51 protein-coding genes and 1 pseudogene (2 of these 52 cut by a window edge) are annotated in these 56,401 nt (G+C 71.0%); 26 read left to right on the forward strand and 26 right to left on the reverse strand.

What is annotated here, in order from left to right; all coding sequences use genetic code 11:
* Together ACSDR0_RS14940 and ACSDR0_RS14945 are read right to left on the reverse strand one after the other, a co-directional pair.
* On the reverse strand, positions 1 to 584 hold the beginning of the coding sequence (locus tag ACSDR0_RS14940; protein WP_435289388.1) for an aminopeptidase P family protein. It extends 841 nt beyond the left edge of the window; only the first 584 of its 1,425 coding nucleotides appear in the window; it begins with the start codon at positions 582 to 584; the stop codon falls past the left edge of the window.
* 100 nt (positions 585 to 684) lie between these two features.
* A complete protein-coding gene (locus ACSDR0_RS14945; protein WP_435289389.1) occupies positions 685 to 1,968 on the reverse strand; it encodes an ABC transporter substrate-binding protein in 1,284 nt (427 codons plus the stop codon).
* Between the two features lie 93 nt (positions 1,969 to 2,061).
* Between ACSDR0_RS14945 and ACSDR0_RS14950 the strand changes: the two genes are divergently transcribed.
* Positions 2,062 to 2,214 (forward strand): toxin-antitoxin system HicB family antitoxin, encoded by a 153-nt coding sequence (locus ACSDR0_RS14950; RefSeq protein WP_435289390.1) that lies wholly within the window; start codon positions 2,062 to 2,064, stop codon positions 2,212 to 2,214.
* Positions 2,211 to 3,143 carry an RNA-guided endonuclease InsQ/TnpB family protein gene (locus ACSDR0_RS14955; RefSeq protein ID WP_435289391.1) on the forward strand — a complete coding sequence of 311 codons (933 nt, stop codon included), beginning with the start codon at positions 2,211 to 2,213 and terminating at the stop codon, positions 3,141 to 3,143. Before ACSDR0_RS14950 ends, ACSDR0_RS14955 begins: the two co-directional genes overlap by 4 nt.
* A gap of 40 nt (positions 3,144 to 3,183) precedes the next feature.
* Here the strand turns inward: ACSDR0_RS14955 and ACSDR0_RS14960 are convergent, their stop codons facing one another.
* From ACSDR0_RS14960 to ACSDR0_RS14975, 4 genes are read right to left on the reverse strand one after another with little or no spacing between them, the layout of a single operon-like run.
* The gene (locus tag ACSDR0_RS14960) at positions 3,184 to 4,314 is read right to left on the reverse strand and encodes a branched-chain amino acid ABC transporter permease (RefSeq protein WP_435289392.1); all 1,131 of its coding nucleotides are present in this window, start codon (positions 4,312 to 4,314) and stop codon (positions 3,184 to 3,186) included.
* On the reverse strand, positions 4,307 to 5,197 hold the full coding sequence (locus ACSDR0_RS14965; protein WP_435289393.1) for a branched-chain amino acid ABC transporter permease: 891 nt from the start codon (positions 5,195 to 5,197) through the stop codon (positions 4,307 to 4,309). Before ACSDR0_RS14965 ends, ACSDR0_RS14960 begins: the two co-directional genes overlap by 8 nt.
* Positions 5,194 to 6,156, reverse strand: coding sequence for an ABC transporter ATP-binding protein (locus ACSDR0_RS14970; RefSeq protein ID WP_435289394.1), 963 nt, complete (start codon positions 6,154 to 6,156; stop codon positions 5,194 to 5,196). Before ACSDR0_RS14970 ends, ACSDR0_RS14965 begins: the two co-directional genes overlap by 4 nt.
* Before the next feature lie 23 nt (positions 6,157 to 6,179).
* Positions 6,180 to 7,010, reverse strand: a complete 831-nt coding sequence (locus ACSDR0_RS14975; protein WP_435289395.1) for an ABC transporter ATP-binding protein — start codon at positions 7,008 to 7,010, stop codon at positions 6,180 to 6,182.
* A 183-nt stretch (positions 7,011 to 7,193) separates the two neighbouring features.
* Here ACSDR0_RS14975 and ACSDR0_RS14980 point away from each other — a divergent pair, with 183 nt between their 5' ends.
* Both ACSDR0_RS14980 and ACSDR0_RS14985 read left to right on the forward strand, forming a co-directional pair.
* A complete protein-coding gene (locus ACSDR0_RS14980; protein ID WP_435289396.1) occupies positions 7,194 to 8,393 on the forward strand; it encodes a PucR family transcriptional regulator in 1,200 nt (399 codons plus the stop codon).
* A gap of 93 nt (positions 8,394 to 8,486) precedes the next feature.
* Positions 8,487 to 8,915 carry a CBS domain-containing protein gene (locus ACSDR0_RS14985; protein ID WP_435289397.1) on the forward strand — a complete coding sequence of 143 codons (429 nt, stop codon included), beginning with the start codon at positions 8,487 to 8,489 and terminating at the stop codon, positions 8,913 to 8,915.
* 306 nt (positions 8,916 to 9,221) lie between these two features.
* Here the strand turns inward: ACSDR0_RS14985 and ACSDR0_RS14990 are convergent, their stop codons facing one another.
* Positions 9,222 to 12,566, reverse strand: coding sequence for a S8 family serine peptidase (locus ACSDR0_RS14990; protein ID WP_435289398.1), 3,345 nt, complete (start codon positions 12,564 to 12,566; stop codon positions 9,222 to 9,224).
* A 473-nt stretch (positions 12,567 to 13,039) separates the two neighbouring features.
* Here ACSDR0_RS14990 and ACSDR0_RS14995 point away from each other — a divergent pair, with 473 nt between their 5' ends.
* Positions 13,040 to 13,294, forward strand: coding sequence for a Smr/MutS family protein (locus ACSDR0_RS14995; protein WP_329093428.1), 255 nt, complete (start codon positions 13,040 to 13,042; stop codon positions 13,292 to 13,294).
* A gap of 26 nt (positions 13,295 to 13,320) precedes the next feature.
* Entirely contained in the window at positions 13,321 to 13,557 is a 237-nt protein-coding gene (locus ACSDR0_RS15000) for a hypothetical protein (protein WP_435289399.1), read from the forward strand.
* Between the two features lie 135 nt (positions 13,558 to 13,692).
* Here the strand turns inward: ACSDR0_RS15000 and ACSDR0_RS15005 are convergent, their stop codons facing one another.
* Positions 13,693 to 14,865, reverse strand: a complete 1,173-nt coding sequence (locus ACSDR0_RS15005) for a DUF418 domain-containing protein (RefSeq protein WP_435289400.1) — start codon at positions 14,863 to 14,865, stop codon at positions 13,693 to 13,695.
* An 83-nt stretch (positions 14,866 to 14,948) separates the two neighbouring features.
* On the opposite strand from ACSDR0_RS15005, the gene ACSDR0_RS15010 reads away from it, so the two are divergent.
* Positions 14,949 to 15,575, forward strand: a complete 627-nt coding sequence (locus ACSDR0_RS15010; protein ID WP_435289401.1) for a TetR/AcrR family transcriptional regulator — start codon at positions 14,949 to 14,951, stop codon at positions 15,573 to 15,575.
* A gap of 81 nt (positions 15,576 to 15,656) precedes the next feature.
* On the opposite strand, the pseudogene ACSDR0_RS15015 reads toward ACSDR0_RS15010, so the two are convergent.
* Positions 15,657 to 16,031 (reverse strand): annotated as a pseudogene (locus ACSDR0_RS15015) (ACT domain-containing protein); the annotation flags it as partial.
* Between the two features lie 196 nt (positions 16,032 to 16,227).
* Between ACSDR0_RS15015 and ACSDR0_RS15020 the strand changes: the two are divergent.
* Positions 16,228 to 17,583 (forward strand): hypothetical protein, encoded by a 1,356-nt coding sequence (locus ACSDR0_RS15020; RefSeq protein WP_435289402.1) that lies wholly within the window; start codon positions 16,228 to 16,230, stop codon positions 17,581 to 17,583.
* Positions 17,584 to 17,856: 273 nt separating this feature from the next.
* Positions 17,857 to 18,219, forward strand: a complete 363-nt coding sequence (locus ACSDR0_RS15025; protein ID WP_362676030.1) for a hypothetical protein — start codon at positions 17,857 to 17,859, stop codon at positions 18,217 to 18,219.
* Between the two features lie 148 nt (positions 18,220 to 18,367).
* Here ACSDR0_RS15025 and ACSDR0_RS15030 read toward each other — a convergent pair whose 3' ends face one another.
* From ACSDR0_RS15030 to dhaK, 3 genes are all read right to left on the reverse strand, one after another.
* Positions 18,368 to 18,739, reverse strand: a complete 372-nt coding sequence (locus ACSDR0_RS15030; protein WP_435289403.1) for a PTS-dependent dihydroxyacetone kinase phosphotransferase subunit DhaM — start codon at positions 18,737 to 18,739, stop codon at positions 18,368 to 18,370.
* 213 nt (positions 18,740 to 18,952) lie between these two features.
* A complete protein-coding gene (gene dhaL / locus ACSDR0_RS15035) occupies positions 18,953 to 19,675 on the reverse strand; it encodes a dihydroxyacetone kinase subunit DhaL (protein WP_435289404.1) in 723 nt (240 codons plus the stop codon).
* Positions 19,675 to 20,667, reverse strand: coding sequence for a dihydroxyacetone kinase subunit DhaK (dhaK, locus tag ACSDR0_RS15040; RefSeq protein ID WP_435289405.1), 993 nt, complete (start codon positions 20,665 to 20,667; stop codon positions 19,675 to 19,677). The genes dhaL and dhaK overlap by 1 nt, the downstream gene beginning before the upstream one ends.
* A gap of 208 nt (positions 20,668 to 20,875) precedes the next feature.
* Between dhaK and ACSDR0_RS15045 the strand changes: the two genes are divergently transcribed.
* The 3 genes from ACSDR0_RS15045 to ACSDR0_RS15055 all read left to right on the forward strand — a co-directional run bounded on the left by ACSDR0_RS15045 (position 20,876) and on the right by ACSDR0_RS15055 (position 23,427).
* On the forward strand, positions 20,876 to 21,649 hold the full coding sequence (locus tag ACSDR0_RS15045; RefSeq protein WP_435289406.1) for a cyclase family protein: 774 nt from the start codon (positions 20,876 to 20,878) through the stop codon (positions 21,647 to 21,649).
* A gap of 162 nt (positions 21,650 to 21,811) precedes the next feature.
* Positions 21,812 to 22,564, forward strand: a complete 753-nt coding sequence (locus ACSDR0_RS15050; protein ID WP_435289407.1) for a lysophospholipid acyltransferase family protein — start codon at positions 21,812 to 21,814, stop codon at positions 22,562 to 22,564.
* Positions 22,565 to 22,875: 311 nt separating this feature from the next.
* Complete coding sequence (locus ACSDR0_RS15055) at positions 22,876 to 23,427, forward strand: hypothetical protein (RefSeq protein WP_435289408.1); 552 nt, start codon at positions 22,876 to 22,878, stop codon at positions 23,425 to 23,427.
* Positions 23,428 to 23,546: 119 nt separating this feature from the next.
* Here ACSDR0_RS15055 and ACSDR0_RS15060 read toward each other — a convergent pair whose 3' ends face one another.
* Positions 23,547 to 23,999 carry a sugar 3,4-ketoisomerase gene (locus ACSDR0_RS15060; protein WP_435289409.1) on the reverse strand — a complete coding sequence of 151 codons (453 nt, stop codon included), beginning with the start codon at positions 23,997 to 23,999 and terminating at the stop codon, positions 23,547 to 23,549.
* Positions 24,000 to 24,529: 530 nt separating this feature from the next.
* Here ACSDR0_RS15060 and ACSDR0_RS15065 point away from each other — a divergent pair.
* Together ACSDR0_RS15065 and ACSDR0_RS15070 are read left to right on the forward strand one after the other, a co-directional pair.
* Positions 24,530 to 25,372: a hypothetical protein gene (locus tag ACSDR0_RS15065; protein ID WP_435289410.1), complete on the forward strand. Its 843-nt coding sequence runs from the start codon at positions 24,530 to 24,532 to the stop codon at positions 25,370 to 25,372.
* A gap of 1,316 nt (positions 25,373 to 26,688) precedes the next feature.
* A complete protein-coding gene (locus ACSDR0_RS15070; protein ID WP_435289411.1) occupies positions 26,689 to 28,770 on the forward strand; it encodes a BTAD domain-containing putative transcriptional regulator in 2,082 nt (693 codons plus the stop codon).
* 227 nt (positions 28,771 to 28,997) lie between these two features.
* Here the strand turns inward: ACSDR0_RS15070 and ACSDR0_RS15075 are convergent, their stop codons facing one another.
* Positions 28,998 to 29,510 (reverse strand): MarR family winged helix-turn-helix transcriptional regulator, encoded by a 513-nt coding sequence (locus tag ACSDR0_RS15075; RefSeq protein WP_435289412.1) that lies wholly within the window; start codon positions 29,508 to 29,510, stop codon positions 28,998 to 29,000.
* A gap of 95 nt (positions 29,511 to 29,605) precedes the next feature.
* On the opposite strand from ACSDR0_RS15075, the gene wrbA reads away from it, so the two are divergent.
* From wrbA to ACSDR0_RS15120, 9 genes are all read left to right on the forward strand, one after another.
* The gene (gene wrbA, locus ACSDR0_RS15080; RefSeq protein WP_435289413.1) at positions 29,606 to 30,223 is read left to right on the forward strand and encodes an NAD(P)H:quinone oxidoreductase; all 618 of its coding nucleotides are present in this window, start codon (positions 29,606 to 29,608) and stop codon (positions 30,221 to 30,223) included.
* Between the two features lie 221 nt (positions 30,224 to 30,444).
* Entirely contained in the window at positions 30,445 to 31,050 is a 606-nt protein-coding gene (locus ACSDR0_RS15085; RefSeq protein ID WP_435289414.1) for a flavin reductase family protein, read from the forward strand.
* 10 nt (positions 31,051 to 31,060) lie between these two features.
* A complete protein-coding gene (locus tag ACSDR0_RS15090; protein WP_435289415.1) occupies positions 31,061 to 31,471 on the forward strand; it encodes a YybH family protein in 411 nt (136 codons plus the stop codon).
* Positions 31,472 to 31,516: 45 nt separating this feature from the next.
* Complete coding sequence (locus tag ACSDR0_RS15095) at positions 31,517 to 32,740, forward strand: acyl-CoA dehydrogenase family protein (protein ID WP_435289416.1); 1,224 nt, start codon at positions 31,517 to 31,519, stop codon at positions 32,738 to 32,740.
* Between the two features lie 32 nt (positions 32,741 to 32,772).
* Positions 32,773 to 33,609 (forward strand): aldo/keto reductase, encoded by an 837-nt coding sequence (locus ACSDR0_RS15100; RefSeq protein ID WP_435289417.1) that lies wholly within the window; start codon positions 32,773 to 32,775, stop codon positions 33,607 to 33,609.
* Positions 33,610 to 33,698: 89 nt separating this feature from the next.
* Complete coding sequence (locus ACSDR0_RS15105; protein ID WP_435289418.1) at positions 33,699 to 34,742, forward strand: methyltransferase; 1,044 nt, start codon at positions 33,699 to 33,701, stop codon at positions 34,740 to 34,742.
* Positions 34,743 to 34,927: 185 nt separating this feature from the next.
* Complete coding sequence (locus tag ACSDR0_RS15110) at positions 34,928 to 36,271, forward strand: NAD-dependent epimerase/dehydratase family protein (RefSeq protein WP_435289419.1); 1,344 nt, start codon at positions 34,928 to 34,930, stop codon at positions 36,269 to 36,271.
* The gene (locus ACSDR0_RS15115) at positions 36,268 to 37,512 is read left to right on the forward strand and encodes an MFS transporter (RefSeq protein ID WP_435289420.1); all 1,245 of its coding nucleotides are present in this window, start codon (positions 36,268 to 36,270) and stop codon (positions 37,510 to 37,512) included. Before ACSDR0_RS15110 ends, ACSDR0_RS15115 begins: the two co-directional genes overlap by 4 nt.
* Positions 37,513 to 37,599: 87 nt before the next feature.
* Positions 37,600 to 38,571 carry a glutathione S-transferase family protein gene (locus ACSDR0_RS15120; RefSeq protein ID WP_435289465.1) on the forward strand — a complete coding sequence of 324 codons (972 nt, stop codon included), beginning with the start codon at positions 37,600 to 37,602 and terminating at the stop codon, positions 38,569 to 38,571.
* Between the two features lie 88 nt (positions 38,572 to 38,659).
* Here ACSDR0_RS15120 and ACSDR0_RS15125 read toward each other — a convergent pair whose 3' ends face one another.
* The 9 genes from ACSDR0_RS15125 to ACSDR0_RS15165 all read right to left on the reverse strand — a co-directional run bounded on the left by ACSDR0_RS15125 (position 38,660) and on the right by ACSDR0_RS15165 (position 50,452).
* Positions 38,660 to 40,081: a class II 3-deoxy-7-phosphoheptulonate synthase gene (locus ACSDR0_RS15125; protein ID WP_435289421.1), complete on the reverse strand. Its 1,422-nt coding sequence runs from the start codon at positions 40,079 to 40,081 to the stop codon at positions 38,660 to 38,662.
* Between the two features lie 97 nt (positions 40,082 to 40,178).
* On the reverse strand, positions 40,179 to 40,751 hold the full coding sequence (locus ACSDR0_RS15130) for an anthranilate synthase component II (RefSeq protein WP_435289422.1): 573 nt from the start codon (positions 40,749 to 40,751) through the stop codon (positions 40,179 to 40,181).
* Positions 40,748 to 42,220 carry an anthranilate synthase component I family protein gene (locus ACSDR0_RS15135; protein WP_435289423.1) on the reverse strand — a complete coding sequence of 491 codons (1,473 nt, stop codon included), beginning with the start codon at positions 42,218 to 42,220 and terminating at the stop codon, positions 40,748 to 40,750. The genes ACSDR0_RS15130 and ACSDR0_RS15135 overlap by 4 nt, the downstream gene beginning before the upstream one ends.
* Before the next feature lie 6 nt (positions 42,221 to 42,226).
* Positions 42,227 to 43,540, reverse strand: coding sequence for a cytochrome P450 (locus tag ACSDR0_RS15140; RefSeq protein WP_435289424.1), 1,314 nt, complete (start codon positions 43,538 to 43,540; stop codon positions 42,227 to 42,229).
* A gap of 6 nt (positions 43,541 to 43,546) precedes the next feature.
* Positions 43,547 to 46,576, reverse strand: a complete 3,030-nt coding sequence (locus tag ACSDR0_RS15145) for an aminotransferase class V-fold PLP-dependent enzyme (RefSeq protein ID WP_435289425.1) — start codon at positions 46,574 to 46,576, stop codon at positions 43,547 to 43,549.
* Positions 46,577 to 47,146: 570 nt separating this feature from the next.
* Positions 47,147 to 47,911, reverse strand: a complete 765-nt coding sequence (locus tag ACSDR0_RS15150; RefSeq protein ID WP_435289426.1) for an SDR family NAD(P)-dependent oxidoreductase — start codon at positions 47,909 to 47,911, stop codon at positions 47,147 to 47,149.
* Positions 47,912 to 47,932: 21 nt separating this feature from the next.
* Positions 47,933 to 48,373 carry a MarR family winged helix-turn-helix transcriptional regulator gene (locus tag ACSDR0_RS15155; RefSeq protein ID WP_435289427.1) on the reverse strand — a complete coding sequence of 147 codons (441 nt, stop codon included), beginning with the start codon at positions 48,371 to 48,373 and terminating at the stop codon, positions 47,933 to 47,935.
* Positions 48,370 to 48,939, reverse strand: a complete 570-nt coding sequence (locus ACSDR0_RS15160) for an NADPH-dependent FMN reductase (RefSeq protein ID WP_435289428.1) — start codon at positions 48,937 to 48,939, stop codon at positions 48,370 to 48,372. Before ACSDR0_RS15160 ends, ACSDR0_RS15155 begins: the two co-directional genes overlap by 4 nt.
* Before the next feature lie 235 nt (positions 48,940 to 49,174).
* Positions 49,175 to 50,452 carry an MFS transporter gene (locus ACSDR0_RS15165; protein WP_435289429.1) on the reverse strand — a complete coding sequence of 426 codons (1,278 nt, stop codon included), beginning with the start codon at positions 50,450 to 50,452 and terminating at the stop codon, positions 49,175 to 49,177.
* 122 nt (positions 50,453 to 50,574) lie between these two features.
* Here ACSDR0_RS15165 and ACSDR0_RS15170 point away from each other — a divergent pair, with 122 nt between their 5' ends.
* Entirely contained in the window at positions 50,575 to 50,748 is a 174-nt protein-coding gene (locus tag ACSDR0_RS15170; protein ID WP_435289430.1) for a hypothetical protein, read from the forward strand.
* A gap of 538 nt (positions 50,749 to 51,286) precedes the next feature.
* Here the strand turns inward: ACSDR0_RS15170 and pruA are convergent.
* Positions 51,287 to 52,912: an L-glutamate gamma-semialdehyde dehydrogenase gene (gene pruA, locus ACSDR0_RS15175; protein WP_435289431.1), complete on the reverse strand. Its 1,626-nt coding sequence runs from the start codon at positions 52,910 to 52,912 to the stop codon at positions 51,287 to 51,289.
* Entirely contained in the window at positions 52,912 to 53,838 is a 927-nt protein-coding gene (locus ACSDR0_RS15180) for a proline dehydrogenase family protein (protein ID WP_435289432.1), read from the reverse strand. Before ACSDR0_RS15180 ends, pruA begins: the two co-directional genes overlap by 1 nt.
* 94 nt (positions 53,839 to 53,932) lie before the next feature.
* On the opposite strand from ACSDR0_RS15180, the gene ACSDR0_RS15185 reads away from it, so the two are divergent.
* Positions 53,933 to 55,003, forward strand: coding sequence for a PucR family transcriptional regulator (locus ACSDR0_RS15185; RefSeq protein WP_435289433.1), 1,071 nt, complete (start codon positions 53,933 to 53,935; stop codon positions 55,001 to 55,003).
* A 149-nt stretch (positions 55,004 to 55,152) separates the two neighbouring features.
* Here ACSDR0_RS15185 and ACSDR0_RS15190 read toward each other — a convergent pair whose 3' ends face one another.
* Positions 55,153 to 55,902, reverse strand: a complete 750-nt coding sequence (locus ACSDR0_RS15190) for a glycoside hydrolase family 16 protein (RefSeq protein WP_435289434.1) — start codon at positions 55,900 to 55,902, stop codon at positions 55,153 to 55,155.
* A 110-nt stretch (positions 55,903 to 56,012) separates the two neighbouring features.
* Between ACSDR0_RS15190 and ACSDR0_RS15195 the strand changes: the two genes are divergently transcribed.
* A protein-coding gene (locus ACSDR0_RS15195; protein ID WP_435289435.1) for a hypothetical protein crosses the window boundary here: on the forward strand, positions 56,013 to 56,401 show its 5' portion. 562 nt of this gene lie beyond the right edge of the window; the window shows 389 of its 951 coding nt (coding positions 1-389); the start codon lies at positions 56,013 to 56,015; its stop codon lies beyond the right edge, outside the window.

A 56,401-nucleotide genomic window follows, 5' to 3' on the forward strand; every position in this document is an offset into this window, starting at 1 on the left:
TCGGACAGGAACGTCTCCAGCTCGTCGTCACCGTCGCCGGGCGAGACCCGCTCGTCGACGGAGGCGTCCACCCCGCGCAGCACCCGCGCGGGCCCGCCGAGCACGTCGTCCAGCCTGTCGATCGGCGCGCAGGCGATCTGGTGGAGGGTTTCCGCCTCGGCCAGGTCGGGGCGGCGGCCCACCCAGAACTCGCCGTAGCGGCGGTCGCGGTAGAACTCCTGCCCGGCCTGTCCCTGCGCCGACCGCGGCGAGCGGGGGCGCAGGAACAGCGTGGCCTCCCCGGAGGGCTCGACGACCAGCACGTCGTCGGGCTCCTGGTCGCCGGTGAGGTAGGCGAAGGCGCTGTGGGTCCGGAACCGGTAGTCGCTGTCGTTGCTGCGCGCCTTGAGCGTGCCGGACGGGATGACCAGCCGCTCGCCGGGAAAGCGGGCGGCGAGGGCGGCGCGCCGCTTGGCGGTGTAGGCGGCCTGCGGCAGCGGGGCCAGGTCGTCGCGGTGCGTGTCGGCCCAGCCGGTGTTCATGAACGCGGCGAGGGCGTCGGAGACCGGCAGGTCGTGGCTGCCGGTGTTGAGCTTCTGGGTCATCGTGTTCCCGGGAGCGGAGGTCTGTGGTGACCCCCACGCTAGCCCGGAGCGATGCGGCCCCGCACCCCGGCAGGTACGGAGCCGCACCGCGGATCACAGGTCAGCCCACCGGGACCTGGTACTCCTTGGCCAGGTCGGACGTCGCGGCCTCCTTGAAGACGACCGCGCCGCCCAGGGCGGCCTTGTCCGGCTTGGCCACGTACGACAGCAGCGAGGCGGGCTTGTCGAACGTGGTGAAGTCCATGACCGTGCCGAACTCCTCACCCCATGTCGACTGGCCGCGGTGCGCGGTGACCACGGCGCCCCGGGTCAGGTCCTTGCCCTCGCAGGCCTTCTTGAGCGCGTCGACGACGATCGCCGCCGCCGAGTAGCCCGAGGGGACGCCGCTGTCGATGGCCGTGTCCGGATACTTCGCCGCGTAGTCGGCGGCCAGCTTCTTCATGGCGGGCATGTCGGAGCTGATCGGCGTGCCCGCGGTCATGTAGTAGAAGTCCTTCAGCAGGGCGGGCCCGGCCGGGGTGGGCAGCAGCTGCGGGGAGTAGGCCGAGTTGCTGCCGACGAACGGCACGTCCATGCCCTTGGCGAGCGAGACGCCGACGAGCGAGGCGGTCTGCTTGGGGCCGACGGAGACCAGGATGGCCTTGACGCCCTCCGCCTTGAACGCGGCGACCTGAGCGCTCATGTCCTGGTCGGTGGCCTTGATCTTCTGCTCCACGAGCGTGAGGCCGAGCTTCTCGGACGCGTACTTGGAGCCGTTCAGCGCGCTCTCGCCGTAGTCGCCCTCGAAGTACAGGTGACCGATCTTGTCCCCGGACTTGATGCCCTTCTCCTTGACCAGGAAGTCCACCCCGTTGATCATGTCGATGTCGTAGGTCGTCCCGGTGACCTGGATGGACTTGCTGCCGAGCAGCCCGGTCGCCCAGGCCTGCGGGATGGTGAGTATCTGGTCGGTCTCGATGCGCTGCTTGAGCGCGTTGACCATCGGTGAGCCGACGAAATGGGCGATCGCCACCACCTTCGGGGCGATCTCGGTGTAGGCCGCGATCGCCTTCTGCGCGTCGTAGCCGTGGTCGCGCACCAGGGCCTCCAGCTGCCGCCCGCACACGCCCCCGGCCGCGTTCGTCTGCTCGAAGTACAGCTGCTGCGCCTGGGTCAGGCTCTTGCCGAACGAGGCGTACGGGCCGGTGAGGTCGGTCATGAGACCGATCGTGATCTTGTCGGCGGTGACGCCGGGCCCCGTCTTCACGCCGTCCCCCCCGACGGCGGAGGGGGCGCCGGCGCCTCCACTGCCCCCGGTGGCCTTCTCGCTGGCGCACGCGGTGACGGCCAGGGCCAGGGCGGCGAGCGCCGCGATGCGTCGGACCGGGGTTCTTGGGATTCTCATCAGATTCGCGCGGAATTCCCCGCCTGCCTCAGCCGGCGGGGAATTCCGCGCTCCCCCCTTTCAGGGTGTTGAAGTAGTAGCGTTTTGGTTGTGATGAGAGGAGCACTCCGCGAGTCGCTGAACCTCCGCGTCTCGCCGGAAGTGAAGCGACAGATCGAGCAGTACGCCGCACGCACCGGCATCTCGATCAACGCCGCCGCCGTACTCCTCGCTGAGGGACTGCGCGCGGAACGGCGCAAGCGGTGAGGCGGTCCTACAAGTTCCTGCTGCGCCCCACCGTGCACCAGTCCGCCGCGCTCATCGCATGTCTCAACGACCACCGAGAGCTGTACAACGCCGCGCTGGAACATCGGCGCGCCGTCTACCGCAAGGCGGGGGTGGGCGTCCGCTATGGCGACCAGTCGGCGGACCTCAAGCACATCCGCGCCGCCGACGCTGATGGGCAGGGCCGGTGGTCGTGCTCCTCCCAGCAGGCCACCCTGCGCCGCCTGGACAAGGCGTTCGCCGCGTTCTTCAAGCGAGTCCGCGAGGGTCGCACGCCGGGTTTCCCCGTTGACATGGGGGTGATCTCGCTGGTGACCACCAGCGACGGCGACCTTCTGGAGGGCCCCCATCACCTGGCCGCGTCCGCCGGGAAACTGGCCGCTGCCCAGCGGAACCTCACCCGCAAAAAGCGCGGCTCGAAACGGCGCGGTAAGGCCGCCGCCCGCGTCGCCGCCTTGCACGGCAAGGTGCGCCGTCAGCGTCTCGACGGTGCGCACAAGGCCGCACTCGCGCTGATCGCCGATTACGACGTGATCGTGTGTGAGGCGTTGAAGATCACGAACATGACCCGGCGCGCCGCGCAGAAACCGGATGGCGAGGGCGGCTACCTGCCCAACGGTGGCGCCGCGAAGTCCGCCCTGAATCGTTCGATCTTGGACGCGGGTTGGGGGGTGTTTCTGCGAGTCCTCGCGCACAAGGCTGAAAGCGCCGGTCGAGAAGTGATCGCGGTGAACCCTGCCAACACCTCTCGCACGTGTGCCCGATGTGGACACTGCGCGAGGGAGAACCGCCGTACCCAGGCCGAGTTCGCCTGTATGGCATGCAGGCACACCGCACACGCCGACGTGAACGCGGCGATCAACATCCTCAGGGCAGGGCTTGCCCTTCGTCAGGCTGCGAAAGCGGCTTAGCGAGAAGCCGCTCCCTTCAGGGAGCGGAGGAGTCACGTCATCAGTTCCTTGTGTCGGGGGAGGGGGACAGCGGAGCCTTCTTCGCCGCGGAGGCCCGGCGGGCGGAGACGGGGGTGAGCCGCCGGCCGGCGGCCAGGCGCAGGCGTCCTGCCAGGCCGAGCAGCCCGCCGGGCAGGAAGAGGACGATGACGACGACGGCGGCGCCGTACAGGATGCGGGCCGCCTCCGCGGGCGACACCCCGCCCGAGCCCGGCTCGGCCACCAGCGGCAGGGCGTCGCTGTAGCGGCTGAGCAACTGGGGGAGCATCGAGATGAAGAACGCGCCGATCACCGCGCCCGCGACGGAGCCGAGCCCGCCGATGATGATCATCGCGAGGTAGTCGAGGGAGAGCAGCAGGCCGAAGTAGTCGGGCACGGTGCGCTGGAAGACCAGCGCGATCAGGACCCCGGCCAGGCCCCCGTACATCGACGACAGCACGAACACCCCGGCGCGGTAGCGGGCCACGGGCACGCCCATCACCCCGGCCGCGATCTCGTGGTCGCGGATGGTGTTCATGGCCCGCCCGGGACGGCCGCGCAGCACCCCGCGGGCGAACAGCGCCGCGCCGGTCAGCAGGACCAGCCCCAGGAACCAGAGCCGCTCCAGCGACCCGAACGGCACCTGCGCCACCACCAGCTCGGGGGTGTCGGCGAACGCGAACCCGAACAGCTCCATCGGCGGCACCGTGCGCCCGTTGTATCCGCCCGTCACGGGTTCGGCGTTGAACAGCACGTGCTGGCCGACGAAGATCAGCGCGAGGGTGGCGATGCCGAGGTAGGCGCCCTTCAGGCGTCCGGCGATGGGGCTGAACACCCCGCCCGCGACGCCCGCCGCGAGCACCGCGAGCAGCGCCGCGACGGGCGTGGGCAGGCCGAGGCCGCCGAGGGCGTGCGTGCCGCCCTCCGGCTCCGAGGCGAAGTAGACGTAGGCGTACGCGCCGACAGCCAGGAAGAACGCGTGACCCATGGACAGCTGGCCGGTGGCGCCGGTCAGCAGGTTGATGCCGATCGCCCCGATCGCCGCCGACATCGCGAAGAGCCCGGCCTGCAGCCAGAAGCCCTCCAGGTAGAACGGTACGGCGATCGCCACCGCGACCAGCGCGACGCAGGAGAGGATGACCTTCTTAGACACGTGCCAGCTCCCTCGTCCCGAACAGCCCCGCGGGGCGGATGAGCAGGACCACGATCATCACGAGGAACGGTGCGACGTCGCCGATGCCCCGGCCGAGGAAGGCCAGGTCGTTCTGGTAGCCGCTCATCATGGCCTCGGTGATGCCGATGATCAGCCCTCCGGCCAGCGCTCCCGTGGTGGAGTCGAGGCCGCCCAGGATCGCCGCGGGGAACGCCTTCATCGCCGCGAACGTGGTGCTGCGGTCCAGCCCCGGGGTGGGGAAGACGCACAGGAAGAGCGCGGCGACGGCGGCGAGCGCCCCGGCGACGGCCCAGGCCCCCATCGAGACCCGCCCGCGCCGCACGCCCATCAGCGCGGCGGTCTCCGCGTCCTCCGCCGTGGCGCGCATGGCGATGCCCCAGTTGGTGTACTTGAACGCCAGCAGGAACGCGGCGATCAGGGCCGCCGCGACGGCCAGCGCGACCACCCGGGTCTGGGCGACGCTGACGGCTCCCAGGTGCAGCACCCGGTCACGCCACGGGTCGCCCAGGGCGAGCACGTCGGTGCCGATCTGTCTCGTCAGCTCGGTCGTCAGCACGATGTCGACGCCGATCGTCACGATCGCGAGGACGCTGTGCGAGGCGACGTTCGCCCTGCGGATGATGAGGAACTCGATCAAGGCGCCCGCGACGGCCGCCCCGGCGACGCCCAGCAGCAGGGCGGTCCAGAAGCCCACCGAGGGGTGCAGCTTGGCCACGATGAAGCCGCCGACCAGCAGCAGCGAGGCGTGGGCGAAGTTCACCACCTCGGTCGCCTTGAAGATGATGACGAAGCCCAGGGCGATCAGCGCGTACACGGCCCCGACGGAGATCCCGTTCACCAGGAGTTCGAGAAAAGTGATCACGAAGCGACCTCCTCGTCCTTGGCCGCCGTGTTCCTGGCCGCCGTGCTTTCCGTCGCCGCGTTTTCCGCTGTCGTGCTTTTTGCCACGCTTTCTGCCGTGCTTTCCGCTGTCGTACTTTCCGCCGCGTTTTCCGCTGTCGTGCTTCTCGCCACGCTTTCCGCCGCGCTTTTCGCCGCCGGGCTCTCCGCCGCCGCGCCGAGGTAGGCGCGGATCACCTCGGGGTCGTTCTGCACCTCGCCGGGAGGCCCGTCCGCGATGCGCCTGCCGAAGTCCAGGACCGTGACCGCGTCGGCGAGCCGCATGACGATCCCCATGTCGTGCTCGACCAGCAGGATCGAGATGCCGAGGCTCTCCCGTACCGCGACGATCAGCTGGGCCATGTCGCGGCGCTCGCCGCCGTTCATTCCGGCGACCGGCTCGTCCAGCAGCAGCAGCCGGGGTTCCATGCACAGGGCCCGTGCCAGCTCCACGCGCTTCTGCACGCCGTACGGCAGCAGCCCGACGGGCGTGGCCAGCCGTTCGGAGAGCCCGACGAACGCGGCGATCTCGGTCACCCGCTCGCCGTGCGCGGCCGCCTCGCGACGGGCCGACGGCAGCCGCAGCCCGGCCGAGAGGAAGCCGGCGCGGGTCAGCCGGTGGCGGCCGAGCATCAGGTTGTCCCGCACCGACAGGCGCGGTGACAGGGCGATGTTCTGGAAGGTGCGCGCCACGCCCAGCGCGGCGATGCGGTGCGGGGCCAGGGAGGTCAGCTCCGCGTCGCCGAACCGCACGCTGCCCGAGGTGGCCCGGTAGACGCCCGACAGGACGTTGAAGCAGGTCGACTTGCCCGCCCCGTTGGGCCCGATCACCGCGTGGACGCTGCCGGGCTCGACGCTGAAGCCGACCGCGTCCAGCGCGGTGAGCCCGGCGAAGCGTACGGTCACGTCACGCACGTCGAGCCGCGGAATGGAAGTATCCATACCGTCTGGTTGGTATGTGTCGCTCACGCGGACCACCTCGACAGCGTCGGGCGAGCGGTCTCCGGCGTCCCCGACGCGACCGCGACCGGGGACGCGTCCTCGATGCCCAGGTAACGGCGGCGCACCTCGTCGCTCGCGGCGAGCTCCGCGGCCGGTCCCGACAGCACCACCTCGCCGACCTCGAGCACGTAGGCGTACGAGGCCAGCGACAGGGCCATGGCGGCGTTCTGCTCCACCAGGAGCACCGTGGTGCCTCCGGTGTTGATCTCGCGAATGGTGTCGGCGATCCTGACGGCCATCATCGGCGCCAGGCCGAGGGTGGGCTCGTCCAGCAGCAGCATTCTCGGCCTGGCCATCAGCGCGCGGCCGATGGCGAGCATCTGCTGCTCGCCCCCCGACAGCAGGCCCGCGCGCTGTCCGGCGCGCTCGGCGAGTACGGGGAAGAGCGCGAGCACCCTCTCCCTCGCCTCGGCCGCCGACCGCCGGTCGGGCGCGCCGAGGGCACCGGCTCTCAGGTTCTCCTCCACCGTCATCCGCGCGAAGACCCTGCGCCCCTCGGGCACCTGGACGACACCCCCCGCCACGACGGCCGAGGTGGCGGCGCCGGACAGCCGCGTACCGCCGAACCCGACCTCGCCCGAGGTGATCCCGCCCCGGTGGAACCTGAGGGTGCCCGACACGGCGCGCAGCAGGGTCGACTTTCCCGCGCCGTTGCCACCGAGCACCGCGACGACCGAACCGCGCGGGACGTCCAGGGAGACACCCCGCAGGGCCAGGACCGGGCCGTAACTCACCGCCAGATCCCTGACGACCAGCCCGGAATCTCCGGGCGGGCGAGGGTCGTGCACGTCCATGTGTGCCTCCTGACAGCCGATGAACGCACCCAACCGAGGCGTTTCACCGGCGTCCAGAGGGCGGGGTGAAGTCGGGGCGGGTGCCCATGCGAGGCGGGTGCAGGTTGTGCGCGAGCACAACCCCGGATCACGAAACAGAACAGAACCTTGTTCGGCTAGGCCTGTTGCTGTCACGATCCCCAGATGGGGACCCGGCCGGTTACGGACGACGAAGTACGCAGGATCATGCGCCTGGCCGCCCGTCGGCTGCTGCTGAGACTTCCCGAGCTCACCGACGAACTCGTCGGGAAGATCCGCGACACCGACGAGGCGTACCGGCGGATGGTTCCCACCGACGACCACTGGCAGAGCGTCTACGAGGCGATGCGGGACGGCATCGGCGCGATCCTGCTGCCCCGCTCCGAACGGTGCGACCTGCCGCAGGCGGAGAAGACCGCCCGGCGCAGGGCGGAACAGGGACTGCCCATGGACTCCCTGCTGCGCAGCTACCGGCTCTCCGCGCAGGTGATGTGGGACGGTCTCATCGACGTGGTCGCCGGAGAGGAATCAGACAGCCTGCCGGTCCTGCTCCGCAGCGCCACGAAGGTGTGGCACGCCATCGACCGGCAGGCGATCGCCGCCGCAGAGGCCTACCGAAGACGGGAGGCCGAGATGTTCGGCCGCACAGCCGAGAGGGTCCAGGCCCTGCTCGACGCGCTCCTGGAGGACCGGGCCGACGCCGCCCTCGTCCGCAGCGCCGCCGCCGCGCTCGACCTGCCCGAACTGGGCCGGTACGCCGTCGTCATCACCCGGCTGCCCGGTCGCCACGACCACGGGGACGACGCCCCGCGGCCGACCGCGCTGGGCGTGATGCGGCTGCTGTGGCGGATGCGCCCCGACTACGAGGTGTCGGTCGTGCTGCTGCACGACGCGAACATGGACGACCTGGCGGAAGAGCTCCGCCCGCACGTCACCGGATGCGCCGGGATCAGCCCGGTGGTCGAAGGACTGGCGGAGCTGGGCCGCGCCAGGCGGCTCGCCGAGCTGGCCCTGCGCACCTGCGTGGGCGAGGGCCCGGAGATCGCCAGGCTGGAGGACAGGCTGCCCGCCGCGCTGGTGGTCAGCCAGCCCGAGCTCGCGGGTCACCTCAGCGGCGCTGTGCTGCGGCCCATCCTCGCCCTCGACCAGGCCGACAGGGACGTGCTCCTCGGCACCCTGCAGGCGTGGCTGCGGTGCGAGGGCTCGGCCATGCGCGCCGCCGGGCAGTTGTACTGCCACCGCAACACGGTCTTCAACCGCATCCGCCGCATCGAGCAGCTCACCGGCCGGTCACTCGCGCGCCCGCTCGACATCGTGGAGCTCACCCTGGCCCTCGACGCGGTGCGACTGCTGCCCGTCACCTGACAAACCACACTTTGCTCTCTTCGGCGCTTAGCGTGTGGCGCAAGGGGGCAAAGGTAAGGGATACCCGCGCCAGGCTGAACCGAGGTGGTGTCAATGCTGATCGGTACGATTCTGCAAGGCAAGGGGGCGGAGGTGGCGACCGTCCGCCCGGACGCGACGGTCACCGAGCTTCTGGCCGTTCTGGCCGAGAAGAACATCGGCGCCGTGGTGGTGTCCGAGGACGGCGTCTCCATCGCGGGCATCGTCTCCGAGCGTGACATCGTGCGGCGGCTGTACGACCGTGGTGCCGGTGTGCTGGACGACTCGGTGTCGTCCATCATGACGACCGAGGTCCGCACGTGCCCGCCGGACGCCAACGTCGACGACCTCCGCCAGACCATGACCACGCACCGCATCCGGCACGTGCCGGTCGTGAGCGCCGGTCGGCTGGCCGGGATCGTGAGCATCGGCGACGTGGTCAAGAGCGCCATCGAGGCGCTGGAGACCGAGAAGGCCCACCTGGTCGACTACCTCCACCGCTGAACCCGGGCCGGCGGCGACCGGCGCGGTCGCCGTACGGCCACGCGAGAGGCCCCCTGGATGATCTCCAGGGGGCCTCTCGCTGTGCGCGCCGTCGACGCCGGACGGCACGCGCTCAGGCGTCACCGGTGCGTCGGGGTGCCGGGGTGCCAGGGAGTCGTAGGAGTCGAGCCTCGCCGAGGCTCGACTCCTCGACACCGCGCCTTGCCCGGGTCGGTCGCCGGAGATCTCCGGCGACCGACCCGGGCGCACGACCGCGCCGCCCTCACGGGCGGCGGGCCGGCCGCCGGTGCCACGGCGGGGATCACGTCATTGCACGGTTATCCTGTCCACCTCGATCGTCAGGCCCTTGACCTGCGGTGTCGACGTCCCCGTCGTCACCGCCCCGATCCCGGGGCTGACGCCCTTGATCTTCATCGTGTAGCTCAGGCTGCCGCCCGGGGCGCCGGGCGTGCTGGACACCCGGAGATCCTCGGTCGGCGGGCCGGTGATCTGGCCGCCCGCGGTGCCGTCGGCGTTCTCGGCGCCCACGGTCAGGCCGTAGCCCGCCGGAGGATCGCCGGGCAGGTTGGCCGAGTCGTAGGTGTAGGTGATGTCCTCGGTCCCGTTCAGGCCGATCCACTGCTGGAAGACCTTGGCGTCGCTCGTGCCGAAGAGGTTGACCCGCCACTCGATGACGAGCCAGTCACTGACGCCGTCGGTCAGCGTGCCGACGTAGACGCCCGGCGTGCCGGTGCCGTCCAGGTCGGTCCAGTAGGGGGCGAGCACGTTGTTCGGGGTCGCGGGGTCGGGGAGGGTCTGCGGTTCGAACGCGATGTCGGCCGAACCCGAGGTTCCCCCTGCGACCGTGTAGCCGTTGGAGACGATGCCGAGCCTGGTGTAGGTCCTGCCCGCGTACTGGAACGCGGGGACGGTGAAGTTGATCGCCTGCTCGTCGCCGATCGGCGTCGGCGCGATGCCGAAGGCGTCGAGCGGCAGGTACGGTGCGGGACCGGTGCCCGGGGCGATGCCCGGCCTGTCCGGCTGCTTGGCCGCGAGGGTGGCCTTCGCCGTCGCGACCTGGGAGCCGATCTTGGTGGCGCCGGTCACCGAGTTCAGGCGCAGCCTGCTGTCCAGCGTGCTGACCGCCGTGACCTCGGCGTCCTCAAGGGTGTCGTTCTGCACGGTGACCGTGCAGGTGGACTCGCCGGTGTTGCGCGGGATGGTGGCCGGTGCGCAGGTCTGGTCCACCGGGATGGCGCCCTCCTTGCGGACGAACGCGACCGGCAGGTGCAGGTTGCGCGAGCCGCCCACCTGCTTGAGGTTCACCTGGCCGAAGTACTGGCCCTCGGGCAGGTCCGGCGCGGTGATCACCACGCTGACCTTGACGCTCTTGCCCGCCTTCACGCTGAACAGCGGCGGCAGCACCGTGATGTTCGCGCCGCTCACGGTCGTGCCCGTGGCGGTGAAGGTGAGGGTCTTGTCGGTGACGTTGGTGAACGTCCGCTTGGCGGTGATGAGGCCCGGCATGATCGGGGCGTTCACCGACGGCAGGTTCAGGTCGATGCGGTTCAGCGGGTCGCCGGCCGAGGCGGTGAAGTTCTCGCCCGTCTCGTTCAGGGTCAGGCCGGGGTCGCCGGCCTTGGTCAGGTCGATGCGCCCGCCGCCGGTGTCGAACGGGTCGGCCGGGGTGACGCGGTCCTGCTTGGTGACCGAGGTCTTGGCCGTCGTCTCCAGCGCGGACTTCACCTGGCCCGGGGTCCAGTCCGGGTGCAGCGCGAACACCAGGGCCGCGGAGCCCGCGACGTGCGGCGACGACATCGAGGTGCCCGAGATGACCTGGTACAGGTTGCCCTGCGGGCCGCCGGCCGGACCCTCCAGCGTCGGCGTCTGCCCGGCCAGGATGTGCAGGCCGGGGGCGGTGACGTCCGGCTTGAGGAAGTCGCCGCCGGGGCCGCGCGAGGAGAACGTGGTGATCGCGTCGCCCTGCCAGGTGGTCTTGGTGCCCTGGGTGAACGAGGCCGTCGCGCCGGGGTTGGCCGACAGGAACGCCAGCAGGGCGTCCCCTTCCGGCTTGTCGATGTGGACGGAGGGGATCCAGTGGTTGTCCGTCATCACGTCGAGCGGGGTGGAGTTGTACAGGATCATCCCGGCCGCGCCGCCCTGCCGGACGTTGAAGCCCTTCAGGATCCGGTTGGGACCGCGTTCACAGACGACGATCTTCCCGGTGAACAGGCCCGGGGGTGCGGGCGAGGTGCAGAGCGGGTTGGAGTACGGCGGCGCCGAGGCCCGCACCACCGGCAACGGGGAGGCGATGCCCGGGGTGATGGAGGCGCCCTTCAGCGTGGCCGTCGCGCCACCGGAACCGGACAGCGTGAGCGTCGACTGGAAGGTCCTGGTCTGCGTGGAGGCCGCCACCGTGGTCACCCACGGGCTGACGTGGTTGACGGTCGCCGCGCCCGGACCGGCGTTGCCCGCCGAGGCCGAGACGAGCACGCCCGCCGAGTACGCGTCGAGGAAGGCCAGCTCCACCGGGTCGCTGTAGGGGGAGGTGCCGCCGGAGATCGAGAAGTTGATCACGCGGACACCGTCGAGGATGGCCCGGCCGACCGCCTGGGCGGAGTCGGAGGGATAGCAGCCCTCCACGCCGCAGACCTTGTAGACGGACACCTGCGCAGCCGGGGCGATGCCGTGGATCGGGCCGCGGCTGATGCCGAGCGGGTTCGTGTCGGCCACCGGGCCGCCCGCCGAGGTCGTCGCGGTGTGGGTTCCGTGACCGTTGGAGTCGCGGGCGCTGTCCGGGTAAACCTCGCCGCCGACGATCGCGTTGTAGGTCTCCAGGAACGGGGCGCCGCCGATGATCTTCCGATTGCAGACGAACGGGTCGGCCGCCGGGGTCAGCGGGTTGTCGCCGAAGTTACAGGTACGCGGCGTGCCGTCCTTGGTCGCCGGTACGGCGGGCAGCGTGCCGGGGTCGGCGAACTGGGGGTGCTCGGGCCAGGCGCCGGAGTCCAGGATGCCGACGATGACGCCCTTGCCCGACGAGGAGCTGCCGCCCAGCTTGCTGTAGATGGCGGGCGCGCCGATGAACGCGGGACTGGAGTCGGTCAGCAGCTGCTCGGGCCTGTCCTCCTGGACGGCGGCCACACCGGGCAGCTTCAGCAGCGAGGCCGCCTTGTTGGCGGGGACGCGCAGCGCGATGCCGCCGTAGACGGTCCGCAGCTTCTGGCCCGCCTTGGCGCCTGGCACGTTCCTGGCCAGTTCGGCGAGGAACGTGTTCTCGACCTCCTCGATGTGCTGCTGGTATTTCTTCGCGTCGCCGCTCTTGATGTCAAGAGCCTTTCCGGTCTTCGCCGGACTCGTCGCGGGAAGCCCTTCGAGGCCACCCTGGTAGGCGGCGAAAGAGTCATAGTCGAGCTTGACCATCACGTTGACCGTGGCGCCCGAGGTCGACTTCAGCAGCCCCTCGTCACTCCGGGCGAGCTTGCCGGTGGGGGACTTCGCGCCCTGGACCGGCTCACCCCCGGTCAGGGGAGTCGCCGTCCATTTGGTGGACGGCGTGGGGGTGGGGGTGGGATCCGCGCTCGCCGGTGGCGCCATCGCCGCGACGAGCCCGACGCCGGCGGCGAGCACCGCCACGCGTCTGATCCTCGGTGAGTAGGGCTTTCTGGTCAACGAGACCTCCCTGTAGGCACGCATGAACCGCTCACGTGGCAGGGAGGGGAGGCCACCCGCACGCCTGGGGCAAGGCATGCCTGGGAGGGCGCGACCCTCCCCGTCGGGTGACACGCGATCGGCCACCCGGTAAGGGCGGCCGATCATCACAGGAAGCCTAACTAGAGACCATTTGTTTGCCTAGATCATTAAATTGACACAATCATCATGGGAATTGGTCAAATTTGATTGCAGACTAGGCCGGATATTCTCTTACCGTCACAATTCGGGCGTCTCTGCACCCGGGCGATCCGTGACCGCGGGGAGGGAGCGGCCGCGGGGCGCGGTCATGGGGAGAGCGTGACCGCGGGGAGGGAGCGACTGCGGGGCGTGGTCATGGGGAGGGCGTGACCGCGGGGGAGGGCGTGACCGCCGCGAAACCGTGGCGTCCCGCCCCGCGTAAACTGGCCTCACCTGACACGCGGGAGGCTCGCTTGAAGCTCAAGCTTGATCTGCACCCCCTCTACAACAAGGGCGGAGAGATCGACAAGGCGCTGCGGGGCATCATCGACGAGGCCATCAGAAAGAAGGCCACCGAGGTCGAGATCATCCCCGGCAAGGGCTCGGGCCAGCTGAAGAAGAAGGTCCTGCGCTTCCTGGAGCAGAAGGAGATCAAGGCCCTCTACCACCGCATCGACAAGGACGCCAAGAACCACGGCCGCCTCTTCGTCTACTTCCGCTACAAGTAGAGTGCCTGGCCTACTACAACCCGCTGGTGCTCAGGGCCATCGAATCCGACAACCTCCATGTGCGTGCGGGGTGCCTCGGAGATGCCGGGATCTCGTACGACGATCCCGAGGCCGACTTCAGCCCGTCCGACCTCTGGGCCGAGGACCGCTCACGGGCCCTGTGCACCGGCTGCGACCTGTGGGCCACCAGGGTCGCCGGCCCTCCGGCTCTCATCGAAGCGCTGCTGACCGACACCGGGATCGAGGCGGTACGACCACCCTGAGCCGCCTTGCCGACGAGCCGCCCATCCCCGTCGAAGGCCGCTTCCAGGGCGTTGGAAGCGGCCTTTGGCATTGCTGGATGTCCGCCGGCCGACCGCCGCGACCCGTCGGGCCCTGTACCCCGACGTACGGGGGAGTCAGCGACGCGAGTAGGTGAGGCGCCGCAGTGCGGCCTCGGCCGGTCCTCTTCGCCCACCGGGCGCCAGCAGCGCGGCGAGCACCACGGTGGCCAGCCAGGTCACCACGGCGATGCCGGACGCCGCGGCGTCGCCTACACGCGTGCCGAGCCCTCCGAAGTACGGTGCGAACACCGCTACGAAGATCACCGACTGGAGGAGGTAGCAGGTCAGCGACCATTGACCGCACGCGGCCAGAGCCCTGACGAGCGGGCCGGAATGGCCGCGCCGCATCCGGCCGGTGGCGAGTCCGATGATGGCCGCGTACGCGAGCCCGCCGGCGATGCCGGTCACGCTGTGCAGCGCGTACGCCGACACGGCCACCATGTCGGACGGCGTCCAGATGCGGGTGTCGATCAGCATCAGCGGCACTGCGCCGACGACGGCCAGCCCGGTGCCCAGGACGGCGACCCGGGAGAGCAGGTCCCGGTGCGAGATGGGGTCTTCCAGCAGGCGGCGCCTCGCCGCCCAGATCCCGAACAGGAAGGCCGGGACCACGCTGGCGGCGAAGTATGTGGGCGTCATCGCGGACCATCCGATGAGCCGCATCACGGTCGCCTCGATCGGGTCCGCCATGGCGGCGGGCGTGTCGCCCTTGGGTGCGGAGATGGTGAGCAGCCCGAAGCCGAACAGGATCACGACGTGCAGCACCAGCCCTACGACGGCGGCCCGTAGCACGACCTTGTCCTCGCGCCGGATGAACCCGACGAGCACGAGCCCGACCAGCCCGTACGCCCCGAGGATGTCACCGAAGAACAGCAGCAGCGCGTGGCAGAACCCGAACGCCAGCAGCCACAGGCTCCGCCGGCGCAGCACCTTGCGCACTTGTGGCCAGCTCCTGCCCGTGGCGAGCTGCCGGTTGGCGAGCTGCACCAGGCCGTAGCCGAACAGGGCGGCGAACATGGGCAGCGCACGTCCGTCCACCAGCAGGATCTGCATCCCGGCGACCAGCCGGTCCAGGGGGCCGCCGTCGAGCGCGTAGCCGCGGAAGCCCGCCTCGTGGCCTGACAGGTACATGTGCGAGTGCGCCAACGCGATGAGCAGCAGCATCAGCCCGCGTGCGAGATCGGGCGCGAGCGCGCGCTGGGTGATTGGAGTGGCCCCGTGAACGGGAGCCGGTGGGGCGATGGACATGGTTGTCCCCTTGAAATTAGATACAGAAGTGTAGCTAATGTTTGAGAGTAAGATACACCCGTGCAGCTAGGCAAGGGGGGGCGATGGGCGATCACAACCCCCGGATGCGCCGGCGCGGAGAAGAACTGCTGAAGGCCATCCACGACGCCGTGTTGGAAGAGGTGGTGGAGGTCGGTGCGGGGCGGCTGACCATGGACGGCATCGCCCGGCGCGCGGCCACGCCCCGCACGACCCTGTATCGCCGCTGGTCGGACCCGTTAGAGGTGCTCCTCGACGCGCTCTACCACCAGCACCCGGTCGAGGAGCCGACGGCGGGGGCCGACGACCTGCGCGGTGACCTCATCCGCGCCCTGCGCCTCATGGTGGACTGGGCCCTCAGCCCGGCGGGCCGCGCTGTCGCGGCCATCCTCACCGACCCGAAAAGCGCCGCACTGATGTCCGAGGCCCTGTTCGAGCGGGTCTTCGCCAACCGGGGCGGCACGTTCACCCGCACCGTGCTGCAGCACTACGCCGACCGGGGCCACTTCCCGGCTGAGCTACTCACCCCGGTCGTGGCCGACATCGGCGAGGCCCTCGTCACCAAGCGCCTGATCGACGCCGGGGCACCGCCCAGCGACGAGGACCTCGCGGCGATGGTCGACCAGGCGATCCTGCCCGCGATCGGGAATCCCACCGGCAGTCGGTCCGGCCCCGGTAGAGGATCGCGTTGACGATCTCCCGCCTCCGGCCGCTTCGTCTCCGGCCGTTCCGTCTCCGGTCGCTTCGGCTTCGGCCGCGAGGCGCTCCAGCGCCGCCACCGCCTCCGTGGCCCGCTCGTGGGGGACGAACAGGTGGTCGTGGTGGTAGCCCGCCACGACGTTGCAGCTCACACCGGCTCGTGCCAGTTCGGTGGCGACCGCCGCGGTCAGGCCGACGGCCCCCAGGGCCGAGTGCACGCGCAGGGTGATCCAGGCGGCCACGTAGTCGTAGGCCAGCCCGGCCGCGTCGGCCTGCTCGCGGGGGACGACGAGGGTCGATCCCTCGTCCTCGGCCACGGTCACCACCGGGGTGACCCCGCGCGGCGGCTCGCCCCGCACCGTGGCGAAAACGTAGCGCCCGGGACGCAGATGCGGGCGCATGCCCCGCAGCAACCTCGTCAGATCGTGTTCTCCCGCCACGGCCACCATGCTAAGGGGCCGCTTTTCCCTTCTTCTCGGACCTTCCCGACTCTTCCCTTGTGCGGTCCGGTGTGGTTCGGCGCCTCCGTTCCTGGAACTTTATGTTTGCCTTATCCGTCACTTCTGGAAATGGGGGCTTTTCGAAGCGGGGGAGACGGGGGTAGCGATAGGCACGACACGATCGCTCGTCGGGGGCGGGTGTGAGATGGGGGTAAAGGACGGTCGTCTCGTCGTCGACGTGCCCGGCCGTCATCCGATCCGGTTGCCGCTCACCGGCGGGGAACGCGCGGCCGGTCTGGTCCTGTACCGCCTTCCTCGCGGGATCGCGGTCGTCTACGGGGTCGCGGTCCTGGACATCGGGGGGAGGGTCATGCTCGACTCCCCGGGTGCCAGGCACCGCCACCAGGTGGAGGCGTTCGCCGCGGACGCGGGGCTGACCTTCGAGTACCGGCCCTACGCCACGGAGCAGGAGGGGCGCGCCCATCTTGAGACCCGGGCACGGCAGTGGAGCACCACGGCGGGCGAAGGGCTCCCGGAGCGTGGCGACCGCTCCCGTCACGAGGTGGTGGCACGGCTCCGGGCCTGCGACGAGGTGTCCGGCGAGCTCCGGCCGTACGAGGGGGCGCTTTCGGGCACGCCCTGCCCGGCGACCACGCTCGGCTGGGACGGCCCGGCGCTGGTCGCGACGGATCCGGTGGCCGGGCGTTCGCTGCGGCTCGCGCCCGCCTCCCTGTACCACTACCGGTACGAGCGCCGGGTGCTCGTCTCCGGCAAGGAGGAGTCGCGCTCCCTCACCGGGCTCGCCGTGCTCGACGCCGACGGGCTGGTGCTCGCGGACCTTCCCGGCGAATGGCCGACCTTTGACGTGGCCGTCTTCGCGGCCGGGCGGAAACTCCCCGTGCACGACGCCCTGGTGACGCCGTCGAGGATGGTGCGTACCGCTCTGAGCAGGCGGGCCCCGGGCTGGACGCGCCTCACCGGGCTGGAGGTCTCCCGGATGTCCAGGACCAAGAAGGTCGTCGCGGTCTGCGCGGGGGCGGCCGGGTTGTTCGTGATGGCCTACGTCGTCGCGACGGGCGGCTGGTTCGCGTGGCGGGGGCTGTCCGCGCTGGGCGGGATGCTGCTGGACCTGCTGGACGCCAAGTGGCTGGCGATCTTCTTCGCTCCCCTGCTCGTCGTCCTGAAGCCCGCGCAGCAGGCATGGCACACCCTGCGCATCCGGCGCGGCGCCGCGCTAGGGCCGCCAGGGGGGCCGTACCTCTCCGTCCGGGGCGGGTGGACGCTGCGCGTCCGGCTCGGCGCGCGGATGGTCCCCGACGACGTGAAGATCGGGCTCGACCTGGGCTGCGCGGCCGCGCTGATGGCCTACCGCCATGAGCAGCTGTCCGGGCTCTTCGTGATGGACGGCGAGGGAAGGCCCGTCCGCCACCTGCCGGGCCCGTGGCCGCTGGAGGACGCGCACCGCTTCGCCACGCGGAGCGGGCTCGGCTTCGAGAGCCGGACGCTGGGCCGTGAGGAGTATCTCGACCTCACCGCCCGCGCTCGCGACGCCGTACCCTGACCCGCGCGACGACGGTACGAGGGGCACGCCTCGATGCCCGATGCCTCTGAGCGGTGAGGATTCCACCGTGACGGATCGACGCGGGGTGGGCTCGTACGGCACCATTATGTGACGCATGACGGCAATGTCCCCTCAGGCGATCAGCGAAGCCTCCGGCAGCTCGCGGATCGCGGCGGGGTTCGCCCGGGTGGAGGCCCGATTCTTTCGTGAACGACCTTCCAGAGAACTCGCCGCTCCCACCCGCATACTTCTCACCTCCCTGAAAGGCCCCCTATGAGCGACATCAACGCACTCCTCGCCCAGCGCGCCGAGCTGGACCGCCAGATCGAGGAACTCCAGTCCGGAGACCTGAAGGAGCGCGAGAACACACTTGGCGACATCCTCGCGGCCGTCGCCGAGTGGGCCACCGTACGCGGCCACGAGGCGCTCAGGAGGGAACTCAAGAACTGGGAGTACGTCACCTTCGCCGGTATCGAGGTCGGCGTTGGGCACGACGGCGGTGAGCGCTGGGGGCTGCCGCAGAGCTCGGTCAGCGTGATGGACTCCGTCAGCGGGACCGACGTGGAGTTCGGGACCACGCCCCCTCCGGTCCAGGCCGTCCTCGGCCTGCTGGAGGGCCTGCTGGCCACGCGCTAGCCCCACCTCGCCCGTACGCCGGAACCCGGACGGCCTTCACGCCACCAACCCGTTTCGGGCGTACGCCGGAACCCGGACGGCCCCACACCGCCGCCCGGCCTCGCGCACGCCGGACCCCCGCTCTCCCCGGAGGGCGGGGGTTTCCGCGTCAGAGCTTGCGGAAGGTCCTCGCCTCCTCGGCCGCCGCCAGTACGGCGCGCAGCGGGGAGCCGGTGCCCGCCGACACGACGGCCGAGATGGCCCCCTCCACGAACGGTACGTCGGCGATCACCACACGCTCGCCCGCGAAGAGCCGGGCGGTGAGCACCGAGCTTCCCAGGTCGGGGATGAGGATCACCCCGTCTCCCCGGTCCACCTCCTCGATCGCCGCCGCCACCAGGTCGGGACTGGTCCCGAGGCCGCCGTCGTCGGTGCCGCCCGCGGCGGCCAGGGGGACGTTCGTGCCGCCGATCTGCGAGGCCAGCAGCGCCACCTCGGCCGCCAGCGGGCCGCTGTGCGAGATGAGGACGATGCCTACCACGGGGCCGCCGACCTGTCCGCCACCGGCGCGATCCGGGGGCCGCTCGCCCCGGGCGGGAAGGGCCGTGCCCGTTCGACGGGGGCGGGAAGCGGGCGGGAGCGACCGGCGCTCCCCGCGCGGCGGCTCATGCGGCTCCCCGCGCGGCGGCTCATGCGGCGCCCGGCGCGGCGGCTCATGCGGCGCCCGGCGCGACGGGCGGGAGCGGGAAGTGTGTCATCGCGCCGTCACCGTGTGCAGGGCGGAGATGATGAGCGCGGTGGAGGCGGCGCCGGGGTCCTCGTGGCCCACGCTGCGGGGCCCGAGATAGCTCGCCCGCCCCTTGCGAGCCTGCATCGGGATCGTCGCCTCGGCCCCGGTGCGGGCCGCCGACGCCGCGGCGTCGATCGCCTCCGCCGGGTCCTTGCCATCCCGTACGGCCTGCTCCAGTGCCCGCACGGCCGGGGCGAGGGCGTCCACCATGGTCTTGTCGCCCTCGGCGGCCGACCCCAGGTTCCGCACCCCGGCGAGCCCGGCCTCCAGGGCGGCGTGGAGCTGCGCGACGGACACCTCGGGGGTGTCGCCCAGCGCCTTGCCCGCCTCACGGAACGCCGTACCGTACAGGGGGCCGGACGCCCCGCCGACCTTGCGGATCAAGGTGTTGCCGACCAGCACCAGCAGCGATCCGGGGGTGGCGGGCTCTCCGGCGTCCAGCGCCTTGGTGACCGCGGTGAGCCCCCGGTCGAGGTTGGCCCCGTGATCGGCGTCGCCGATCGCGGCGTCCAGAGCGGTCAGTCGTTCCTTCTGGGCGGTGACGGTCCTGGCGGTCTCCTCGATCCAGGCGGTGAAAAGGGCGGTGTCCATCGCGGTGTTCATCTCATCGTCCGTGTCGGTGTTCGTGGCGGTGTGCGGGGCGCTGTTCGCCTCGGTGCGCGGGTCGGCGTCCGTGCCGGAGGTCATCAGCGGCCCCAGCGCAGTGCGGGGGTCTCGACGGGGGCGTCCCAGAGCCGGGTGAGCTCCTCGTTCAACCGGCAGACCGTGATCGAGAATCCCTGCATGTCGAGGCTCGTCACGTAGTTGCCGACGAGGTTTCTTGCCGCCCGCGCTTTTTTCTCCGTCAGGTGGTCCACGACGGCCGCGTAGGCGATGTACAGCTCGATCAGCGGCGTGCCGCCCATGCCGTTCACCATGACGAGGGTGTCGCCGGAGATCGGCAGGTCCTCGTGGATCGCGTCCATCGCCAGGTAGACCAGCTCGCGGGCCGGGCGCATGGCCGAACGCGTCCGGCCGGGCTCGCCGTGGATGCCGATGCCCAGCTCGATCTCGGTGTCGGCGAGGTCGAAGGTGGGCACGCCCGCCGCGGGCGTGGTGCAGGGGCTCAGCGCGACCCCGAAGGAGCGGCTGCGGGCGTTGACCTCCCTGGCCACCCGCGCGACCTCGGGCAGCGGTGCGCCGGTCTCGGCCATCGCCCCGGCGATCTTCTCGACGAACAGCGTGGCACCGGTGCCCCTGCGTCCCGCCGTGTAGAGGGAGTCGCGCACGGCCACGTCGTCGTCGACCAGCACGCTCTCCACCCGAACCCCCTCCTCACTGCTCAGCTCGGCGGCCATCCGGAAGTTCAGCACGTCGCCCGTGTAGTTCTTCACGATGTGCAGGACCCCGGCCCCGCCGTCCACCGCCGCGGTGGCCTCGATCATCTGGTCGGGTACGGGAGAGGTGAAGATCTCACCGGCGCAGGCCGCGTCGAGCATGCCGTACCCCACGAATCCGGCGTGCAGCGGCTCGTGCCCCGACCCGCCGCCGGACACCAGGCCCACCTTGCCGGGGCGCGGCCCCGAGGCCCGGAACACGATCTGGTTGTCCACGTCCACCCGCAGCCCGGGATGGGCCGCCGCGACGCCGCGCAGCGCATCGGGAACGACTGACTCGACATCGTTGATGAGCTTTTTCACAGTTCCCAAACTCGCCCTGTTCGCGGGCGATGGCAAGCATCGGCCGCGGAAGCCCTCTCCTCCTCGGCTCGCGTCGGGGCGAGGGCGGGGTCGGTACGGGGCCTGGCGACCCGGTTCGACGGGAGTTGACCGGGTGTGCACGCGAAGGTGGCGGCGGCGGTGGCGGTGTAGGAAGATCTGCCCAGTTCTTATCCCAGCTGGAGGCGTCATGTCGGTGTTGCGGAACCTGGTGGAGAGCATCCGGAACGGTGGGATCGAGGTGATCGACCTGACGGCGCCGCTGTCGTCGGAGACGCCGATCCTGCGACTGCCGGAGCCGTTCGGCAACACCGTCCCGTTCACGCTCAAGGAGATCAGCCGCTACGACGACCGCGGCCCCGCGTGGTACTGGAACGACATCGTGACCGGTGAGCACACCGGCACCCATTTCGACGCGCCCGTTCACTGGGTCACCGGCAAGGACGGCGAGGACGTCTCGCAGGTGCCGGTCGAGCGGCTGATCGCCCCGGCCGTGGTCCTCGACTTCGCCGCCCAGGCGGCCGAGGACGCCGACTTCCTGCTGGAGATCGCGCACGTCAAGGCGTGGGAGGAGGCCAACGGGCCGCTGCCGGAGGGCGGATGGCTGCTCTACCGCACCGGCTGGGACGCCCGCTCCCACGACCAGGAGCGCTTCCTGAACGCGAGCGAGACAGGCCCGCACACGCCCGGCGTCTCGGTCGAGTGCGCCCGGTGGCTGGCCGAGGAGACCTCGATCGCCGGCCTGGGCGTGGAGACCGTCGGTACCGACGCGGGGGCCGCGCACGGTTTCGACCCCGCCTTCCCGTGCCACTCGTTCCTGCTGGGCGCGGGGAAGTACGGCCTGACCCAGTTGCGCAACCTCGACCGGCTCCCGGTGACCGGCGCCGTGGTCGTCGCGTCGCCGTTGCCCATCGTCGGAGGCTCGGGCAGCCCGCTGCGGGTGCTGGCCCTGGTCGAGAGGTGAACGTCGCCGGGGTGGCGGGGCGGACCCTCGCCTCACTCGGCGCGGCGGGATCGTGATGGCCCGAGGAGGCCTTCCGGGGCGCTGAGGTCCGGTCACGCGAGGGTGTCGGGAAGAGGATCGGGGGAGGTCGGGCCGGGGAGAGAGCTGAGGTACGGTTCAGCCATGGCTGAGATCGTGTATCCCCCGGTCATCGGGGCGGCGTTGACCGTGTTCCGCGCGCTGGACCTCAAGATCAGTATCGAGGGCGCCGAACATATCCCGCGGACCGGCGGAGCCGTGCTGGTCAGCAATCACATCAGCTATCTCGACTTCATCTTCGCCGGCCTGGCCGCGCGTCCCGCCGGGCGCCTGGTGCGTTTCATGGCGAAGAAGGAGGTCTTCGACCACCGCATCTCCGGGCCGCTGATGCGCGGCATGCACCACATCCCGGTCGACCGCGCGGCCGGGGCCGCCGCGTTCGGCGCGGCGCTGAAGTCGCTCAGGGGCGGCGAGGTCGTCGGCGTGTTCGCCGAGGCCACGATCAGCCGGTCCTTCACGGTCAAGGAGATCAAGAACGGCGCGGTCCGGATGGCCGTCGGCGCCAAGGTGCCGATGATCCCGGTCTCCCTGTGGGGCACCCAGCGGTTGTGGACCAAGGGCCACCCCAAGAAGCTGCTGCAGCGGCACGTGCCGATCACGATCCAGGTCGGCGAGCCCATGCACCCCCAGCGCGGCGACGACTACGACGCCGTCACCACCGACCTGCGCGAGCGCATGGCCGAGATGCTCGACAAGGCGCAGCGGAGTTACCCGGAGATCCCGCAGGGCGTCTGGTGGCAGCCCCGTCACCTCGGCGGCACCGCGCCCACCCCCGAGGAGGCCGCCAAGCTGGACGCCGCCGAGGCGGAGGCCAGGACGGCCAGGCGCATCTCATGACGGCCCGCCCCAGGTCATAACGCCTCGCACACCGATGCGCACCGGCCTGTACGGGCGTGTACGGGCGTGTACGGGCGCGCGACGGTGATCGGCGTGCCGGGCCGGAAACCGCGGGCGTCGCGTACGAGCCGCGAGCGCGGGTGCGGGTATGGGCGTCGCACGCCGTCGCACGCCAGGGGAGCGCGCCGGTGGAGCGGCCCGGCAGGAAACGGGTCGGCGGGAACGGGTCGCGGGCCTGAGGTGCGAATCACGAAATTCGTGCACAAGTCGCGAACAGGTGGTTCGCAAGTGGTGTGCCGCATCGTGTTCCCATGAGCAACGCCTTCGAGGACATAGCGAACGTCTTCCAGCCGGCACCGGCCCCCGGTCCCGGGCGCACGCCGGGGAAGGTCGGCATGACCATCCTGCTGATCCTCTGGGCGGGCCTGGGCGTGCTGCCCTTCGTGTCCGCGGTGTCCGGCCTCAAGCTCGCGACGGGCTCCATCGGCGTCCCCGGCACGCTCACGGTCATCTCGTGCGAGGACCTGGGCCAGGGGCGCTACGACTGCAAGGGCGGTTTCGTGCCCGACGGCGGCGGCGACGCGATCCCGGTCGACGCCTCGCCCGACTCCACCGCGGGAGACGTCAAGCGAGCCCAGCTCACCCCCGAGGGCGACCGCGCCGTCCCGACCGGCACCTCCGGCGTCCTCGCCGCGCTGACCATGCCGTTCCTCGGCGTCGGCGTGCTGGGCTTTTTGCCGTACGTGCTCCTCTACGTTCTCAAGGCGCGTCGCGGCAGGCGCGCCGCGGTGGCCCTCGGGTGCGTCCTCACATTCGTCTCGCTCGCCGGTGTCGTCGTCGGCATGGTCGCCGCCTACTCCTGAGCCGCCCCCGGATCACGGCTCAGGATGAGGTCGCCAGGTCGCCGGCGGTCTTCAGTCCGCCGCGTTCGCCGCCCGCCACTCGCCGCCGCGGAGTGTGAGGCGACGGAGGAAGGGCGCCTTCACCGGGAGGCCCTCGCGTCGCGCAGGAACTCCGCGTAGTCCCGGTAGTACTCCGACTCGTCGTAGGGTTCCGACACCAGCCACAGCCCCACCGCGTCGGGGGTGAAGTTCACCATGTCACGCCAGATCATCGGGACGACGTAGAGCCCCCGGCTGGGATGGTCCAGCACGAACCGCTCCTTTTCGAAGCCGTCGTCGACGATGACCTCGAAGCTGCCGTGCATGGCGATGATCAACTGGCGAAGCCGCCGGTGACCGTGCGCGCCCCGGGCCACGTTCTCGGGGACATGGTGGATGAAGTAGGCCCTCTTGATGTCAAAATCAACGTCTTTCCCGCCCTCCACCACGGTGAGAAGGCCCCGAGGATCGGAATGCTCGGGAAGCTCCACCATTCGACACCGGTCGATTTTTCCGGCCGCCTGGCCGCTGTCCACGGTATTGCGAGGATTCATCGATTCCCTTGCTGTCCGGACCGCCGGGCGGCGTGTCCCAGTCGTGCTCGCCGTTCCGGCAAGCCGGGGCCTCTTGCCTGATCGTAAGTAAACATCCTTCGGCGGGGGAGAGCACGACCGTCGCGTCGACCGGCTCGCCGCCTCCGGCGGCCCGCGACGCGGGTGCTCGGGTTCCCCTCGGCGAGTGCCGTCGCCGGGTATCCGCTCCGAGAGCTGTCCGGCGGCATGACCGCGCCGGCCCCGGACGCCGGGATCGCCACGCCGGAGGCCCGTCTCCCCCTTCCGGACCCGGACGGAAGCCCGGAAGGAGATTTGTTCTAATTCGCGAAATGTGGGGTTGAGCTGGTGAGAGGTCCGGTTCTGATGGCCCGTCGCCTGTTTCGCCCGCATGGCTTCTCTGGAAGCGGGCAGTCTTCCTCGCGCCCCTCGATGGAGGACCACGACCGGGCGGTGGTCCTCGGTCTCGGCGGCGGGCGTGAGCACCCCTTCGACGCCCCCGCTGGTCCGGATCAAACCAGATGGAGGACAAGGTGACGCTAAAAAATCCCGACAGGTCCGACGCGATGTCGTCGAGCGGATCCGGCGGACAACCGTGGCGCATCCCACGCCCGATGGTCCTCGCCACCGCCGTCGTACTGGCGGCGTCGGGCGGCGTCGGGGTGTCCTCGGCGTCAGCGGCATCGCCGCCGCCCGCCCCGACAGAACCGGTGACGCCGACCCCCAGCGTGACGGTGACGGTGAGCGAGACACCCACGCCGACCCCGACCCTGACCGTGACGCCGACGCCGGAACCCACCGCCACGACGCCGCCGCCTCGGGTACCGCCACTGGCGTTCCCGGGCACGCTGCACGGCGAGTTCGTCCTGCCGGCGAAGGACGGCTGCGGTTTCACGGTGTTCGCCCAGACCGGTGAGGCGACCGCTCTGGCGGAGGACTCGATCACCGTGAGAAGCCAGGACGGCTTCGAGAAGGTCTATGCGATCGCCGACTCCACCAAGGCCCTCTCGGGGCGGCGGGGCAACGTGGTCAGGCAGGGCGACTGGGTCTCGGTGACCGCCACGACCTCGGGCGAGACGGCCACGGCCGCCTACGTCTTCGACCTGACGCGGCCCAGCAGGAAGTTCTGGCGCGGCGGCGACTGGTGGTCCGTCAACCAGTGGCGGCCGGGCGGCAGGTGGCGCACGCCCGCCATCTGCCCCACGCCGCCCGTCGCGACCCCCACGGTGCCGCCGCCCACGGAGACCCCGGCGCCTCCCACGGAAACGCCGGTGCCGCCCACGGAGACACCGGTCGTCCCCACCCCCGAGCCGACCACCACCGTGACGGAGACCCCGACCCCCACCCCGACCCCGACCCCCACGCCGACTCCCTGAGCGTCCTGGGACCGAACGCGGGCCCGGCCCGCATGGCCGCGTCGTGGATCCCGGGGTCGTCCGGCACGAGGTGACGGGCCTTCCGGCCACGCGCGGCCCGGGACGGCGGCGCCCGGGTCCCGGATCCGAGACCCGGGCGCCGCCGTCCCGCCGCGCATCCCGCCCGAGCGTCGGGTGGGGCGGGACGGCGAGCCGGTCGCGGCGTCGCGCGAGGGCGTCGGGGTGACCGTGCCCAGCCGTACCCGGTCGTGTTTGGCCGTGTTTGGCCGGTCCGCACTCGGGTAGCGATGGTCGGCCGGGGACTGACAACTCCCCGAGTGTAAAGAATGACCGAAATGCCGCGATGGGGTGGTGGTTGGCTGGGCAGGTATGGCGTCCGAGAATTCGGGTCGCCGATGGCGTGTTCTCGCCGCCGTCGCCGGCCGCGTCCAGGACCTGGTCGCGCGAGGCCATTCGCCGATGTCGTGCGAATAACCGGGCTTTTCTGAATAGGCCCCCCTCGGCAGGTCTGTTAATTTCCGTCTTGTATGGCGGTGAACAACCGGGGAACGGCGCTTTCCCCGAAGCGGCGACGCTCGGCGTCGCCGATGATTGGAACGTTTTATTAACGCGGGCCGATGTCTTTGATTCGCGATTCCGTGATCCGGCGCCGTGAACGGCGTGCGGGAGCCGGCCGATATTGGCCGAAATCCGGGGTCGCCTCGCTCGGTCACGCCGGGCCGCCGGTCGCCCGCCGCGGCGATCACCCCCTCACCAGGCCGGAGGTGGCGGATTTTCCGTGGTCGGCAGCCCCTCCGGCCCCTGCCGCCGGGCCCTTCCCTCGGATTCTCCCTGGGCGGCGCGTGCTGGACGAAACGACGCAGCGTGACGAATTATGTCACGTTAAAAACCGGTATTACGTCAAGAGATTTATTCTTCTTGGCTGCTGATTAAGCGTGATCGTGCCATTCATGGCTGACTTGCCACATACGCGATGATTTGCTATATGTGTAGAGAAGGAGGGCATTCTTAAATCAAGATCACGTATACGATCGTGCCGAATAGTGATCATCCGGAATTGATGGTTTTGGTGCGGCGCATCCGTTCCGCCTCTCGGCCTCGCCGGTGAAACGGTGGTCCATCGGGAAAGGGAAGGCAGGGTGACAGGCGACCGTGACGGCCCCGTCCGTGGTCGGCCGGGTTCTCGCAGAGGGCGCCGCGAATATTGGGTGTGAAATGGGTTTTGATGGGATAAGGCGAGATGATCCGATTAGATTGCCGTTAACGGGAGTGTCGAGGCGCTTATGCTGTTTCGTATTCTGGGTCCACTTGAGGTGTTGATCGGCGACACACCGGTCGTCGTCGGTAAGAACCGGCAGCGCATCGTTCTCACGATGCTCCTGGCCAGTGCCGGCCGCATCGTGACGGTCGGGGAGATCGTGGAGGCCCTCTGGGCGGGCAGGCCGCCACGGACCGCCGCCGAGCAGGTGCAGACGTGCATATGGCAGTTGCGCCGCTCCTTCGCGCTCGCCGGAGCCGTCGCCGATCTCATCGAGACGACGTCACCGGGCTACGCCCTGCGCGTCGATCCGCAAACCGTGGACGCGCACCGGTTCAACGAGCAGGTCGCCGACGCCCGCTCGCTGGCCGCGCAGGGCGATCGGACGCTGGCGGCGTCCCGATACCGCTGCGCGCTGTCGCTGTTCCGCGGCCCGGTGCTCGCCGAGGTCGACAGTCCCGCCGTGCAGGCCATAGCCGCCAAGTGGGAGGAACGGCGGCTGTCGGTCATCGAGGAGTGCATCGACCTGGAGCTCCAGTGCGGTCGCGGCCGGGAGCTGATCGACGAGCTGATGGTCCTGGTGGAGCGGTACCCCCTGCGCGAGGGCCTGCGCGCGCAGCTGATGTACGCGCTGTACTGCGCCGACCGGCGGGCGGAGGCGCTGGAGGCCTATGCCGCCGGGCGGGTGCTCCTCGTCGACGAGCTCGGCCTCGAACCCGGCCCGACCCTGCGGGAGATGCACCAGCGCGTCCTGGCGGGCGAACCGGTCCACGTCCCCGAGGACGCGCCCGTCAACGTGCCCGCCCAGCTCGTCGCGGACCTGCCCGACTACGTCGGCCGGCCGGAGCACGAGCGCCGCATCCACGCCGCGCTGACGGCCGACAGCCACGGCGCCCGCATCTGCGGCGTCTACGGCAAGTGGAGCTCGGGCAAGTCGGCCATGGCCCTGCACGTGGCCCACCAGCTGCGCGACGAGTTTCCCGACGGGCAGCTCTACGCCGACCTGCGAGGTTCCCGGCCCGACCCGGTCGACGTCGGCGACGTGCTGTCCTGCTTCCTGCGCTCCTTCGGCGTCGCCGACACCGCCATCCCGAAGGAACTCGCCGAGCGGGCCGCGATCTACCGCAGCCTGCTCGACCGCAGGCGCGTGCTCATCATGCTCGACGACGTGCTGGGGGCCGGTCACGTCTGGCCGCTGATCCCGGCCACGCCCGAGGCCGCGCTGCTGATGACCAGCCGGTCGAACCTGTCCGACGTCCCGGGCAACTTTCCCGTCGAGGTGGGCATGCTCACCGTCGACCAGTCGGTCGAGCTTCTCCGCAAGGTCGTGGGGGTCCACCGCATAGCGGCGGAGCCCGAGGCGGTGGACCAGGTGGTCGGCGCGACCGGCAGGCTGGCACTCTCGGTGCGTGCCGCCGCGGCGCGCCTGGCCTCCCGTACCCACCTCAAGATCGGCCGTCTCGCGCAGCGGCTGAGCGACCCGGACCGCCGGCTGGACGAGCTCTCCCACGGCGCGTTCGACATGCGCTCCTACCTGGCCCCCAGCGTCGAGGCCCTCGACCCGGGCGCGCGGCGGGTCTGGTACGCGGCGGGCATGCTGCAGGTGCCCGACTTCGGCGCCTGGGTGGTCGCCGCGGCCGTCGACGCCCCGATCTCCGAGGTGGAGCCGATCCTGGAACACCTCGTCGACCGGGGGCTGCTGGACGTGGCGGGAACCGACCACATGGGGGTGTTGCGCTGCCGGATGCACCAGCTGATGGGGCTGTACGCCAGGGAACGCTCCCTGAGCGAGCTGACCACCGCGCAGCGGACCGGCATGCTCGACCGTGCCACGGACTGCTGGCTGGGTCTCGCCCAGGGGGCCGAGCGGCTGCTCAAGGGCGAGGCCGGGGGGTCCGGCCTGATCGAGTGCCCGACGGCGGTGTGCGAGCAGATGATCGAGATGGTGACGTCCGATCCGGGTGCCTGGCTCGAACTCGAGACCGAGGGGCTGCGGTTCGCCGCCCGCCACCGCGGCCGGCTGTCCCGCGTGCCTCCACCGGCCCGTTCCAGGCTCGGCCGCCGGGAACTCGGCATCGCCGCGGTCGGGGCGGACGCGGACGACCAGGACGGCGTCGCGGCCGTGCCGTCCGCGAGCTGACGGCCGTCATGCGCAGCGAGAGCCGTCGCCACACGAAACCGGGGCCGGTGCGCGGGTCCCGGCCGGGCCTTTGGATGTGCGGGACCCGGACGAGGTCACCGGCCCGGGGCCGCGTCCGGAGGCCCGCGGTTCGGGTGCCCGCCGTTCAGGTGTTCGCTCCACGGATGCCCGCTCTGTGGACGCCCGCTCCACGGATGCCCGCTCTGTGGACGCCCGTTCTGCGGATGTCAGCCGTCCGGAGGGCCGGCGGGCGCCGGGGCGTACGCCCCGGCGCACGAGCCGGTCGTGGCGGTCCACCCCTTCGTGCCGATGACGTGTTCCAGGGCCGCCGTGATGCGCTCCAGCTCCCGGTCGGGGAGGGCGTCCGCGAAGATCTCCGAGACCGCCGCGTCGAAGACCGGCTTGGCGGCCTCGAGGGCCTTCTCTCCGGCCGGCGTGAGCTCGGCCCAGGTGGCCCGGCGGTCCTGGGCCGACATCACCCTCCGGACCCAGTCGCCGGGCTCCTCCAGCTTGGCGACGAGCCGGGTCACCCCGCTCTTGGAGAGCATCAGGTCGCGGGCGAGCTCGCCCATCCGGGCGCGCCCGCCGTGCCGTTGCAGAACGGCGAGCAGCTCGTGCTCCGCCAGCGTCATCCCCGCCCGTGAACGCAGGACCGAGTCGAGGTGCGCGTTCGTCATCCCGTTGAACCGGAAGATCGCGGCCCAGGCCGTGACCTGCCGATCCAACCGATGTTCGTCCATTTTCCCACCATATCGCAACAGTTGACTCGTGCACTATTACCCTTATACCGTTGACTTAGGAACGGTTGTCAAATGAACAGTTGAGAGGTGTGCTAATGAACGCCCGAATCGCAGTGATCTATTACTCGGCGACGGGAAACGTGCACGCGCTCGCCGAGGCCCTGACCCGTGGCGTCGCCTCGGCGGGAGCGGAGGTCCGGCTGCGCCGGGTTCCCGAGCTGGCACCCCGTTCGGCGATCGACTCCAACCAGGCCTGGCGAGAGCACCTTGACGCCACCACGCACATCGAGGAGGCCACCGTCGACGACCTCGTCTGGGCCGACGGGTTCGCCTTCGGCACGCCCACCCGCTTCGGCAACGTCAGCTCCCAGCTCAAGCAGTTCCTCGACACGACCGGCAAGATCTGGCAGGAGGGCGAGCTGACCGGCAAGGCGGCGACCGGATTCACCAGCAGTTACGAGGTCCACGGAGGGCAGGAGACCACCCTGGTCGCCCTCTACAACGTGATGCACCACTGGGGCTCGATCATCGTCCCCACCGGGTACGCCGACTACGACCTCATCCACGCCGCGGGCGGCAACCCGTACGGCATCAGCATCCGCGACGGCGACGAGAACCTGGCCAAGCACGTGTACGCCGCCGCCGAGTACCACGGTGCCCGCTTCGCCCGGATCGCCGAGGCGCTCAAGCCGCTGCGAGCCGCGGCCTCGTGACGTACGGCCCCGACACGACAGGCACCACCCGAGGCCGCCGGAGCAGCGCTCCGGCGGCCTCGTCGTCTCACGTCCCGGCCAGGCCGGGGTCGGTGAGAGATGGGAAAGAGAGCATCGAGAGCCGACGCTCATAGCGTGAGCTCACGTGATTGCAGGCGGTTCCCGGACATCGTCGCGTACGGGTCCGGACCGGCGCTCCCGGCCAGCAGAGGCGGTATCACATGCGCGAAGCACCGAGTACGAATCAGACCGGCCAGGATGACTTCCGCGCCCTGATGGCGGGCTTCCCCACCGGGGTGGCGGTCGTGACGGTCGTCTCCGCTGACGGCAGCCCCAGAGGCATAACCTGCTCGTCGGTCTGCAGCGTCACGCTTGCCCCGCCCACCCTGCTGGTGTGCGTGCGCAACGCGAGCCCGACCCTGGCGGCGGTGCTCGCCGCCAGGCGGTTCACCCTCAATCTTCTCGACCACAACGCCAGGGCGACGGCCGAGCTGTTCGCCTCCGGCGATCCGCGCCGCTTCGACCGCGCCGAGTGGACGGTCGACGGCCGGGCGTGCGGCCCGCACCTGGTGCGGGACGCCCACTCCATAGCCGACTGCCTGGTGTCGCGCGCCGACCGGGTCGGCGACCACACCGTCGTGATGGGCGCGGTCCAGCGCGTGCTGCGCAGGGAGTCGCGCCGCCCACTGCTGTACGGGCTGCGCCGCTACTCGGTGTGGCCGGAACCGCACGAGCCCGTCCCCGCGGACATCGCCGAACCCGCCTCCGCGGGGCACCGCCACCGGCCCGCGTTGACCGCGGAAACCGCGAGCCACCGAATGTCATGAAGGAGCACAGATGACCAGCTCGACGCGGAGCACCTTCGCCCCGGTCTCCGACCCGTACCAGCACACCGAGAACTTCCGCCGCGCCTTCAACTCCGGTGACGTCGCCGCCGTCGAGGCCGGTCTGGAGGACGGCGCGGTGTTCGTCCGCGGGCCCGGCGATCCCGTCACCGGCGGCGAGGCGAGCAAGGCCATCGCCGACTTCCTCGAGCTCGGGCTGCCCATGGACATCCGCGACCGCCACGTCTACGTCGCGGACGACATCGCGCTGATCATCGCGGACTGGGTCGTGGAGGGCACCGGTCCCGGCGGCGACCACATGCGGATGGAGGGCACCAGCACCGACGTCATCCGGCGCGGCGCCGACGGCCTCTGGCGCTCGGTCATCGACAACCCGCACGGCACCACGCGCCCCGCGGCCTGACCACCCCCTCGACGCCCCGCCCCCCTGAGACCCCAAGGAGAGAACGTGACCATCACGACGCCCGCCCCCGCGGGGGCCATACCCCGGCCTGACTGGTCGGCCAGGCCGGACACGCCGACGGGCTGGATCGACCGCGCCCGGGAGGTGGCCGACGTGCTGAGCGTCGGCGCGGCCGAACGCGACCGCGCCAACCAGACGCCGCACGAGGAGATCCAGATCCTCAAGGAGTCGGGACTGGTACCGATCTTCGGTCCCGTGGAGCACGGCGGCGCCGGTCAGGAATGGCCGACGGCCTACCGGGTCGTACGGGCGGTCGCCTCGGCGGACGGGTCGATCGGCCAGCTGCTGGGCGACCACTACACGTGGTGCTGGCTGCCCCGGTGGCTGGGCACCGAGGAGCAGATCCGGCGGCTGGAGATCGAGGCCACCCGGGGCAACTGGTTCTTCGGGTGCGCCCTCAACCCGCGCGACGCCGACGTGGTCGCCACCGACGAGGGCGACCACCTGGTCTTCAACGGCAGCAAGCACTTCTGCACCGGGGTGAAGGTCTCCGACCACACGGTGCTGGAAGGGGTGCTGAACGGCAAGGACCACGTGCTGGCCGTCGTGCCCACCGACCAGCCGGGCATCATCCACCACAACAACTGGGACAACATGGGCCAGCGCCTGACCGAGAGCGGAGGGATCACCATCCGCGACGTCCGGGTGCCCTGGGAGGACGCGCTGGGCTACCGGGACAAGGTGTTCAGCCCCCGCACCTACGCGACCACGAACGTGCCGACCGGCCAGCTCCTGTTCTGCAACATCTGGCTGGGCGTGGCCGGGGGCGCGCTGCGCGCCGCGATCGAGTACACCCAGACGGGCCGGGGCTGGGGTGGGTACGAGCGCACCGTCGACGAGCCCCGCGTCCAGGACACCATCGGCGACCTGACCGCCAAGCTCTGGGCGGCCGAGGCTCTGGCCGACCAGGTCGCCGAGGAGGGCATGGCACTCCACCGCGACCCCGACTCGGTCACCCCCCGGATACGCGGCGAGTACAAGGTGCGGACCGCGGCGGTCAAGGCGCGGGCCGACGAGGTGGCGCTCGAGGTCACCTCACGGATCTTCGAGGTCACCGGGGCCCGCTCCACCGCGAACCGGTTCGGCTTCGACCGCTTCTGGCGCAACGCCCGCACCCACACGCTGCATCACCCGGTGGCCTACCAGCGCCGCGAGGTCGGCCTGTACCAGCTGCTGGACGAGGTGCCCGAGCCAGGCCGCTACTCCTGACCGCGGCCCCCGAACAGGAAGGACGAACTGCCGTGACCACGATCCCGCACGTGCTCCTCAACGATGGCGTGTCCATTCCGCGGCTGGGGTACGGGGTGTTCCTCATCCCCGCCGACCAGGTGGTGGAGCCGATGACGACGGCGATCGAAGAGGGCTACCGCCTGGTCGACACCGCCGCCGCCTACCAGAACGAGGCCGGCGTCGGAAAGGCGATCGCCAACAGCGAGATCCCGCGCGAGGACTTCTTTGTCACCACCAAGCTGTGGAACGACGCCCACGGCTACGACGAGACCATGCGGGCCTTCGACGAGAGCATGGCCAAGCTCGGCCTCGACTACCTCGACCTCTACCTGATCCACTTCCCGCGCCCCGCGCTGAACCGGTACGTGGACAGCTGGCGGGCGTTCGAGAGGTTGCAGGCCGACGGCCGCGTCCGGTCGATCGGCGTGTCGAACTTCGGCGTCGCCGAGCTCGACCGGCTGGCGGAGGAGTGTTCCGTGGTCCCCGCGATCAACCAGATCGAGCTGCACCCCCTGTACCCGCAGCACGAGCTGCGCGCGGCCCACGCCGAACGCGGCATCGTGACGCAGGCCTGGAGCCCCATCGGCCGCGACCAGGGGCTGCTCCAGCACCCCACGGCGGTGGAGATCGCCCGGGAGTGCGACCGGACTCCCGCGCAGATCGTGCTGCGGTGGCATCTGCAGCACGACATCGTCGTCATCCCGAAGTCGGCCAAGCCCGAGCGCATCCGCGCCAACATCCAGGTGTTCGACTTCGCCCTCGACGAGTCCCAGATGGCGCGGCTGGACGACCTGGGCGCCGAGCAGAGATGCCATCCCGTCCCCGGCACGCTGTTCGACGTGTCGTGACGGCCCCACGCGCGAGGACACGGGAGGAGAGCGCGGTGTCCCCTGAGAAGTCCCCTGAGAACCCTCAAAACCCTCACGGCCCGCAGAAGGTGCGATCACGTGAGGATCTCGTCGGCCCGCTGTTCGGGGCGGCGGCGTTCCAGATGCTCAACGCGGGCTGCGAGCTGGGCCTGTTCGCCCTGCTGCGCGACAAGGGGGAGCTGGCCGCGGCGGACGTCGGCGACGCGCTCGGGCTGGATCCGCGGCCGACGGAGATCCTGCTGCTCGGCGCCACCGCTCTCGGGCTCACCGAGGTGACCGGCGGGCGCTACCGCAACTGCGCGGTGATCCAGGAGATGTTCGAGGACGGCTCCTGGGAGGTTCTGGCCGACATCGTCGCCTTCCAGGCCAGGCTCGTCTATCTTCCGCTGGCCGATCTCGTCGAGTCACTGCGGGAGAACACCAACGCCGGGCTGGAGCGGTTCGCCGGGACGGGCGACGACCTGTACCACCGGCTGCCCGAGACGCCGGAGCTGGAGCAGCTGTTCTACCGCTGCATGCGGTCGTGGTCGCTGCTGTCCAACCCGGTCCTGGTCGCCAAGGCGGACCTCACCGGGGTGCGCCGGGTGCTCGACGTCGGCGGCGGCGACGGGGTCAACGCGATCGAGCTGGCCCACGCCAACCCCGGGGTCGAGTTCACCGTGCTCGACCTGCCGGGCGCGGTGGACATCGCCCGGCGCAAGATCGCCGACAACGGCCTGAGCGACCGCATCGACGTGCGGGTGGGCGACATCTTCAACGACCCGTACCCTCAGGGCCACGACGCGGTGCTGTTCGCCAACCAGCTGGTCATCTGGTCCCCGGAGCAGAACCTCGGCCTGCTGCGCAAGGCGCACGAGGCGCTGCCCGAGGGCGGCAGGGTCATGGTGTTCAACGTGATGTCCGGCGACACCGGCGAAGGCCCGCTCTACTCGGCGCTGGACAACGCCTACTTCGCCACGCTCACCGCACCGCGCAGCATGATCTACAGCTGGAGCCACTACGAGCGGTGGATGCGCGAGACGGGTTTCGACGAGGTGCGCAGGCTCCCCGGGGAGACCTGGACCCCGCACGGGGTGATCAGCGGGGTCAAACGAACCCCCACCGCGGGGTGAGAGCGGAATCCGGACGGGCCGTCCACCCGGGCCCCGTCCGGACCCTTCGTCGCGGAGCTCCGGGCTCCCCGTCGCGGAGATCCGCGCCCTCCGGCCGGGCTCTCCGTCGCGGAGAGCGGAGCGAGAACACGCCGGATTAGCGTCGGAAGCACCCGAACCGGTCCTGCCGTACAGGAGTCATCGAGATGAGTGCCGCACGGCGTGTCGAGGGGATCCTCGACGAGATCCGCGCCATCGCCCCCGCCTGGCGCCGCGCGCTGGACCACGCCGCCCTGCGCAGGCTGCGGGAGCTGACCGCCGAGCTGGCCGCGACGTACCCGGCGGGTGACGCGCGCTACCGGCACGTCGTCGCGGCGGCCGGACGGGACGTGGACGTGCCGCACCGGCGGGTACGCGACCTGGTCGGCGGTCGTACCGTGCTGGTCATCGGGTCCGAGGGGCGTATCGGCGGCGCGCTGGTCGCCGGGCTGGCGGGCCTGGGGCCGGGCAGGCTGCTGACGGCCGGTCTCTCGCCGGACGCCTCGGTGGACGGCGCCGAGCACCGCGCCCTCGACGTCCGCGACCGGGAGCGGGTGTCCCGCCTGATCGCCGACGTCCGCCCCGACATCGTCTTCCACCTGGCCGCGCGACCCGTCACGGGAACGGCCGAGCACGACACCCACGACTCGGTGTGCACCGACGTGCTGGGCACCCGCCACGTCGTGGACGCCTGCGCCGCGGCGCGGGTCGGCATCCTGGTCGTCGCCTCCACCGAGGAGTCCCTGCTGCTCTACGCCCACGACGCCCGGTCGGCCAGCAAGCGGGCCATCGAACTGATCGTCGCCGACGCCGCGGCGCGGGGGCGGGTGAACGCCGTCATCGCGCGTCTCGCGCACGTCGCCGACGACTCACCGCTGCTGTGCCGGTTCCGCCGCTCGTGCCGTGAGGGGACGGTGCTGTGGCTGCCGGCCCCGACCCGGCGATTCCACCTGCAGTCCGCCCGGGAGGCCGCGCAGCTGCTGCTGGTGGCGGCGACCGGCGTCCGTACCGGCGCGGCGGCCGTACACGCCGTCCGCGACCTGGCCCTGCCGGCGACCTCCCTGGACCTGGCGGTCGGGGTGATGAGAGAGGAAGGGGTGACGGCGATGCGCATCGCCGACGACGTGACGGGCAGACCGCCCCAGCACTGCCCGGATCTGACGGGCCAGGCGGGTCTCAACGGGATCAGCCCGCTGTTCAACGCCTTTGAGGCGTCCGGCGCCGAGCGGTCGATCTCGCCGGACGTCGACGTGGTGGCCTGCCGGTTCCGGCTGCCCGCGGCGGCCGTACGGCAGCTCGACCATCTCGACGGCCTCTGCCTGGGCCCCCGGGAACACGACATGGCCGACGCGTTCGACCGGTTCGCGCGCACCCTGCTGGAGGCCGGCCTGGCGCAGACGCCGCGGTCCGTCGTACGCCGCGTCGCGCACCTGAGCGAACCCCATCGCAAGCACATGACGGCGACGGACCTCATGGTCAACGACCGCGTCAGGTGGTGGGCGGCGCGATGAACACCTCAGACACCCCGAACACCCCGGCGCGGGCCCGCCTGCCCAGGACGGTCCTGCTGCTGTGCCTGAGCCAGATCGTCGGATCGCTCGGGCTGGCCGCGGGCGCCACCGCGGGCCCCCTGCTCGCCGAGCTGGTCACCGGATCCGCGGCCTACGGCCCGACGGCGATGGGCGCGCTGGTCACCGGGTCGGCGCTGGCCGGTCCCGCCGCGGGCGCGATCATGCGGCGGCTCGGCCGCGTGTGGGGCCCGGCCGCCTGCAACCTCTGCGCGACCGCGGGCGCGGCCATCGTCGTGTTCTCCGTGCACTGGGGGCTGGTGAGCCTGCTGGTGGGCACCGTGCTCCTGGGCGCGGGCACCACCGGTGTGATGCTCGGCCGGTACCTGGCCACCGACCTCGTCGACGAGCACCGTGCCCCGCAGGCGATGGGGCTGGCGGTCGCGGCCGTCACCGTCGGCGCGGTCCTCGGTCCCGTGCTGCTGGGCCCGACCGGCGCGGTGGCGGAGACGGTGGGCCTGCCCCCGCAGACGGGTCTGCACCTGCTCGCGGTGGTGGTGTTCCCGCTGGCCTCGCTGATCCTGCTCAAGGTGCGCGGGGGCGGCGGCGGGCCCGAGGCGTCCGCGACGGACGTCCCGGCCACCGGACGCGGGTCCGGGCGGCTGCTGCCGCTGCTGGTCCTGGGCACCGGCAACCTGTCAATGGTGGCGATCATGGGCTCCGCGCCGAACCACCTGCAGCACGGCGGGTGGGACCTGCAGGCGGTCGGGATGTTCGCCGCCCTGCACATCGGCGCGATGTTCGCCTTCGCGCCGGTCTCCGCGGCGCTGTGCAGGCGGTTCGGCCCCCGGCCGGTGGCGCTGGTCGCGGCGTTGTGCATGACCGGCTCGCTGGCCTTCGGCGTGCTCGGCGGCGGCGTCGGCTCCGACCTGGCGCTGCTGGCGCTGGTCGGTGTGTCCTGGAACCTGCACCTGGTCAGCGGCAGCATGTGGCTGGTGGAGGTGACGCCCGAGCCGCTGCGCCACCGCGCGGAGGGGCTCGGCGAGCTCGCCATGGGTGCCGCCGCGGCGGCCGGAAGCCTCGGACTCGCCGGGCCGCTGCTCTCCCTGGGCGGGCTTCCGCTGCTCTGCCTGGCGATGGCCGCGGTCAACGTCGCGACCGCCGTGGCGCTCTTCGCCAGGGCGCGGTCGCGGCGCACCCCGGCGGCCCCGATTCCGGTCTCCATGGATTCCTCGAAGTCGTAATGCCCCGGCGCGTACGGGGAAGTTCACCGTCGGAGAGACCGACCACGATTCCATGGAGCCGAATTGAACACAGAGTCCGAATCCGTGATGTCTCCCAGCCGCTTCGACGCCCGGATCACCGCGGATCCGGACTCCGCCTGGCCCGCGGAACCGCACCGCTACCGCCTGGTCGCGAGCCGCGCCTGCCCGTTCGCCAGCAGGGCCGTGGTGAGCCGCAGACTGCTCGGCCTGGAGGACGCGATCTCGCTGGCCGTCGTCGATCCCATCCAGGACGACCGGGGCTGGAGCTTCGCCCTCGGCCCGGACGGCAGGGACCCCGTCCTCGGCTACCGCTACCTCAGCGAGGCGTATCTGGCCGCCGACGCGGACTACGACGGCGGGTTCAGCGTTCCCGCGATGGTCGACGTGGCCACCCGGCGCCTGGTCACCAACGACTTCGGCGCGATGACCCTGGATCTGGCGACCCAGTGGACGGCCCTCACCCGTCCCGGCGCCCCGGACCTGTACCCCGGGCCGCTGCGCGCGGAGATCGACGAGCTGAACGAGGTGGTGTTCCGCGACGTCAACGTCGGCGTGTACGAGGCGGGCATGGCCACCACCCAGGAGGCCTACTCGCGGGCCTACGACGCGCTGTTCGCCCGCCTGGACGTGTTGGAGGAGCGGCTGGGGACCCGCCGCTACCTGGTCGGCGACACGATCACCGAGGCCGACATCCGGCTGTTCACCTCGCTGGTGCGCTTCGACGTGGTCTACCACGGTCACTTCCGGTGCAACCGGTCGAAGCTGACGGAGATGCCCGCGCTGTGGGCGTACGCCCGCGACCTGTTCCAGACCCCCGGTTTCGGTGACACGGTCGACTTCGACCACATCAAGCGCCACTATCACATCGTTCTGGACGAGAACAATCCCCATCACATCGTGCCCGGTGGCCCGGACCTGTCCGGGTGGCTCACCCCGCACGGCCGTGAGGGTCTCGGCGGCAGGCCGTTCGGGGACGGCACCCCGCCCGGCCCGCCGCCCGCCGCGGAGGTCGTGCCGTCCCAGGGACGCGCGGCCTGACGTGGTGATCTCCCCGGTTTCGGGGCGGCCCCGGTCACAGAGCGGCCCGGGCTCCGGAAAGGACCGGAGCCCGGGCGGATCAAGGGGGTCACATCGCGCAGTGCTGCCGTAGCAACCCCGCCACGGCGAAGGCCAGCTCGATGGACTGGCCGGCGTTCAGCCGTGGGTCGCACGCGGTCTCGTACCGGTGCCCGAGGTGGGTGTCGAGCACCTCCTCCGCCCCGCCGAGGCACTCGGTGACGTCGTCGCCGCTCAGTTCGAGGTGGATGCCGCCGGGGAAGGTGCCCGCGGCCCGGTGCACGGCGAAGAACCCCGCGATCTCGCGGGTGATGTCCGACAGCCGTCTCGTCTTGTAACCGCTCTGCGAGCGGAAGGTGTTGCCGTGCATGGGGTCGCAGGCCCACACCACCGGGCGCCCGGTGGCGTGGATCTCCTGGACCAGTGGCGGAAGCAGGTCGAGCACCCGGTCGGCGCCCAGCCTGCTGATCAGCACCAGCCTGCCGGGCACGTGGCCGGGGTCCAGCCGCTCACACAGGAGCCGCAGTTCGGTGGGCGTGACGTCCGGCCCGATCTTCACGCCGATCGGGTTCGCGATCCCGGACAGGTACTCGATGTGCGCGCCGTCACGCCGGCGGGTCCGGTCGCCCACCCACAGCATGTGGGCGCTGGTGCCGTACCAGGCCCCCGTCTCGGCGTCGGGCCGGGTCAGCGCCTCCTCCCAGCCGGGCAGCAGCGCCTCGTGCGAGGTGTAGAGGTGCTCCTGCGGCACGTTCCTGTCCGTCTTCTCCGCGCCGCACGCGGCCATGAAACGCAGCGCCCACGCGATGTCCGCGGCGATGTCCTCGTGCTGCCGGGCCGCCGGGTTGCGCCGTACGAACTCCTGGTTCCAGGCGTGCACCTGCTCCAGGTCGGCGAAGCCCTCCTGGAGGAGCGCGCGCAGCACGTTCAGCGTCGCCGACGCGTGGTGGTAGGCGCTGCGCAGCCGCTCGACGTCCGGGGTGCGGGCGGCTCGGGTGGGGGCGGTGTCGTTGACGATGTCGCCCCGGTACACGGGCAGCTCGACGCCGTCGACGATCTCGGTCGGGCTGCTGCGCGGCTTGCCGAACTGCCCGGCGATCCGGCCGACCTTGACCACCGGCAGGCCGGAGCCGTAGGACAGCAGGATCGCCAGCTGCAGGATCAGCCGCAGCTTGCCGCGTACCCCGTTCTCGATGCAGGAGCTGAACCGCTCCGCGCAGTCGCCCGCCTGCAGGAAGAAGGCGCGGCCGTCCGCGACGCGGGCCAGCCCGGCCCGCAGGTCCTCGATCTCGCCGGGCAGTACCAGCGGCGGGAGCTGGGAGATCTCGTCGAGGACGCGGCCCAGCCCGTCGCGGTCGGCCCAGTCGGGTTGCTGGGAGATGGGCAGCCCGCGCCAGGAGTCCGGACGCCAGCCGGCCGGCGGCCGGTGCGCGCCGGTACGGGCCGACGGCGGGGGAGGGGCACCTGTGGTCGGAACATCGATCAACTGCATGCCGCTGACAACTCCTTCACCAGATCTGCGCGATCGCGTCCGCTCTCGGGTGACGCGCCGCGATCGCCGTCCTCGGCCACGGGAACCTCGCGGGCGGTCATCCGCTCTCCAGGAAGTTCGCCATGAGCTGCTTTCCCATGGGGGTGAGCACGGACTCCGGGTGGAACTGGACGCCGAAGGTCGGGTGCGACCGGTGACGCAGGCCCATCAGCACGCCGTCGTCGGTCCACGCGGTGGGTACGAGCTCGTCGGGCAGGGTCGCGTGGTCCACCGCCAGCGAGTGGTACCGCGTGGCGGTGAACGGGTTGGGCAGCCCGGACAGGACGCCCGTGCCGTCGTGCCTGATCGCCGAGACCTTGCCGTGCATCGGGGCCGTACGCACCACCTCGGCGCCGTACGCCGCGGCGATGCCCTGGTGGCCCAGGCACACGCCCAGCACCGGCATCCGGCCGGTGAGCGCCCGCGCGGCCGGTGCCGACAGGCCCGCCTCGGCGGGGGTGCAGGGGCCGGGAGAGATCACCAGCATGTCGTGGCGGGCCAGTCCGCCGATCGTCGTCTCGTCGTTGCGGAACACCGACACCGCGGCACCGAGTTCGGCGAGATAATGGACCAGGTTGTAGGTGAAGGAGTCGTAGTTGTCGATCACCGCGACCCTGGGAACCGCGCTCATGTCGTGGCCTCCGCCTCGTGTACCGCGCTGAACAGCGCGTTGGCCTTGTGCAGCGTCTCCAGATACTCCGAGGTCGGGTCCGACTCGGCCACGATCCCCGCGCCCGCCTGGACGTACACCGTGTCGTCGGCGATCACCATGGTCCGCAGGCCGATGGCGAGGTCGGCCGTGTCGCCGACGCCGACGAAACCGATCGCGCCGCCGTACACGCCGCGGCGCTCCGTCTCCAGCTCGGCGATGATCTCCATGGCGCGGATCTTCGGCGCGCCGCTCAGCGTCCCCGCGGGGAAGGCCCAGCGCAGCGCGTCCAGGGAGGTCGCCTCCGGCAGCAGCTCTCCCGCCACCGTCGAGGACAGGTGCATCACGTGCGAGAAGCGCTCCACCTCCATCAGACGCTCCACGCGCACGGTGCCGGGGGCGCACACCCGGCCGATGTCGTGCCTGCCCAGGTCCACCAGCATGACGTGCTCGGCGCGCTCCTTCGCGTCACCGCGCAGGTCCCGCTCCAGGGCCAGGTCGTCGTGCCGGGTCGCCCCGCGGGGCCGGGATCCCGCCAGCGGCTTGGTGCGGGCGGTGCGGCCGTCGGTGCGCACCAGCAGCTCCGGGGAGGCGCCCACGACGTGACGCCCCCCGCCGAGGCTCAGGTGGTACATGTACGGCGACGGGTTCACCGCGCGCAGGTGCCGGTACAGGTCCAGCGGGGTGACGCGCAGCGGCCGGGAGAACCGCTGCGAGAGCACGATCTGGAACGCGTCACCCGCGGCGATGTACTCCCGCGCCCGCGTGACCCGCCGCTCGAACTCCCCCCTGGTGACGTTGGAGTGCCAGCCGTCGCTGTCCGGCGCGACGCTCGGCCGCGACCGTGCGGCCCCGCCGACGAGTCCGGGGGCCGGGGTCGCGGCCCGCAGGCGCAGGCCCATGCGATCCAGCCTCTCCACGGCGTCGCCGTAGGACTCGCGGTCGGGCCGGAACAGCGTCAGCACCAGCAGTTTGCGGGTGGCGTGGTCGAACACCACCATGTCCTCCGCGGTCATGAACGCCGACTCCGGCACGCCCGGCGCCGGTCCGTCGGGAACCGGCAGGCGCTCGAAACGGCTCGCGGCCTCATAGCCGAGATAGCCGACGACCCCGCCGTGGAACGGCGGCGCCCCCGGCACCGGGGCGGCCCGCGTCGCGGCGATCCCGCGCAGCGCGGCCAGCGGGTCGCCCTCCGGCGGGTCCAGCAGCCGGGGACGGTGCCCGATGTAGGAGTATCTGCCGATGTCACCGCTGACAGGCACGCTCTCCAGCAGGAATCCGGTGTCGTCCGGCCCGCAGAGCCGGTCGAACACGGTGATCGGGGTCAGCGCGTCGGCCAGGAACTCCCGGTACACCGGGATGACGGCGTAGTCGCGCGCCAGGGCCGCGGCCTCGGCGCAACCGGGCACGGTGTCCAGGTCGAAGGCGGCACGCGCGGGTGAAAAGGTCATCAGGGCTTACTCCTCGACAACGCATCGGGTCCGCTCGGGCGCCATGAAGATCCCCTGCTGCCGCGCGGGCGGGATCGGCCCGGTCGCGCGCAGGCGGACCGCGGACAGCACCATCGCCAGGATCATCCGCATCTCCGCGCGGGCGTACCCGCGCCCCACACAGGTGCGGGAACCCCCGCCGAACGCGCCCCACACGTAGGGGTCCACGGAGTTGTCCACGAACCGCTCCGGCCGGAACAGCGACGGGTCGGAATAGAGGTCCGGGTCGCGCTGCAGCAGGTACGCGCAGTGGACCAGGAACGTCCCCGGCGGCAGCTCGTAGTCGCCGATCCGCATCGGCGAGACGACCATGCGGACCCCGTTGAGCGCCGAGACCGGGTGCAGCCGCAACGCCTCCATGAGCGTGGCGTCGAGGTAGTCGAGCCCGCGGAAGTCCTGGGCGCGCACCGGCCGGGAGCGGAAGCGGTCACCGAGCTCGCGGCCGAGCTCCGCGCGTACCCGGTCGTCGTCGAGCACGTGCAGGAACGTCCAGGACAGGGTGTTGGCCGTGGTGGAGAAACCGGTGTACAGCAGGCTGAACACCTCGTCCCGCACCACCTCGTCGGTCAGTGCCCCATCGCCCTCGGCGGCGTGGCGGAGCAGGGCGGCGAAGACGTCGTCCACGCCCGACTCCGCGCAGCGGTCCAGGTGGCCGGGCAGGCGCTCGTCGACGAAGGCGCGGACGGCCCGGTCGGCCCGCAGGACCTCCTCGCGCCCGCACGCGGCGTTCTCCATGGGAGGCAGCAGCGCCGCGAGGGCGGCCTTGTCCGGGGCGCTCATCCCCCCGCAGACCACCTCGACGATGATGTCGCTCGTCAGCGCCTGCAACGCGGTGAACAGGTCGAACGGCACCCCTCGCGGCCACCGCGCCACATGCGCGTCGACCGCGTCGGCGGTGATCGCGGCGTAGTCGCGGCTGCCGCTGAAGGCGGGGTGCAGCTGGGCGCGGCGCCTGCGGTGCATGGTGCCGTCGATGTAGCCGACGGACTCCTCCTCCGTACCGAAGAACACCTTGTTGGCCAGGGCGCCACTGGTCCGGTCGTCCGAGCCGTACATCACCTTCAGCTGGTCCGGCAGGGTCAGGAACACCCAGTCGCCGCCGTGTTCGACCTCGGTGAGGTCGTCGTTGCCCAGCGCGCCCAGGCGCAGGGTGAACATGTCGCCGTAACGCCGGGCCATCCGCTCGACGCACCCGAACGGGTCTCGTTCGAACATGGCGAGCTGTTCGGCGGCCGGCCCGTCCGGGCCGGGGGGAAGCTGTCGCACGGGTGTGGTCAGCATCGTCCTCTACTCCTCTCCGAGCCTGCGCAGGGCCCAGCGGACGTCCTCGACGAACTGGTCGATGACGCCGACGTCGGTCTGGTGGTGCATGACGCACGCGCGGATCACGTGCCCCTCGTGCGGCAGCTCCGAGGTCGCCACGTAGATGTTGCCTCGGGAGCAGATGAGCTCGCAGGCCCGCTCTGTGAGCCGGTCGGCCTCGGCCTCGCCGTTCACGCGAACCTTGAACGCGACCGTGGGCAGGTGCGGCTCCCCCCGCGAGACGATGTCGATCCCGTCCAGGGCGGCCAGCCGCCCGGCCAGGTCGTCGGCGAGGTCGAGCCTGTCGTCGAGGCACCGCTCGAAGGCGTTGATGCCGTGCATCTTGATCGGCAGCCACGCGGTGAGGCCGCGGAACTCGCGGGTCAGCTCCGGGCCGTAGTCCATGAAGTCGGGGTGGTCGTCGTCCTGCGACAGCTCCGGGATGTAGGCGGCGTCCGGAATGGCGAACGCCTGCTTGAGCGTGGTCTTGTCCCTGACCAGCAACGCGGAACTGCCGTGCGGCAGGAACAGCGACTTGTGCGCGTCGACCGCGATCGAGTCGGCCTCCTCGATGCCGTCCAGCAGCACCCGTCCGCGCCGGGTCAGGCGGAAGAAGCCGCCGAAGCAGGCGTCGACGTGGAACCAGACACCGTACTCGCGGCACAGCGCGGCGACGGCGCGCAGGTCGTCCACCGCGCCGGTGTTCGTGGTGCCCGCGGTGGCCACGACGCAGGCGGGCGGCGTGCCGTACCGCAGGTCCCGCTCGATCGTCTCGCGCAGCGCGACGAGGTCCATGCGGTACGCGTCGTCGGTGGGCACGGCCCGGTGGCCCCCCGCGCCGATGCCCGCCAGCCGCGCGGCCTTGGCCACCGAGAAGTGCCCCTGCCCGGAGACGTACACGGCCGCCCGGTGGTGCTGGTGGTCGGGGAGGCGTTCCAGCGCGCACCGCAGCGCCATGAAGTTCGCGATCGACCCGCCCGTGGTCAGGTAGCCGAACGAGCCCTCGCCGTACCCCATCAGCGAGCAGAACCAGTCGATGACGTTGGTCTCCAGCCGGGCGAAACCGGGTGCGGCCGCCCAGGCCCCCGCGAACCGGTTGAGGCTGCGGGCCACGAACTCGCCGACGGCCCCCTGGAACAGCCCGCCCGAGGGCACGTGGGCCATGAACCCGGGGTGGGGGTGCATCATCCCGTCGGGGAGCGCGGAGTCGAAGATCTCGTCCAGCAGGGTGGCGACGGCCGTGCCGGTGCGCGGGGCCTGCTGCTCGGCCTTCGGCGGCTCCGCGGCGGCGACCCGGTACCAGGCGGGGTGGTTGCCCTTGCTCAGGTCCTCGTGGAAGTCCATGAGACGGGCCGTCACGACGTCGAGTAGTTCCTTCTGCTGCGCCGAGTCCAGGTGCAGGTCCGTGCCCGGCGCCACCGCGGCGCGCTGTTCCGCCCGAGGGCCGGGAACGGCGTGCTGTTCCGTCCTGGGGCCGGGAACGGCGTGGTGCCCGCTCCGCGGGGCGGGGACGAGATGGCCGGCCCCCGCCGTCCGCGGCCCGTTCTGCGAGGCGGGACCGGGGGTGGGGGCGGGGGTGTGGGTGGCGCGGCCGATCGCCTCCGCGTACGCCGCGATGATCAGCTCCACCTCGTCGGCGGGATCGTGGCGCGAGCACAGCTCGTCGAGCACCGCCCGGTGTTGCTCGTGGCGCGCCACCGCGTCCTGGTAGGGGGTGTCGGTGAACGCCACGGCGTGGTAGAGCGGCACGTACAGCTCGGGATACCGCAGGTGAAGCTCCTTCTCCAGCCGCTTGCGGGTCTGGAACGCGACGTCCCCGCTGCGGTCCTTGAGCTCCGAGGCCATCGCGAGCGACAGGTCGGCGATGGTGTCGCCCGCGGGCCTGCGCCACTCGGTGTAGGAGGGCAGCGTGGCGGCGAGAGCGGTCGCGGCGTCGTGCTCGGTGAGGTTACGGTCGAAGATGGAGAAGAAGGTCCGTACGTCCTCGAAGCTGCAGTTGATGCCCTGGCCGAAGAACGGCACCAGGGTGTGCGCCGAGTCGCCGATGAGCACGGTGCGGCCGTGGTGGTAGGGGTCGCACCGCACGGTCTTCAGCGGGGCGGGTGACCACTGGAGCACGTCCTCGGCGTACGACGAGGCCAGGCCCACCACGTCCGGGAAGTGCGACTCGAACAACTCGCGCACGTCCCGCCGAGTACGCACCCGATCCCACCCGAGCCGTTCACCGTCCTCGCCGTCCGCGCCTTCCTCGCTGACCAGCGGCATCCACAGGCCCGCGGTGTACGAACCGTCCACGTTCGGCTGGGCCAGCAACATGAACTCGCCGCGGGGCCATATGTGGAGTCCGTGCCGGGGGTTTCGTGGCCGGTCCGGGTCACGCGCCGCGTCCAGCAGCGCGTGGCCGCCGCCGGTGAGAGCGGGTATGCGGATCTCCACGAAGCCGTCGGCGACGTAGTCCTGGGAGATCCGCATTTGCGCTCCGCGCCGGAACATCTCGTGGCGGACGATGCTGTTCGCGCCGTCACAGCCGATCAGCAGGTCCGCGCTCGTCCGCACGATCCCCGCGCCGCCGTCCACGAACGTCGCCGACCCCGACGCGGGCTCGACACCGATGCACTCGAACCCGAAGTTCAGCCGCGCCCCCGCCTTCTCGGCCTCGTCGAGCAGCATCTCGTGCAGGAGGCCCCGGGGGATCGACAGCAGGTGATGCAGGTCGGGGTCGGTGCCGTAGGGCTGGCAGGACGTCGTCCCGTCCACGTGGTGGATGACCCGCTGCGGCAGAACGACCCCGTTGCGATAGAGCATGTCCACGATGTGCTCGTCCAAGGAGGTCAGCCCACGCCTGGTCAGGGTCAGGTTGAACGAGTGCCCGCGGGCTCCGTCGGCCAGGCGCACGTCAGAACCGCGTTCGTAGAGGTTCACCTCGAATGATCGTTTCCGCAGTTCGATCGCCACCAGACAAGCGACCGGTCCGGCGCCGACGACCGTCACCCGCAAATCCCGGGCTGCCAGCATCGCGTCTCCTCCCCGTTCGATGGACTCCTGTCAAAGCTTGCGATCGACGCTATGAGCGGCATCTCTCGCCGTCCTCTCGCCTTACTCTCCGTACCGGCGCGGAGCGGAACGAGAGACGGACGAGAGCACGACGGAGTAAAGCGGGCCACACGACGACGCCCGGGTCCCGGTCAGAGACCCGGCCACCACGCGCCGCGAGCCATTCGGAACAGCTCAGCCCTTTGGGAACCGCCCGTACGGGAGCGGTGACGGGTGAGACGGCGGTATCCGCCGGCCGAAGGCCGCGGACGCCCGGTTGCGCGGCGGTGTCGTGCGCATGGTTCCGGTGCCGGCGTGCCCGCCGCACCCGGAGAACTTTGACCGATCGGCCACCTCCAGCCGGCCTGACCGGGGGGCTGTTCCGGGTGGGGATGTCGCTCGACCTCAGCGTGTCCTCCTGCCGGCGATCAGCTCGACACGCTCACCGACATCTTCCACACGGTTCTCAAGGGTCTGCGAGCCGGCGTTCCCGGCCGCGAGACCGACGAAGGTCAGGGCGGCTGCGGCTGAACGGCGGCGAGGGCCGAAAGGTCAGCCCGGGGTGAGGAAGTGGCCGTCGGTCCTGATGGCCTCGCCGGTGGTGTTGGTGTTGGCGGCCGAGCACAGGTGGACGATCATGCGTGCGGCGTCGTCGGGGTGGCTGACGCGCTTGGTCGCGGCGGCCTCGCCCGCCTTGTCGAGCAGGTGCTGCGGCATGGGTTTGTCCGCGGGGGTGAAGCCCGGCATGACGACATTGGTGAGGATGCCGGCGGAGGCGAGTTCCCTGGACATCACGCGGGTCAGGCCGTGCAGACCCGCCTTGGCGGCCACGTAGGAGACGTTGCCGGGGAAGCCGTCCTCGACCAGGCCCGTGGAGACGTTGACGATGCGGCCCCATCCGTTCGCCCGCATGTCGGCCAGCACGGCACGGGCGAGCAGGTAGGGACCGACCAGGTTCGCGGTCACCGACGTGGTGAACCGCTCGGGAGGCGCGGTCTCGAACAGCTCGCCCGGCTCGGGCCAGTCCGGCCAGCGGACGGCGTTGTTGACCAGGACGTCGACCGGCCCGAGCCGGCCGCGGGCGTGCTCGACCGCCGCGTGTAGCGAGTCGGGGCGGCCGAGGTCGAGCTGCCAGGCGATCGCCTGGGCTCCGCGCTGTTCGGCCATGGCGACGGTCTCCTCCGCGGCCTGGAGGTTGGTGTGGTAGCCGACGGCGACGTGTGCCTTCTCCTCGGCGAAGGCCAGTGCGGTGGCCCTGCCGATGGCCGTGCTCGCGCCCGTCACCAGAACGACTTTTCCTGCGAGTCCGAGTTCCATGCGTTCTCCTGCGGGTGGTGGTCAGGTGAGGTTGTCGCGGACGGTGTGCAGCAGCCGGATGAGACGCGCGGCGTCGGCCTCGCCGAGCCCGGCGCTCGCCTGGCTTTCCACCTGCGCCCACGCGGCCACGACGGCGTCGACCACGGCCTCGCCGCGTTCGGTCAGCCGCAACCGGGTCACCCGGCGATCGCCGGGGTCCGGGGCGCGTTCGACGAACCCGGCCCGTTCCATGCGGGTGATCGCTTTGGCGATGGTGGGCTGTTCGATGCCGATGCGCTGGACAAGATCAGCCTGGGTGGTCTCGGGATTGTGGTGAAGGTCGACGACGAGAAGCTCCTGGCCCAGGTGCAGACCGAGCTCGGCCATCCGGCGCTGCATCTCGGCGCGGTGCGCCCTGGTGACCTCGGCGAGGGCGTAACCGATCGGCCCCTGTTCGGCCGCGACCTGCCGCCCGGCGGTCACGCCGGCACCGCCTGCCGGTCATCCGCGACGCGGGCGAGGACGCGCCGCCACAGCAGGGTGATGTCGTGTCGCGCCTCCTCTCCCGTCAGAACTCCGTCGGCGTCGATGTGACGGTGGGCGAAGCCGACCGCCACATCGAAGTCGGAGAGCACCTCGGCGCCGACCCGCCGCAACATGTCGCCGAGCTGCAACTGGGCGAAGACCCCGCCGAACCGGTTGGGTGACGCGCTCATCAGCACCACCGGTTTGCCCGCCAGCGGGCGCGGAGGCGCGAGGATCGACAGCCAGTCGACGAGGTCCTTCAGCTGCCCCGGGATGCCGCGGCTCAGCTCCGGTGTCACGAGCAGCAGCACATCGGCCGCCGCCACGCGCTCGCGCAGAGCGCCGACGGCCTGGGGGAAGGGTCGGCCGCGGGTGGCGTCCAGGCGGGGAACCCGGGCATGGTCGTCCCACACCTCCACCCGCAACGGGGCGTCCGCCAACTGCTGCGCGGCTCGAAGGAGCGACCGGTTGTGCGATCCCTCCCGGGTGCTCCCGCAGATCGCCAATACGTCGACTATTTCCATAGTCGGCTATCTTATAGTCGGCTATGTAAATGCCGCAACCCGCGGGCCTTACGCCCGCCTGGCCAGGAACCGGGCCACGGCGTCGAAGTGACGCCGGTAGAAGACTTCGAACGCCTCGGTACCAGGGGCGATGTTCGCCGGCCCCGTCCGTCCGAGGCGCACCGGCGTCACTCCCTTCGCCGTGCGTCCGACGCCTTCGTCGGCAATAAAACCGTTCCGGCGCCGAACGCCAGGGTCAGCCCTCGATGTTCTCCGTGCCCCGGCCAGGGGTGTTCCTGCGCAGCACTCCCGGCAGGGTCAGCGCGACGAGTACGGTGGCGAGCGTGCCGCCGCCGCCCGCGATGATGAGGGTCACCGGCGCGGAGGTGGCGTCGAGCAGGAAACCACCGGCGACGTAGGACAGCGCGGCGGCCACCCCGACGGCTCCGTAGAGGTTGCCGAAGACCCTGCCGAGCATCCTCGGCGGGACCTGCCGCTGCAGCATGGTGTTGGTGGCCACGTCCATCGCCGCGATGCCGAATCCACGGACGAACTGGGTGACGAACGCGGCCGCGACGGCCCAGGCCAGCCCGGTGAGCAGGTTGCCCACGCTGCTCACCGCGAAGCCGGCGATCAGTAGGACCACCAGCGGCACGCGGGTGCTGTAACGGGTCATCAGGGCGTATCCGAGGAGCAGCCCTATGCCGACCGCCCCCAGAAGCAATCCCACCGCCGAGTCGCCGGCGGCGAAGGTCACCTTGGCCAGGAGCACCAGCGCGACGTCGTCGACTCCGTTGAACGCGACGATGGTACAGAAACCCAGGGCGATGATCCGCACCACCTTGGCCGACCAGATGTAACCCAGCCCGGACTTCGCGTCCTGCAGGAGCGAGGACTTCTCGCCGCCCTCGGCGGGGATCGGGGGGAGAGACTTCAGCCGGAGCAGGAGCGCCCCCGCCAGCAGGAAGGAGGCCGCGTCGACCAGAAGAACGCCGCGGACGCCGATGAAGGGGAACAGCGCCGCTGCGATCAGTGGCCCGAGAGCCTCGGCGGCGTTGGTCCCGAATCCGAGCGTGGAGTTGGCGGTCTCCAAGTCCCTGTCTCGCACCAGACCCGGTATCGCCGCCCGTGAGGCCGGCAGGAACACCTGCCCCGCGATCGCGCGGAGACCCACCAGTACCAGCAACAGAGGCAGCGGCGGCAGCGAGAGCGTGATGAGCAGGAGGATCACGCCCTGGGCGACCTCGCAGACGATCATCACCCGCTTGAGGTCGAAGCGGTCGCTGATCGCGCCGGCGATCGGGCTGAGCAGGGAAGGAACGAAATCCCCGACGAGCAGGAGCAAGGAGACCGCGATCGCCTGCCCCGTCGTGTCGGCCACGTGAAGCATCAGCGCGACGAGGCTGAGCGTGTCACCGCCGACGGAGATGACTCGCGACGACCACAGCGACAGGAACCCTGGGTTGTCGCGCAGCATGCTCAGCGCGCTCGTCCCTTCAGCCTCGGCTCCCGTGCCGGCATCAGGGGCTGACATGGCCTCTTCTCTCCTCCGCTCGGGGGGCGGGGCACGGTCCCTTCCGGTCACTTGTCGTTTCCTGTGACGTGCTCGGCCGGTTCGGTGAGCCGACGCGGGCTCAACGGGCGTATATCAGTCCGGTGCTCGTCGATCCAGGCCGGGAATTCGCGCTTGGTGCCTTCTTTTCCCGCGTCGTTCTATTCGGGCGGGCTGTCACGATCCTGCGGCCAGATGGAACACTGATTTTCATGGCCGACCACGACCTTACAGGGATCTTCGTCTTCGATAAGCAGCTCGGCTCCCTTTCGTTTTGATGGCGTTATCTATCGCTACTTGCACCCTTGTCGGCGAGGGGGCCGCCGCTGCCACTGGTGAGCATCACCGAGATGGTGTCGGACATGAAGCCGGTGGTGATGATCTCGGGACGCGCCCGCCGCTTTCCCTGTCAGGATCGAACGTCCTGCCGGAGGGTCCTTCAGAGGAAATTTAATCTTCAGCGCGTAGCGCGCCAAAGCGGCGCTCTCCTGCTCCCGCGGAAAGACGAGTGCGCAGTTGTTGCGCGTCCGAACCTCGATGATTACCGGGGAGGCGGATTCTTCTGCTTTTTCGTCCATCACCTCGCGACAGGAGGTGCCGTTGTAGTGGTGGACGGTCGCCGGGTGCCGCTGGGGGCCGTCTGCGCGTCGTCAATGATCTGGGGACGACGATGCGCCGAGGACAGATCGTGGATGAGCGGCGCCGTGGCCGACAAGACCGATGCCCGGGCCTCCGATTCGAGACCCGGGCATCGCTTCGCCGTGAGGCGGTCACTTGGGGAAGCCCGGCGACGTGAGGCCGGGCCGCCGCCGGGCGTCAGCCCATGTGCGGGTAGCGGTGGTCGACCGGAGGCACGAAGGTCTCCTTGATGGTCCTGGCGCTGACCCAGCGGGTCAGGTTGAGGATCGACCCGGCCTTGTCGTTGGTCCCCGACGAGCGGCCCCCGCCGAAGGGCTGCTGGCCGACGACCGCGCCGGTCGGCTTGTCGTTGATGTAGAAGTTGCCCGCCGCGAAGCGCAGCCGCTCCGACGCCGAGGTGATCGCGTAGCGGTCCTGGGCGATGATCGAGCCGGTCAGCGCGTACGGGGAGACGCTCTCCATCTGGTCCAGGACCGTGTCGAAGTCCGCGTCGTCGTAGACGTGCACGCCGAGGATCGGCCCGAAGTACTCCTTGACGAAGATCTCGTCGGTGGGGTCGGACGACTCCAAGATGGTCGGCCTCACGAAATAGCCGGTCGAGTCGTCGTACGAGCCGGTCAGCACGTTGATCGAGTCGAGCGAGCGGGCCCGGTCGATCGCGGCCCTGTTCTTGGCGAACGCCCGGTCGTCGATGACCGCGCCCATGAAGGTCGACAGGTCCGCGGCCACGTCCCCGATGGTCAGCGATTCGGCGGTGCCCACGAGCTCGTCGCGGATCACCGACCAGACCGAGCGCGGCACGTACGCGCGGGAGGCGGCCGAGCACTTCTGCCCCTGGTACTCGAACGCGCCGCGGATCAGCGCGGTGGTGAGCGCGGCGGGGTCGGCCGAGGGGTGGGCCAGCACGAAGTCCTTGCCGCCGGTCTCGCCGACCAGGCGCGGGTAGGAGCGGTACGAGGCGATGTTGGCGCCGACCGTGGACCACAGGTGCTGGAAGGTGGGCGTGGAGCCGGTGAAGTGGATGGCCGCCAGCTCCGGGTGGGTCGTCGCGACCTCGGAGACGGCCGCGCCGTTGCCGGTCACCATGTTGATGACGCCCGGCGGGAGCCCCGCCTCCTCGAGGAGGCGCATGGTGAAGTGCGCGGAGAACTGCTGGGTGGGGGAGGGCTTCCAGACGACGACGTTGCCCATCAGGGCCGGGGCCGATGGCAGGTTCGCGGCGATGGCGGTGAAGTTGAACGGCGTGATCGCCAGGACGAAGCCCTCCAGCGGCCGGTACTCCATCCGGTTCCACACGCCGGGCGAGGAGACCGGCTGGTCGCTGAGGAGCCGGCGCGCGAAGTCCACGTTGAAGCGCAGGAAGTCGATCAGCTCGCAGGCGGCGTCGATCTCCGCCTGCTGCGCGGACTTGGACTGGCCCAGGATCGTCGCGCCGTTCAGCGTCTGCCGGTAGGGGCCGGCCAGCAGGTCGGCGGCCCGCAGGAAGATCGCGGCCCGCTCGTCGAACGGCAGGGCGCGCCACGCGGGCGCCGCCGCCAGCGCGGCGTCGATCGCCGAGCGCACGTCGTCGGCGTTCGCGTCGGCCATGCGGCCCAGCACGGAGGCGTGGTTGTGCGGCTGGACCACCTCGATCGGGGCGCCGCCGCCCATCCGCTGCTCGCCGCCGATCGTCATTGTCAGGTCCAGCTGGGCCCCGGCCAGTTCCTTGACGCGGTTCTCGAGCGCCGTACGCTCGGCGCTGCCGGGCGCGTAGCCGAGCGCCGGCTCGTTGAACGGGGCGGGAACGGTGGAGATGGCATCCATCACTTGCCTCCAAGGGCACGAAGAAAGAAGGCGATGTTCGCCGGGCGCTCGGCCAGCCGGCGCATGAAGTAGCCGTACCAGTCGTCTCCGTACGGGACGTAGACGCGCACGGTGTGGCCCGCTCCGGCCAGGGCCTGCTGCTTGTCGGCCCTGATCCCGTAGAGCATCTGGTACTCGTAGTCGCCCCGGGACCTGGCGAACCGGTCGGCGAGCGTCTCGGTGATCGCGATCAGCCGGTCGTCGTGCGTCGCCACCATCGGATAGCCCGCACCCGACATGAGAATCCGCAGGCAGCGCACGTAGGCCTTGTCGACCTCGTTCTTGTGCTGGTGCGCCACCGAGGCGGGCTCGGCGTAGGCGCCCTTGACCAGGCGGACCCGCGACCCCTCGTACGCCAGGTCGCGGCAGTCGGCCACGCTGCGGAAGAGGTAGGACTGCACGGCGACGCCGGTGGCGGGGAAGTCCTCGCGCAGGGCCCGCAGGGTCTCCAGCGTGGAGTCGACCGTGGTGTGGTCCTCCATGTCGAGGGTCACGTTCGCCCCGGAGGCGACGGCCGCCTCGCAGATCTGCCGCGCGTTCTCCAGGGCGATCTTGTCGCCGTCGGCGCCGAGCGCCTGGCCGACCGCGGAGAGCTTCACCGACACCTCGGCCCGGTCGCCGAGCCCCAGCCCGCTCAGGGCGCCGAGCAGCGTGACGTACGCCCCGGCCGTCTGGGCGGCGGCGGCGGAGTCTCTCGTCTCCTCGCCCAGGTGGTCGACGGTGACGGCCAGACCGGTGGCGGCGAGCCCGCGGATCGCCTCGACCGCCTCCCCGGGTGTCTCGCCCGCGACGAAGCGATCGACGACCTTGCGTGTCAGCGGCACGCCGGAGACCGCGCCGCGCACGAGCGGCAACCGGGATGCGCCGAGAAGGAGGGAACCGAGCATGTTTCCAGCCTAAAACCTCCGCTCGACCGGCTGTCATGTGCATCTGCCACGATCAACGGGCGGGGCTTTCATACACATGTATGACAATGGGAAGGTGTTGCAGGAGACGGTAGACGAGATCGCCGCCAGGCTCGGCGCCTCGGCCACCCTGGAGGACCGGGTCTTCCAGCTCCTGGCCTACGCCGCGCAGAGCGGCGACATCGACGTGGTGCGCCAGGAGTCCATCCTGCGGCGCCGCGCGACGGACCAGGTGCGAGCCTACTTCGAGGGGTACGGCATCGCCGGGGCCCGCGGGCCGGTGCGCATCCCCGCGGACGCCGACCTGGGCGTGCTCGCGCGGGTGTGCGTGCCGCTGCGGCACCACGAGGTGACCTACGGCTACCTGTGGCTCCTCGACGACGGCACGCTCGGCGACGACGCCCTCGCCTCGGTCGGCGACCTGGTCTCCCGGGCCGCCACCGCCCTCGCCCAGGAGGCGCGCAGTCGCCAGGACCTGGGCGCGAACCTTCGGGAGCTGTTCTCCGCCGACGCCGAGGAACGCTCCCGGGCACTGTCACGGCTGGACGAGGTGCGCGGCCCGGTGACGGCGATCGCCGCCCGCAACGCGCCGGACCGGGTCGCCGCCCTCTGGACGCTCCCGCGCGCGGTGCTCGCCGATCCCGCGTTCCCCGTGCGGGGCGAGCCGCTGGTCGCCCTCCTGGTCCCCGCGGGCCAGGCGGGGGAGCTGGCCGACCGGATCCGGGGAATGTACGGGACGGTGGTGGGCGTCGGCGCCCCCAGGGACGAGCCCGCGCAGGCCTGGCGGAGCTGGCGGGAGGCCGTGCACGCGCTCGGCGTCGCCGGCCGGGTGCCTGGGCTGGCCCCCGTCGCCACCTGGCCGGGGCTGGGCGTCTACCGGCTGCTCACCCGCATGTCCCCGGCGGGGCTGCGGGAGCTGGCGGAGGAGGTCGCCGGGCTGTCCGAGGACCCGGAGCTGGCCAGGACCGTGGAGAGCTACCTCGACCGCGCCGGTCACGTCCAGGAGACCGCCGCGGCCCTCGGCGTGCACCGCCAGACGCTCTACTACCGGCTGGCCAAGGCGGAGCGGCTCACCGGCAGAAACCTCGCCGACGGCGAGGACCGCCTGCTGGTCCACCTCGCCCTCAAAGCGGCCCACCTGCTCTGAACCCTGGCCCCCGCCCGCTCTGAACCTCGGCTCTCGCTGTTCTGAGTCCCGGCTCTTGCTTGCTCTGAACCTCGGCCCCTTCTGCTCTGAGTCCCGGCCTCCGCCTGCTCTGAGCCCTGGCCCCCGCCTGTTCTGAACCCGGGCCTCCGTCAGACGGCGGCCCGGTAGACCTTCACCCAGTCGACGTACATGCTGACCGTCGGGGGAGTGGAGCGGTTGCGGCACGGCGACCACTCGTTGCACGTCACGTCGTTCTGGAGCGTCAGGTGCATGGAACGGCTCCTCGGCACGTTCGGCCCCCGGTAGTCCCACACCTTCCTGCCGTCGAGCCAGAACGTCAGCCGTCCGGGCAGCCAGTCGACCGCGACCGTGTGCCACCGGGTGAAGTCGGCCCTCATCTGCCGCTGGGCCTGGGGCCTGTCGCCGCGGTGCACGAAGATCCCGCCCGACCTGCGGCTCGGGTCGATGATCTCGGCGAAGTCGACCTCCGCGTACTCCCCGCCGCCCTGGTCGGACGGCCAGAGCAGCGCCACGGGGGTGTAGCCCGCGCCGCGCTCGGCCCGCAGCCGCACCTCCCAGCGCCCGTACCGCTGCGCGCTTCGGGTCGCGATGCCCCCCGACAGGTCACTGCCGCCGTAGAAGCCACCCTTGAGCCGCAGGACGCCGCCGCCCACGCTCGTGGCCCGCCCGGTGCGCGGGTTGGTCTCGGCGCCGGGGGAGTGGTAGACGACCCACTTGCGGCCGTCGACGCGGGTGCCGTTGAAGTTCTCCACCAGGACCGGGGCGCCCCACCCGCGCCCGGCGGACGGGTCCGTCTCCGCGGACGCGCCCGGCGCGGTCAGCGAGGAGAACGCGAGGGAGGCGGCCAGGACACCCAGGAACGTGCCACGAATCGACATGGGGACATCAAAGCAACGATCGCACTCCAGTAACAGGGATATCCCGCTTTCGCATACGTCCCACCGGTGCGGGGTATGCCGCAGCGGCCCGACTGTGTCACGATCCGCACATGAACGACGTTGACGCCGTACGGCGGGCGCTGGCCAAGCTGGTGGAGTCCGGTGAGCTCCGCGCCGAGCAGGTGGAGCCGGTCGCCCTCGCCGTCGGCGAGGCACTGCGCGAGCCGGGAGCGGGAGACCGGGTCAGGTGGAGCGAGATCCTCGCGTACGTCGGCGGGGGGCTCGTCCTGGCCGGTGCCGCGGCCTTCGTCGGCCTGGGCTGGGACCGGATGACCCAGTCGGCGAGGATCGCGATCCTCGCCGTGGTCACGCTCCTCCTGCTGGCGGTGGCCGCGGGGCTCGGCAGGGCGGCGCGGTCGGCGACCGGCAGGACGGCCGCCGTGCAGGGCAGGGTCGCCGCCACGCTCGCCGCGCTGGGCTCGGGCACGGCGGCCCTGTG

Source organism: Streptosporangium sp. G11, from assembly GCF_051192615.1.
Classification (GTDB): Bacteria; Actinomycetota; Actinomycetes; order Streptosporangiales; family Streptosporangiaceae; genus Streptosporangium.

Bases quoted from the DNA above. Each gene is read 5' to 3' on its own strand.
- ACSDR0_RS14945 (WP_435289389.1), bottom strand. From the start codon at position 1,968: ATGAGAATCCCAAGAACCCCGGTCCGACGCATCGCGGCGCTCGCCGCC.
- ACSDR0_RS14950 (WP_435289390.1), top strand. From the start codon at position 2,062: ATGAGAGGAGCACTCCGCGAGTCGCTGAACCTCCGCGTCTCGCCGGAA.
- ACSDR0_RS14970 (WP_435289394.1), bottom strand. From the start codon at position 6,156: ATGGATACTTCCATTCCGCGGCTCGACGTGCGTGACGTGACCGTACGC.
- ACSDR0_RS14975 (WP_435289395.1), bottom strand. From the start codon at position 7,010: ATGGACGTGCACGACCCTCGCCCGCCCGGAGATTCCGGGCTGGTCGTC.
- ACSDR0_RS14980 (WP_435289396.1), top strand. From the start codon at position 7,194: ATGGGGACCCGGCCGGTTACGGACGACGAAGTACGCAGGATCATGCGC.
- ACSDR0_RS14985 (WP_435289397.1), top strand. From the start codon at position 8,487: ATGCTGATCGGTACGATTCTGCAAGGCAAGGGGGCGGAGGTGGCGACC.
- ACSDR0_RS15005 (WP_435289400.1), bottom strand. From the start codon at position 14,865: ATGTCCATCGCCCCACCGGCTCCCGTTCACGGGGCCACTCCAATCACC.
- ACSDR0_RS15010 (WP_435289401.1), top strand. From the start codon at position 14,949: ATGGGCGATCACAACCCCCGGATGCGCCGGCGCGGAGAAGAACTGCTG.
- ACSDR0_RS15020 (WP_435289402.1), top strand. From the start codon at position 16,228: ATGGGGGTAAAGGACGGTCGTCTCGTCGTCGACGTGCCCGGCCGTCAT.
- ACSDR0_RS15025 (WP_362676030.1), top strand. From the start codon at position 17,857: ATGAGCGACATCAACGCACTCCTCGCCCAGCGCGCCGAGCTGGACCGC.
- dhaL (WP_435289404.1), bottom strand. From the start codon at position 19,675: ATGACCTCCGGCACGGACGCCGACCCGCGCACCGAGGCGAACAGCGCC.
- ACSDR0_RS15045 (WP_435289406.1), top strand. From the start codon at position 20,876: ATGTCGGTGTTGCGGAACCTGGTGGAGAGCATCCGGAACGGTGGGATC.
- ACSDR0_RS15050 (WP_435289407.1), top strand. From the start codon at position 21,812: ATGGCTGAGATCGTGTATCCCCCGGTCATCGGGGCGGCGTTGACCGTG.
- ACSDR0_RS15055 (WP_435289408.1), top strand. From the start codon at position 22,876: ATGAGCAACGCCTTCGAGGACATAGCGAACGTCTTCCAGCCGGCACCG.
- ACSDR0_RS15060 (WP_435289409.1), bottom strand. From the start codon at position 23,999: ATGAATCCTCGCAATACCGTGGACAGCGGCCAGGCGGCCGGAAAAATC.
- ACSDR0_RS15075 (WP_435289412.1), bottom strand. From the start codon at position 29,510: ATGGACGAACATCGGTTGGATCGGCAGGTCACGGCCTGGGCCGCGATC.
- wrbA (WP_435289413.1), top strand. From the start codon at position 29,606: ATGAACGCCCGAATCGCAGTGATCTATTACTCGGCGACGGGAAACGTG.
- ACSDR0_RS15085 (WP_435289414.1), top strand. From the start codon at position 30,445: ATGCGCGAAGCACCGAGTACGAATCAGACCGGCCAGGATGACTTCCGC.
- ACSDR0_RS15090 (WP_435289415.1), top strand. From the start codon at position 31,061: ATGACCAGCTCGACGCGGAGCACCTTCGCCCCGGTCTCCGACCCGTAC.
- ACSDR0_RS15110 (WP_435289419.1), top strand. From the start codon at position 34,928: ATGAGTGCCGCACGGCGTGTCGAGGGGATCCTCGACGAGATCCGCGCC.
- ACSDR0_RS15115 (WP_435289420.1), top strand. From the start codon at position 36,268: ATGAACACCTCAGACACCCCGAACACCCCGGCGCGGGCCCGCCTGCCC.
- ACSDR0_RS15120 (WP_435289465.1), top strand. From the start codon at position 37,600: ATGTCTCCCAGCCGCTTCGACGCCCGGATCACCGCGGATCCGGACTCC.
- ACSDR0_RS15125 (WP_435289421.1), bottom strand. From the start codon at position 40,081: ATGCAGTTGATCGATGTTCCGACCACAGGTGCCCCTCCCCCGCCGTCG.
- ACSDR0_RS15130 (WP_435289422.1), bottom strand. From the start codon at position 40,751: ATGAGCGCGGTTCCCAGGGTCGCGGTGATCGACAACTACGACTCCTTC.
- ACSDR0_RS15135 (WP_435289423.1), bottom strand. From the start codon at position 42,220: ATGACCTTTTCACCCGCGCGTGCCGCCTTCGACCTGGACACCGTGCCC.
- ACSDR0_RS15140 (WP_435289424.1), bottom strand. From the start codon at position 43,540: ATGCTGACCACACCCGTGCGACAGCTTCCCCCCGGCCCGGACGGGCCG.
- ACSDR0_RS15145 (WP_435289425.1), bottom strand. From the start codon at position 46,576: ATGCTGGCAGCCCGGGATTTGCGGGTGACGGTCGTCGGCGCCGGACCG.
- ACSDR0_RS15150 (WP_435289426.1), bottom strand. From the start codon at position 47,911: ATGGAACTCGGACTCGCAGGAAAAGTCGTTCTGGTGACGGGCGCGAGC.
- ACSDR0_RS15160 (WP_435289428.1), bottom strand. From the start codon at position 48,939: ATGGAAATAGTCGACGTATTGGCGATCTGCGGGAGCACCCGGGAGGGA.
- ACSDR0_RS15165 (WP_435289429.1), bottom strand. From the start codon at position 50,452: ATGTCAGCCCCTGATGCCGGCACGGGAGCCGAGGCTGAAGGGACGAGC.
- pruA (WP_435289431.1), bottom strand. From the start codon at position 52,912: ATGGATGCCATCTCCACCGTTCCCGCCCCGTTCAACGAGCCGGCGCTC.
- ACSDR0_RS15180 (WP_435289432.1), bottom strand. From the start codon at position 53,838: ATGCTCGGTTCCCTCCTTCTCGGCGCATCCCGGTTGCCGCTCGTGCGC.
- ACSDR0_RS15190 (WP_435289434.1), bottom strand. From the start codon at position 55,902: ATGTCGATTCGTGGCACGTTCCTGGGTGTCCTGGCCGCCTCCCTCGCG.